Origin of the sequence: Cellulosimicrobium sp. XJ-DQ-B-000 (assembly GCF_031119065.1) — a bacterium.
Classification (GTDB): domain Bacteria; phylum Actinomycetota; class Actinomycetes; order Actinomycetales; family Cellulomonadaceae; genus Cellulosimicrobium; species Cellulosimicrobium funkei.
Window position 1 is genome coordinate 1 of sequence record NZ_JAVHYN010000006.1, and the last position, 56589, is coordinate 56589.

The window sequence follows — 56589 nt, forward strand, 5'->3', positions numbered from 1 at the left end:
AGGCCGACCTGGTCGCCGTCGGGGTCGGTGTCGTTGGCCAGCGCCGCGACCGAGACCGTGCGCCCCGGGCGCACCGTCACCTCGTCGTCCACCGCGACCGGCGACTGGTTGGTGTCCGCGGGACGGGCGATGCCGACGTTGACCGTGCCCGTGGCGGTGGCGCCGCGCGCGTCGAGCACGGAGTAGGTGAACGTGTCCGCCCCGGTCGCGTTCTTCGACGCCGCGTACTCGATCATCCCGTCCACGACCCGGGCGGTGCCCTTGCCGGCGGGGGTGGCGATGCCGGTGACCTGGACGGAGTCGCCGTCGGGGTCGATGCCGTCCAGCGGGACCGCGATGCGCACGCTGGACCCGGACAGCACCCGGGCCTCGATCTCGCGCGGCTGCGGCGGGGCGTTGTCCTCGCCGTCACGGATCCGGATCGTGACCTGGGCCGAGTCCTCCTGCCCGTTGACGTCCCGCACCCGGTAGATCGCGTACGCCGTGCCCGCCTCCGAGCCCGCCTTGAACCGCAGCGTGTCCTCCGACACGAACGCCTCGCCCAGCGCCGGGTCCACGTCCTGCTCCAGCTCGGGCTGCAGGAACAGCTCCAACCCGTCCGGGTGCGTGTCGTTCCTCAGCACCGGGACCGTCACCACGTCCCCCGCGTGCACGGTCACCTCGTCCGCCACCGCGTTCGGCGGCTGCAGCCGCGTCGGCGCCGGCACCGGCACGATCCGCACCTGGCCGGTCGCGGTCTCGGTGCCGTTGGAGGCGGTGTACTCCACCGTCACCGGCGCGTCCAGGCGCCGGATCTCGGTCACCCGCAGCATCTGGTGGGCCAGGATCGCGACCGACACCCCGGCGTCGGCGGGCACGCGCACGGACTGCACGACGAGCACGCCGCCCGCGGGGTCCGTGTCGTTCGCGAGGACGTCCACGAGCGTGGACCCTCCCGCCGGGAGGAGCGCGGTGTCGGTGACGACGACGGGCGCGCCCTCGGCCTCGGACGGCGGCAGGACGTCGACCCGGACGAGGCCCGTGGTCGCGTTCGGGCCGTCGGTCACCTGGTACGTCAGGTCGTAGGAGCGCGGCTCCATCGAGAGGAACGTGAACGTGCCCGCGTCGTAGTTCGGCGTGATCTGCGCCGGGGCCGACTCCGAGACCGACGCCAGGCGCAGCTCGTCCCCGTTCGGGTCGGTGTCGTTGCGCAACGGCTCCACCGTCACCGGCTGCCCCGCCGGGACCACCACGTGGTCGCTCACCGCGACCGGCGGCTGCGGACCGGGCACCACGTCGACCAGCAGCTTGCCCTCGAAGGACAGCTCGCCGTCGGAGACGAGCAGGGTCACGATCTTGCGCCCGGTCGAGCCGCCGCCGTCGCGCAGCTCGACCGTCCCGTCGGGGCGCGAGCGCACGTCGTCGCCCGCGACCGTCGCGGCCGCCGACGCGAGGTACAGGTCGTCGCCGTCCGGGTCCTTGAAGAAGGGCAGCACCTTGATCGTCGCGGCGCCGCCCTGGGCGACGCGCAGGACCGGGTCACCGGTCTGCTCGGGGGGAGCGTTCTCGCCCCAGGGGGACACCTTGAGGGTGACGCCCGCCTCGGCGACGCCGCCGCGGCCGTCGGACACGGAGTACCGGAAGGAGCCGGTGCCCTCGGCGTCCTCGGGGACCACGGCCTGCAGCGCGGCTCCGCCCATGATGGTCTGCACGGTCGCGTTCGACGGCGAGTCCCCGACGAGCGACGCCGTCATCACGTCCCCGTCCGGGTCCACGTCGTTGCCCAGCACCGGCAGGATCGTCGTGCGCCCCGGACGCACCCCGAACGCGTCGTCCTTCGGCTGCGGCGGCCGGTTCGGCTGGGACCGGTCCGCGATGAACTGGTCCACCTGCTCCGGGTTCGTCAGCTCCGCGTCGGCCTCCTCGCCCTCGGCCTCCTCGGGCATCTGGACGTCCCAGTCGTCGACCTTCTGGTACTCGTCCGCTGCCATCCACAACGTCCCCGCCGACAGGTCGTTGAGCACGATCACCTGCCGGTTCACCCGGTACTCCAGGCGGGTCTGGGGGTCGAGCCCTTCGAGGCGCTCGTCGACGTCGCGGTCGGTGCCCTCGCAGTCGCGGATCACCTGGCCGGTCGAGGCCCACGCCCCGTACGTGCACGACCCGAGGCGCACCGGGGCGGCCGGGACGCCCTGGGCGGCGCGGCGCTGGGCGTCGCCGCCCTTCAGGGGCTGGGTCACGAGCGCGTCGGTCGTCGCGACGACGACGTCGCCCGACCCGGCGGACGGCTGCTGGAGCCGCGCCTGCTCCGCGCCCTCGACCGCGACGGTCCGGCCGCCTGGCAGCACGAGCTGCGAGGCGGAGCGGTCGAGGACGACGGGCTCGTCACCGACGGCCGTCACCTCGACCTCGGCGCCCTTCCCGACCGGGAGGGACGTCGACGCCGGGTCGCCGGAGACGGCGCCCTTGCTCGTGGTCTCGACGGTCCACAGGGCCCCGGTCGACGGGACCGCGACGAAGACCGTCCCGTCCTCGGACACCGTCAGCGCGCCGTCACCGCCGACCTCGGCCGTCGGGTCGAGCTTCTCGGCGTCGAACGAGGTGGCGCCGTCGAACGGCAGGACCCACAGCAGGCCCTCCTCGCCGTCGAGGATCGCGGTCGTCGCGCCGCCGGAGGCGACCTGCGCCCCGGCCGGCAGGCGGATCTGCCCGGTGAGCTTGAGGTGGGCGACGTCCACGGGGGACGACGTGCTCGTCCCCTGGTCGTCGAGGAGGACGCGGCCCGCGTCCTGCTGCACGTCGAACGACGCGCTGCCCGCGTTGAGCGTGCCGTCCATCGCCTGGGACTCGTAGTTGAACCGCCCCACCAGGCCGGCCGACGTCTTCGTCACCCACACGCCCGAGTCGTTGAGGTCCACGTCCGCCGTGGCCTCGCCCTCGTAGAGCAGCGCCATCCCCACCAGCGCCGTCGAGAACACCGACACGGTGCTCACCGACGCGACGGTACGACGATGCTCGCGGATGGTCGTGAGAAGACCCACCTGTGCTCCTCTGTGCCTGGGCGGGGCACACGTCCTCCCGGTCCCGCCGAGCGGCGGTGACGAGGGGAACGGGTGCTCCGGTGCCCGCAGACTGCCCGCAGAACGCCCCGACGAGGGTAACCGAGGCAGGGTCGCTCAGGGCATGGGGAGCAGTCCCCATGGAGGGTGGAATATTCCCCTGATCAGGGCAGAAGGGACGCACGGGACAGCGCGGCCCTGTCGCGCGTGCGGTCCTCGGCCGCGCGCAGCGACGCGCCGTCCGGGCGGACGGCGGCCTCCGCGGCGCGCGGGGTGGTCGACACCCGGGACCGGGCCGCCGCGCGGCGGCGGCCGAGGTCGGCCAGGGCGGAGCCCACGAGGACGAGCAGACGGTCCGTGCCACGGGGCTCGACCGTGCGGGGCAGGGTGGGGGAGTACGCGCTCATGAGGGGTTCTCCTTGCCGTCGATCGTCGGGAAGACGTTGAAGTGGATCTGCACGGGCCGCGCGCCGGGCGTCTGCTCCTGGCCCTGGAACCGCTGGAGCGTCGCGTCGAACGCGTCCCACGCCTCCGCGACCTCGAGCATCTGCTCGGCGGTGAGCCACATGCTCGCCGTCGTCAGACGGCTGCCGTCGAGCCACCGCGTCGGCAGCTCGGGGGAGCGCTCGAGGAACGCCTGGATCTTGCGCGCCCGCGCGGACTCGAACTCGCGGCTCACCATCGCGCCCGCGAGCGTGGCGGCGGCGTCCTCCTTGTCGTGCGGGACGTCGACCGTGAACCCGCCCGGCGGGCGCTCCCACCAGCGCTCGCGCGCCGTCCCGCGGCCCGCGACCTCCCGGACGAAGCCGTGCCGCGCGAGCTGGCGCAGGTGGTAGCTCGTCGACCCGCTGGACTCGCCCGCGAGGTCGGCGAGGCGGCTCGCGGTGAGCGCGCCGTGCGTCGAGAGCAGGTCGAGGATCTGCACCCGCAACGGGTGCGCGAGCGCCTTGAGCTGCGCGGGGCCGAGCGCGGGGTGGCGTTCGGCCGGGACGGGTGCCGGTGCGCTGTCGGTGGGCATACGACGACCATAGCGATGCAAACGACTCTTTGCAAGAGTTTCTTTGCAGCGGGATGTTGGCATCTGTCGGACGGCCCGCGCGGGGAGCGGGGGCGTGCGCGAGGTGCGAGCATCGAGCGCATGACGCAGGTGGCGGAGCGGGTGCGCGGCGCGGCGGAGCGCGCCATCTTCCTGCGGGTCGCGGGCCCGGACGCCACGGCGACGCGGGCACGCATCCACGAGACGCCCGGCCCGCGCTGGTTCCCGCCGGGGTCCGCGGTCCAGCGCGTGCACGGCGACGCGTCGATGTTCGTCGGCGGGCTGCGTGCGCTGCTCCTGCAGAGCCTGCACCCGCTCGCGATGGCCGGGGTCGCGGCGCACTCGGGCTACCGGGGCGACCCCTGGGGGCGCCTCCAGCGGACCTCGACCTTCATCGCCACGACGACCTTCGGCACGGCCGACGACGCCGCCGGCGCCGTGGCGGCGGTCCGGGCGGTCCACGAGCGGGTCCGCGGCGTCGCGCCCGACGGCCGCCCCTACCGCGCGAGCGACCCGGACCTGCTGCGCTGGGTCCACGTCGCCGAGACGCAGAGCTTCCTCGTGGCGCACCAGGAGTTCGGGCACCGCCCGCTCGGCGCCGCCGGGTGCGACGAGTACGTCGCGCAGGCGGCGGTGGTCGGCCGCGCCCTGGGCGTCGAGGACGTGCCGGTCACGGTGCGCGAGCTGGACGACGCCGTCGCCGGGTACCGTCCGGTGCTCGGCCTCACCCCGGCGGCGCTCGACGCCGCGCGGTTCCTCCTCGTCGAGCCGCCGCTGCCGTGGGCCGTGCGTCGGGTGTACGCGGGGCTCGCGGTGGCCGCACGCGCGTCGCTGCCGGACTGGGCGCGCGCGGGCATGCCGCGCGTGCGGGGGCTGCCTCAACGGTGGGCTCACCCCGCGGGCGAGGCGGTCACGCGGCTGCTGCGGTGGGCCCTCCCCGGAGCCTGACGGCGAGGCGCGCCCGGCGGGTCAGGCGTCGGCGCGGCGTCGGCGGTAGGCGTCGAGGTCCTCGTTGAGTCGCCCGAGGAGCTCGGCGAGGAGGGCCCGGTCGAGGCGCGACCAGTCCCCGAGCACGTCCGCGTAGAGCGCGGTGCGCGCCGCGCGGTGGGCGGCGAGCTCGTCGAGCCCCGCGCCCGTGGGCTCGACGACGACGGCCCGGCCGTCGTGCGGGTCCCGGGCCCGGCGCACGTGCCCGGCCCGCTCGAGCACGACCACCTGGCGGGTGACGGTGGAGGCATCGAGGCCGAGGCGCTCGGCGAGCGCGTTGACGTGCAGCGGGCCGTGGGTGCCGAGCGTGTGGAGCAGCAGGTAGCCGGACCGGTCGAGCGTGCCGCCCCGGCGCGACGTCCCGGGGCTCCCGGAGGCGCGCGTGCGCTCCGCGCGGCGCAGGAGCTGAGCGACCTCGAGCTCGATCGTTCCCAGCACGTCCTGGGCGGTCGCGTCCCCGCGCGCCTCGGCCTGCGGCTGATCGTTTCCCTCGGCAACCGTCATGGGTGTATTCTACAGATAGTTACCTGCTAGATACAGGTACTTCTCCCGCCGCCGCCCCTCGTGCGGCGGCCTCCCTCACCAGGAAGTGCGACCGAGTGGCCTCCACACGCAACGAACCGAACCGCACCGCCATCTACGCGACCGCCCTCACCGCGTTCTTCGCGATCGCCGGCATCGCCGTCGTCGACCCGATCCTCCCCGTGATCGGCGAGGAGATCGGGGCGTCGACCTGGCAGATCGAGCTCCTCTTCACCGCCTACATCGCCGTCATGGCGCTCGGCATGATCCCCGCCGTCATGGCGACCGGGCGCTTCGGCTACAAGAAGATCCTCGCCACGGGCGTCAGCCTGGTGGCCGTCGCGGCCGTGCTCGCGGCGCTGAGCACGAGCATCGGCCAGCTCGCCGCGCTCCGCGGCCTGTGGGGCCTCGGCAACGCGATGTTCTTCGCGACGGCGATGGTCCTCCTGGTCTCTCTGGCGAACGACCGCGAGTGGGTCGTCGAGCTCTTCGAGACGTGCGTCGGCCTCGGCTTCGCCGTCGGGCCGCTCCTCGGCGGGCTGCTCGGCGGCATCTCGTGGCGCGTGCCGTTCTTCGTGTGCGGCGTCTTCATGCTCGTGGCGCTGCTCGTGTCCGTGACGCGCCTCAAGGACCCCGCCGAGAAGCCCGCGCCGCTGCGCGTCGGCCAGGTCTTCCGCCTGTTCCGCAAGCCCGGCTTCCTCGCGCTCGCCGCGGTCACCGCCGCGTACAACTTCTGCTTCTTCGTCGTGCTCGGGTACACCCCCGTGTTCCTCGGGCTCGACGTCGTGCCGCTCGGTCTCGTCTTCACCGCGTGGGGCGTGGGGCTCGCGATCGGGATCCTCGTCGTCGGGCACCGGCTCGCGCACCGCGTCGGCGCCGTCCAGACGCTGGGCGTGGCCGTCGTGGGCGTCCTCGTCGCGCTCGTCCTCCTCGCGCTCGACCTCGGGACCGCCTGGTCCGTCGTCGTGCTCGTCGGCGCCGGCGTGTTCATGGGCATCGCGAACGCCAACCTCACGGACCTCTCGCTCGCGCTCGGCGACCCCGACCGCCGCGTGACCACCGGCGCGTTCAACCTCGTGCGCTGGGGCTTCGCCGCCCCCGCCCCTGTCATCGCGGGGCTCCTGCACCCGGTGTCCGCGACCGCGCCGTTCTGGCTCGGGGCGGGGATCCTCGTGCTCGGCGTCGTCGTGTTCGTGGCGTACGGGCACCGGATGGCGGGCGAGCTCGGGGAGCGCGTCCTGTGGTCCCGGTGGAACCGCACGGCCCGGACCGTCGAGGGGACGCCCGAGGAGGCGCTCGGCGAGGTCTGAGCCGCCGGCGGCGCCGACGGGGGAGGGTCCCGGGCCGCGAGGCCCGGGACCCTCAGTCCTCCGGGTCGGTCCCGGCGTCGGCCGAGCCGTCGCCCGAGGTGCCCGACGTGCAGGTCGCCGGGTCGGGCTCGGGGTCGGCCGCGGCCGACTCCGCGGCCCGCGTGAGGGCCTCGATCCCGGCCGTCAGCGCGCGCAGGTCCGCGACGTCGAGCCGGTCGAGGAGGTCCGTGAGGGGCTCGTCCTCCTGCGCGACGAGCCGGCGCACCGCCGCGGCGCCGCGCGGGGTGGCGGCGACGAGGCGCACGCGACCGTCCTGCGGGTCGGGGCGGCGCGACGCCATGCCCGCCGCCTCGAGCCGGTCCACGATCCCCGAGAGCGTCGCGGGGGAGATGCCGAGCACGTCCGCGAGCCGGTGCGAGCTCGTCTCGCCGTCCAGCTGCAGCACGGCGAGCGCGCGGAGCTGGGGGACCGTCAGGGTCGTGCGGAGCAGCGGCTCGAGGCGCTGCGCGAGCAGCAGGTCGGCGAGCCGTCGCTGGGCGTCCTCGAGGCGCCGGGCGAGCGCCGCGCGCTCGTCGTCGGCGGGGTGGGTCACGGCGCCGACTCTATCGGTGGGCGCGGGAACCATCCCGAGATGCTTCGCGTTACGCTAACGAAATTGCGACGCCGACGTCGTCTCCCGCCCGACCTGGAACCCCTGGAGGCTCCGTGTCCCGTCTCGCCCGGCTGTCGCTGGCCAACCGCGCGCTCGTCGCGCTCGCCACCGTCGCGATCGCGATCTTCGGCGTCCTCAGCATGGGATCGCTCAAGCAGGAGCTCATCCCGAGCCTGCAGATCCCCACGGCCGCCGTCGTCGGCGCGTACCCGGGCTCGGCCCCGGCGATCGTCGAGCAGCAGGTCACCGTCCCCGTCGAGACGGCCGCGCGCGGGGTCAAGGGGGTCGAGGACGTCACGTCGACGTCGTCGACCGGCCTCTCGGTGACGACCGTCCAGTTCGCGTACGGCACCGACATGGACGCCGCGGCCTCGCAGCTGCAGACGGCCGTCACGCGGCTGCAGTCCCAGCTCCCGGAGGACGTCGAGCCGCAGGTCGTGACCGGCTCCGTGGACGACCTCCCGGTCATCCAGCTCGCCGTGTCGGGCGGCGCGGACGAGGCGGCGCTCGCGGACACCGTGACGTCGAGCCTCGTCCCTGCGCTCGAGGACGTCGAGGGGGTCCGCAGCGTCGCGGTGAGCGGCGTCGCCGACCAGCAGGTGACGATCGCCCTCGACCCCGCCGCGCTCGCCGTCGCCGGGCTCAGCCCGCAGCAGGTCTCCACGATCCTCCAGGACAACGGTGTCGTGGTGCCCGCGGGCACCGTCGCGGAGGGCGACCGCACCCTCAGCGTGCAGGTCGGCACGGCCGTCACGACCGTCGACGAGCTCGCCGCGCTGCCCCTCGTGTCCCCGACCGCGGCGCCCGGCACCCCGCCCGTCGCGCTCGGCGACGTCGCGACCGTCACCGCGGGCCCCGAGCCCGCGACGTCGTTCTCCCGGCTCGACGGCGAGCCCGCGCTCGCCGTCGCCATCACCAAGACGCCCGCCGGCAACACGGTCGAGGTGTCGCACGCGGTCCAGGACGCGGTCGACGACCTCTCCGGCGTGCTCGACGCCCAGGACGTGCGCGTCGAGGTCGTGTTCGACCAGGCCCCGTTCATCGAGGAGTCCATCGAGGGCCTCGCGACCGAGGGCCTGCTCGGGCTCCTCTTCGCGGTCGTCGTGATCCTGCTGTTCCTCGCGTCGCTGCGCTCGACGCTCGTCTCCGCCGTGTCGATCCCGCTGTCGCTGCTCGTGACGTTCATCGTCATGAACGCCACGGGCTACACGCTCAACATCCTCACGCTCGGGGCGATGACGGTCGCGATCGGCCGCGTGGTCGACGACTCGATCGTCGTCATCGAGAACATCAAGCGGCACCTGTCGTACGGCGAGGAGAAGGTCGGCGCCATCATCGGCGCGGTCAAGGAGGTCGCGGGCGCGATCACCGCCTCGACCGTCGCCACCGTCGCCGTGTTCCTGCCGATCGCGCTCGTGGGCGGCATGGTCGGCGAGCTCTTCCGGCCGTTCGCGCTCACCGTCGCCATCGCGATGCTGGCCTCGCTCTTCGTCGCGCTGACGATCGTCCCGGTCCTCGCGTACTGGTTCATCACGTCGCCGCCCGTCCCGGCCGACCCGGAGGCCGCGCGCCTCGCGGGCGAGCGCGCCCGCGCCGCCGCGGAGGCCAAGGAGCGTCGCGGGCTGTGGCAGCGCGCGTACCTCCCGACGCTGCGGGGGGCCCTGCGCCACCCCGCGATCACGCTCGGCGTGTCGGTCGCGATCCTCGCCGGGACGCTCGCGCTCGTGCCGCGGCTCGAGACCAACTTCCTCGGCGACACCGGCCAGGACACGCTCACCGTCACCGAGTCGTTCGCGCCGGGCACGTCGCTCGACGCGCAGGACGCTGCCGCGCGCGACGTCGAGCAGGCGCTCCTCGACGTCGACGGCGTCGCCACGGTCCAGACGACCGTCGGCACCGCGGGCGGCCCGGAGGCCGCGTTCTTCGGCGGCGGCGGGTCCCCGACGGCGACGTTCGCCGTCACGCTCGACGCGGACGCCGACGCCGTCGCGGCCCAGGAGGACGTGCGCGACGCCGTCTCCGGGCTGGGTGGGGACGCGAGCGAGGGCATCGAGGTCGCGGGCGCCGACGCCGCGTTCGGCAGCTCCACGGTCGACCTCGTGGTCCGCGCGCCCGACACCGACACCCTCGCCGCGGCCGCCGCCGAGGTGCAGGAGCTCGCGGAGGGGACCGACGGCGCCGCGCAGGTGACGAACAACCTCGCCGCCGCCCAGGCCACCGTCCAGGTGACGGTCGACCGTGAGGCGGCGGCCGCCGTCGGGCTCACGGAGACGCAGGTCGCCGGGACGGTCGCGGGGGCCATGTCCCCGGCTCCGGTCGGCACGGTGAACCTCGGCGACGGCCCGGTGCAGGTGCGCGTGGTCGCGGGCGAGGCGCCGGCGACGGTCGCCGAGCTCGAGCAGGTCGTGCTGCCCACCGCCGCGGGCCCCGTGCCGCTCACGCAGGTCGCCGAGGTCGCCGAGGTCGAGGTCCCCACCTCGATCACGCGCGTCGACGGCGAGCGCAGCGCGACGATCGCCGTCACCCCCGCGGGGCAGGACCTCGGCGCGCTGACCACCGAGCTGACGACCGCGATCGACGGCCTCGAGCTCGAGGGCGGCGCGACGGTCGAGGTCGGGGGCGTGGCCGCCGACCAGGCCGACGCCTTCGCCGACCTCGGGCTCGCGCTGCTCGTCGCGATCCTCATCGTCTACCTCGTCATGGTCGCGACGTTCCGCAGCCTCCTGCAGCCGTTCATCCTGCTCGTGTCGATCCCGTTCGCCGCGACGGGCGCACTGCTCCTGCTGCTCGCCACGGGGACGCCGCTGGGCGTGCCGGCCCTCATCGGCCTGCTCATGCTCGTCGGCATCGTGGTGTCGAACGCGATCGTGCTCATCGACCTCATCAACCAGTACCGCGAGCGCGGACGGGCGCTCGACGACGCCGTCCTGGAGGGGTCGCGCAAGCGGCTGCGCCCCATCGTCATGACCGCCGCCGCGACGATCTTCGCGCTCACGCCCATGGCCGTCGGGATCACGGGCGGCGGCGCGTTCATCTCCCAGCCGCTCGCGCTCGTCGTCATCGGCGGCCTGCTGAGCTCGACGCTGCTTACCCTCGTCGTCGTCCCGGTGCTCTACACGCTCGCCGAGCGCCGCGGCGAGAAGCGCGCCGCGAGGAAGGCGGCCAAGGAAGAGGCCGCGGCCCAGGCCGAGGCCGACAAGGCCGCCGCTGCCGAGGAGACGACGGCGAACGCCTGAACCGCCCCACCGTCCCCGGCCCGCCGGACCCGCCGGACCCTCGCCGACCAGGCGATCCCGGCGGGCCGAGCAGGTGGTTCTGGCGCGTCCGATGTCCTGGACGCGCCAGAACCACCTGTTCGGCGGGGGGGCGGGAGAGTCAGGAGGGGCGGGCGACGCCCGTCTCGTAGGCGAGCACGACGGCCTGGACGCGGTCGCGCAGGCCGAGCTTGCCGAGGACGCGCCCGACATGGGTCTTGACCGTCGCCTCCGAGAGCACGAAGCGCTCGGCGATCTCGGCGTTGGTCAGCCCCTCACCGAGGGCCTCGAAGACCTCGAGCTCGCGCGCGGTGAGGTCGGCGAGGCGCGGGTCGTCCCGGCCGGTCGGCGCCTGGGCCGGGGCGGCGGCGCCGTCCTGCGGGAGCTGGCCGGAGAACATCTCGAGCATGCGGCGCGTGATGCGCGGGGAGACGGCGGCGTCGCCGCTCGCGACGGCGCGGATCGCCCCGACGAGCTCGCCGGGCTTGGCGTCCTTGAGGAGGAAGCCGCTCGCCCCGGCGCGCAGGGCGGCGAACGCGTACTCGTCGAGGTCGAACGTCGTGAGGATGATGACGCGCGACCCGGGCTGGGCGGCGACGATCCGCTCCGTCGCCTCGATGCCGTTCGTGCCGGGCATGCGCACGTCCATGAGCACGACGTCCGGCGCGAGCGCGGACGCCTGCGCGACGCCCGTCTCGCCGTCCCCGGCTTCCCCGACGACCTCGATGTCGTCCTCGGCGGCGAGGATCATGCGGAAGCCCATGCGCAGCAGGGCCTGGTCGTCGACGAGCAGCACCCGGATCGGTGCCCCCGTTCCCGTCATGTGCGTTCCCGTCCGTCGTCGCGTGCGCCGGCCTGGCGGCCGGGGTCGAGGTCGAGGCGCAGGCTCGCCCGCACCTCCCAGCCCGTCCCGCTCGGCCCCGCGGACACGGTACCGCCGTAGACCGCGGCCCTCTCCCGCATCCCGATGATCCCGCGCCCCGTGCCGACGGGGACGCCGGGCGGGTGCTGCTCCGCGACGGACGGCGGGAGCCCGCGCTCGTCGGCGCTCGCGCCCTCCCCGGGACGACGGCCCGCCTGGTTGACGACGCGCAGCTCCAGCCAGTCGGCGCCGGGCTCGGCGCGGCGCGACACCTCGACGAGGACCACGGGGGACAGGGGCGCGTAGCGCAGCACGTTCGTCAGGGCCTCCTGGACGATGCGGTGCGCGGTCTGGCGCAGGGCGGGGCCGGGCGTCGGCTGCGGGCCGGAGCGCACGAGCCGGACGGGCAGCCCGGCGGTGCGGAACCGCTCGACGATCTCCTCGAGCTCGGGCGTCTCGTGCGCGGGCGCGAGGGGCACGGTCTGTTCGCCGCCCGGCTCGCGCAGGACGCCGAGGACGCGCCGCATGTCGGCGAGCGCGGCGCGGCCGGTCGCGGTGAGCTCGTCGAGCGCGTGGCCCGCGAGCTCGGGGTTCTTGGCGCCCGACGCCTTGGCGCCGTCCGCGAGGGCGACCATCACGGTGAGGGAGTGCGCGACGACGTCGTGCATCTCGCGCGCGATGCGCGCGCGCTCGGCGGCGGCGGCGAGCTGCGCCTGCTGGTCGCGGTCGCGCGCGATGGAGTTGGCGCGCTCGACGAGGTCGGACACGTGCTGGCGGCGCGCGCGCACGTTCGTGCCGATCGCGAGCGCGACGAGGCAGAGGATGGTGGTCACGAGGATGCCGACGATGCGGTCGACGGTCGCCCGGCCCGGCTCGACGCTCTGGCGCAGGACCTCCCCCTCCGGGGTGGTGACGACGTCGTACCAGAGCAGGGTCGCGCCGGAGAGCGCGAGGACGGCGATCGCGAGCACGGGCCACGCGATGCGGGAGGGCCGCGACGCCGCGACGGCGTAGACGGCGAACATGGCCGCGACCTCGAACCCGGCCGTGTCGCCGGTGACGCCGATGGCGACGACGCCGACGGCGGTGAGCGCGAGCGCGATCGTCACGGGCCGACGGCGGCGCCAGTACAGGAGCACGCCGCCGACGAGGAAGAACACGAGCGAGAGCGCCGTCGTCCCACGGGGCTGAGACGCGGTGAGCGCGTACAGCACGCCGGGCACGACGAAGACGGCCACGACGACCCAGTCCATGACGACCGGGTGCCGCGCGAAGTACCGGCGGACGGGGCCGAGCCGACGCGCGTCGAGCTCGGTGAAGGGAGCGGGCGCGGGGCGCAGGGGGTGGGTCGACGAGCCCGGGTTCCCCGGCGCGGCGGGCTCCACCGGCTCCGGGCGCGCCACGGCCGACGCCGGACGAGCGGTCTGCTCGTCCGGCGTCGGCGGGGTGGTGGGCCGGGTGGTCACGCGTCCCGGCGCTTGAGGACGACCGCGGCCGCGGCGACCAGCGCGGCGGTCCAGCCGAGGAGCACGGCGTAGCCGGGCCACGGCGCGATCGTGTCGCTGCCCGACATGTTGCCGCCGAGCACGATCTGCTCGCCGGCGGACGCGGGCAGGGAGTTGTAGAGCGTCTGGACCCAGTCGGCACCGGTCACGCCCATGACGATCCCGAGGACCATCGACAGGACGAAGAACACGGCGACGAGCGTGAAGATCGCCCCCGCGGAGCTGCGGAGCAGCACGCCGACGGCGACGGAGAAGAGCGCGACGGTCGTGAGGTAGAGCACGACGCCGATCAGCGCGCGCTGGTCGTCCGCGGACGAGAAGTCGACGGTCATGTCCTTGCCCGACAGGATCGGGTACGTCACGAGCCACGACAGCCCGACGGCCACGGCGGTCGTCACCGCGGTCACCACGCCGACGACGATCATCTTCGCCGCGAGCGCGGGGAGACGGCTCGGCACGGCGGAGAGCGTGGAGCGGATCATGCCGGTCGAGTACTCGCCCGTCACGGTGAGCGCCCCGAGCACGGCCACGGCCAGCTGCGCGAACGTGTAGCCGACGGTGATCACGGTGATGCCCACCCCGTCGGCGGACCCCATGCCGGCCTCCTCGGGCGTGGCGCCCGCGGACTGCATGGAGGACATGACGGCCGCGAACATGAGCGAGAAGCCCACCATGACGACGACGGTGATGCCAAGCGTCCACCAGGTGGAGCGCAGGGTGCGGAACTTGATCCACTCCGAGCGCAGCACGTGGCCGAACGAGAGGCGGTAGGGGGAGGTGCGGGACGCCGTCGGGCCGGCGCCGGTGGCGAGGGTCGTGGCGCTCATCGCTGCGCTCCTTCGAGGGAGTCGGTGGGGGCCGGTACGCCCGCGGTCGCGCCCGCGGCACCGTGGCCGATGTGGTTCTGCGCGGAGTCGGTCTGGTACTCGACCGCGTCCGCCGTGAGGGCCATGTAGGCGTCCTCGAGCGTGGACGTGACCGGCGTGAGCTCGTGCAGCACGAACCCCTTGGCCGCGGCGAGCTCGCCGATCCCGGGGGCGTCCGCGCCCGTGACGACGAGCAGGCTCGGCTCGTCGCTCGTGACGGTCGCGCCGTCGCTCGTGAGGAGCTCGGCGAGCTGCGTGGCGTGCGGGGTGCGGACCCGCACCGTGCGCTGCTGCGAGCCGTTGACGATGTCGCTCACCGGGGCGTCCGCGATGATGCGGCCCTTGCCGATGACGATGATGTGGTCGGCGGTGAGGGCGACCTCGCTCATGAGGTGGCTCGACAGGAAGACGGTGCGGCCCTCGGAGGCGAGGTAGCGCGCGAGGTTGCGCACCCACAGCACGCCCTCGGGGTCCAGGCCGTTGACCGGCTCGTCCAGGATGAGGGTCTTGGGGTCGCCCAGCAGCGCGGACGCGATGCCCAGGCGCTGGCCCATGCCGAGGGAGAAGCCGCCCACGCGCTTCTTCGCGACCGGCTGCAGGCCGGTCATCTCGATGACCTCGTCCACGCGCTTGGTCGGGATGCCGTGCGTGGCGGCCATCGCGAGCAGGTGGTTGTAGGCCGAGCGGCCGGTGTGCACGGCCTTGGCGTCCAGCAGCGCGCCGACCTCGGTCAGCGGTGAGCGGTGCTGGGCGTAGGGGCGCCCGTTGACGGTGACGGTCCCGGCGGTGGGGCGGTCCAGGCCCATGATCATGCGCATGGTCGTGGACTTGCCCGCGCCGTTGGGGCCCAGGAAGCCGGTCACGGTCCCGGGACGCACGGTGAACGAGACGCCGTCCACCGCGGTCTTGGGCCCGTACCTCTTGGTCAGGCCGCGTGCTTCGATCATGACTTCGCCCCTCCGAGGGTCGTTCGTCCGGGATGGTCCTGGTGCACCGCGGGAAGGTCGCTCCGGTCCGGCCGGGCCCCTCACCGCGAGGTACGTCTCGAGCCTACGGACGGGCTCGGCGCCGGGCAGCCACCTTGCGACGTATCTTGCCGCCGTCGTGACCCGGAGTGTGTACGCCGCGCGGCGTACGCGACGTCCCGGCGCGTGGTCCGCTGGTCGGGACTTCGCCCGCGAGGCGCGGGAAAACCCGCGGGAACAGTGGCCGGGACTCGCACGTTCCCTAGGATGAACACAGGCCAGCGACACCCGACTCGAGGCGAGACGCCGATGACGAGGCCCGCTGAGAGGTAGTGGACGCCGCGACCAGGAGGAGCTCATGAGCAACCCCGTCTTCAACAACAGCGCGGTCTTCGGCGAGCCGAAGAACCGGCGCGGTGGGGCGGCCACGCAGGCCGCACCCGCCTACGGGAGCCCGCCCGCACAGGGCCAGGGCCCCGCGTACGGCACGCCCCCGCAGGGCGCGCAGTGGGGTGCGTACGGCGCCCAGACCGCGGACGCGGCGCAGCTCGACGCGATGTACAGCGCGCCGTCGGCGACCACGGCGGACACCAAGCGCCTCACGTACGACGACGTGATCATGAAGACGGGCGGCCTGCTCGCGCTGCTCGTCGTCGTCGGGGCGGCGTCGTGGTACCTCACGCCGCAGATGCCGTTCCTCTACCTGCTGGGTGCGATCGCCGGCCTGGTGCTCGGCCTGGTCAACGCGTTCAAGCGGAACCCGAGCCCGGCCCTGATCATCGCGTACACCGTGGCCCAGGGCCTGTTCCTCGGTGGCATCAGCCTCGCGTTCGGCACCATGACCGTCGGCAACGGCGGGAACCTCACGGACATCGTCTTCCAGGCGGTCCTCGCGACCGTCGCGACGTTCGCGGCCGCGCTGTTCCTGTTCCGCTCCGGCAAGGTGCGTGTCACCCCGAAGTTCACGCGCTGGCTGCTCATCGCGATGGTCGGGTACCTCGCCTTCTCGCTCGTCAACGTGGTTCTCGTGCTCTTCGGCGTCCTCGACGGCTGGGGCATGCGCGGCGGCACGATCGGCATCGTCGTCGGGCTCATCGCGGTCGGCCTGGCCGCCGCGTCGCTCATCGTCGACTTCGACTCGATCAAGCGTGGCGTCGAGGCCGGCGTCCCCGCCAAGTTCGCGTGGTCGGCCGCGTTCGGCCTCATGGTCACGCTGATCTGGCTCTACCTCGAGTTCCTGCGCCTCTTCGCGATCCTGCAGAGCAGCGACTGACGGTGGCGCGCAGCACCCGTGAACCGGCACCCGCGGCGGACCTCCCGCCGCGGGTGCCGGTGTTTCTGGCCGGGCTCGTCGTCGCGGCGGCCGCGATGCTCGGCGTCCAGGTCCTGTACATGGTCGTCTCGGGCGCGCCGCCTGCGTGGCTGTCGTTCGCGGCGCTCCTCATCCTGCTCAGCGTCCCGACGGCGGGCGCCGCCGTCGCCTGGCTCGGCACCCGGATCACGCGCGACGCCACGGAGCGCCGGGCCGCGCTCGTGTTCGCGGCGCTCGGACTCGTGGCCGGAGCGCTCTGGGGGTCGTTGCTCGCGGGCGGGATCGCCCGGCAGCTCGCCGACGCCGGCGCTGGCGGTGGCGGTGCGCTCGTCGCGGGTGCGGCCGCCGTCGTCGGGGTCACCGCCGCGGTCGGCGCGGGTCTCGGCCGGCTCGTGGCGCCCGAGGCCTCCGACCGCCCGCTGCTCGTCGTCGTGCTCGGCGTCGTCGTGGTCCTCGTCGCGATCCTGGGTCTCGTCGGCTGACGGCCCCACCCCGTGAGTGCGGGAAAGAGCCGCGGTCGGGCGTCTCCGCCGCGACTCTCTCCCGCACTCAGCGGGGGTCAGGCGGGGAGGCGGCCGGTGGCCGAGGCGAAGCCGAGCCACGTGTGGCGGTTCCCGGCCCAGCACCAGCCGACCTTCGGGGCTCCGCGGCGCTCGCGCCCGTCGCGTCCGGTGCCGTTCGAGATCCACAGCGCGGGGGTGCGGGTGTCGAGGCGGCCGTCGGGCTTGCGCAGCCGTGAGCCGACCGTCATGTAGCAGTGGTTGCGCGCGAGGACGTCCGGCGCCTGGAGCGCCCAGTGGATCCCCTCGTGCAGCAGGAGCGGCGTCCGGCCGCGCGCCGTGAGCTCCGGCAGCGCCTCGTCCGGGGACCAGCTCGCCAGGTCGTCGCCGCGGTCGACGTCCGTGACGAGCGAGAGCGGCCCCGGCGGGACGACGATCCCCTCGATCGGCGTGAAGCGGTCCACGTCCGTCATGTCGACGACGACGAAACCCTCCTTCTCGCCGTCCTTCGCCGGGAGCCGCAGCAGGGGAGCCAGCGCCGACGGCGGCGCGAGCGTCGGGTCGACGACGAGCAGCGCGCCCGCGGGGGCGGTCGCCGCGAGGTCGGCCGCGGCGGCGCGGAACGCGTCCGCGGTGAGACCGGCGATGTCGTGGACGCCGAGCGCGACGAGGCGCTCGGCCTGGGCGACGACGTCGGGCAGCGGGGGGAGCGCGGGCGGCGCGGAGGCCGCTGCGGGGGACGCGGGACGGGTGGCGGCGGTCGTGGGCTCGGGCACGGGTCACCTCTCGGTCGGGGATGTCGGCGTCCTCAACGCTCTACACCGTACGGGAATTCCCGTCGCGAGCGACCCTCGTGCCGGGCGTCGGTCGGGACGGTGCCCGGTCGAGCACGCGCGCGGCCCGGATCGGGGATGATCGGGGCATGAGATACGCAGAGCACGTGTCCGAGCTCGTCGGCGGTACCCCGCTCGTCCGGCTGTCCCGTGTCACCGCAGGCCTCAGCGCGACGATCCTCGCCAAGGTCGAGTACGTGAACCCCGGCGGCTCCGTCAAGGACCGCATCGCGCTGAAGATGGTCGAGGCCGCGGAGGCCTCGGGCGAGCTCCGGCCCGGCGGCACGATCGTGGAGCCGACGTCGGGCAACACGGGCGTCGGGCTCGCGCTCGTCGCGCAGCGCAAGGGGTACGACTGCGTCTTCGTCTGCCCGGACAAGGTGAGCCAGGACAAGCGCGACGTGCTGCGCGCGTACGGCGCGCGCGTCGTCGTCACGCCGACCGCCGTGGCCCCCGACCACCCGGACTCCTACTACTCGGTCTCCGACCGGCTGGTCCGCGAGATCCCGGGCGCCTGGAAGCCGAACCAGTACGCGAACCCGAACGGCCCGGCGTCGCACTACGAGTCCACCGGCCCCGAGGTCTGGGCCGACACCGACGGTCGCGTGACGCACTTCGTCGCCGGGGTCGGCACGGGCGGCACCATCACCGGCACGGGCCGCTACCTCAAGGAGGTCTCCGCGGACCGCGCGGCCTCCGACGGCGGGCGTGTGCGCGTCGTCGGCGCGGACCCGGCGGGCTCGGTCTACTCGGGCGGCGACGGGCGCCCGTACCTCGTCGAGGGCGTGGGCGAGGACTTCTGGCCGGCCGCCTACGACCCGGCGGTCCCCGACGAGGTCATCCCGGTCAGCGACGCGGACTCGTTCGCGATGACCCGGCGCCTCGCGCGCGAGGAGGGCCTGCTCGTCGGCGGGTCGTGCGGCATGGCCGTCGAGGCGACGCTGCGGCTCGCGCGCCGGCTCGAGGAGGAGGACCCGGAGGCGGCGGCGCGGGCCGTCATCGTCGTCCTGCTGCCGGACAGCGGGCGCGGCTACCTCTCCAAGATCTTCAACGACGCGTGGATGCGGTCCTACGGGTTCCTGCCCGACGAGGAGGGCGTGACCGCGGGCGACGTGCTGCGCGCGAAGGACGGCCGCCTGCCCGACCTCGTGCACACGCACCCGAGCGAGACGGTCCGCGACGCCATCGAGATCCTGCGCGAGTACGGGGTGTCGCAGATGCCCGTCGTCGGCGCCGAGCCGCCCGTGAAGAGCGGGGAGGTGGCCGGGTCGGTGAGCGAGCGCGCGCTGCTCGACGCCGTCTTCTCCGGCCGCGCGTCGCTCGCCGACCGCGTGGACCAGCACATGGAGCCCCGCTTCCCGCTCATCGGCGCGGGCGAGGGCGTCGAGGCCGTGCGCACGGCGCTGCACGACGCCGACGCGCTGCTCGTCGTCGAGGACGGCGACCCGGTCGGGGTCCTCACGCGGCACGACCTCCTGGGGTTCGTCGCCGCGCGCTGATCCCCGCCGGGCCCGGCGCGCGCCTCAGGCTCCGGCCTGCGGGCGCGCGAGGGATGCCAGGCCCGCGAGGAGCGCGCGGACGTGCAGGTCGAAGCTGCGGTCGAGGTCGTCGGGCAGGCGGAAGCCGCCGCCGAGCTCGAGCGCGACGAAGCCGTGCAGGCTCGCGCGCACGGACCGGACGGCGTCGACCGTGCGGTCCTCGGGGAGGTCGAACCCGCGCAGCACGGCGGCGACGACCTGGACGCTGCGCCCCGCGGCCGCCGACAGCGCGGCGTCCGCGGGGTCGTCCGGGTCGGGGGCGACCTGCACGGCCGCGTACCGGCCGGGGTGCGCCCGGGCGTACCGCCGGGTCGCGTGCGCGAGGGCGGCGACGGCGTCGGGCCCGGCGAGGCCGACCGTCGCGTCGGTGAGGGCGCGCGTGTAGTCCCCGACGGCGACGACGGCGACCTCGCGGCGCAGCGCGGCGAGCGAGCCGACGTGCTTGTACAGGCTCGGCGTCGCGACGCCTGCCTGAGCGGCGACCTTGGCGAGCGTGAGGTCGGCGAAGCCCGTCGAGCCGCCGGCGTCGACGAGGTCGAGCGCGATCCGGACGACGGCGTCGTGGGACAGCCCGGCCCTAGCCACGAGCGTCCTCCGACCGCTCGGCATCCGGGCGCGCGTCGGCGTCGGGCAGCCCGGAGAGGAAGTCGAGGGTCGCGGCCACGACCTCCTCGGGCGCCTGGAGCTGGGGGTAGTGGCCGACGTCGGGCAGCAGGAGCGTGGTCGCGCCGAGCGCCTGCTCGGCCCACGCGGCCTCGGCGGCCGGGTCGGCGTAGTCGGGGTCGAGCGCGCCGTAGACCGCGAGCACGGGCGCCTCGACCTGGGCGACGCGCGGCTCGACGACGCGGTGGTCGAGCTGGAGGGTGAGGTCCCGGAAGGAGCGCAGGCGCCCCGGCTCGGAGAGGTTGGCGCGGATCGCGGCCTGGTGCGCGGCGAGGCGCGCGGGGGTGCGGCCCTTGTTCAGCGAGCCGTAGAACGAGGCCCAGAACGCCGCGCCCCACGGTCGGGCGAGCGCGACGCGGTAGAGGACGCGCATCGCGCGGAGCCTCGCGGGGGACGACGGCTCGCGCAGGAACCCGTCGAGCAGGACGAGCCCGCGCACGAGGTCGGGACGCAGGGCCGCGGCGACCACGGCGGCCGACGCCGCCATGGAGCTGCCCAGCAGGACGGCCGGGCCGGCGCCCAGGTGCTCGACGAGCGCGACGTAGTCGGACGCGGTCGCCTCGTCGCCGTGCGTCGCGAAGGTCGTGTCGCTGTCGCCGTGGCCGCGCAGGTCCATGACGACCACGCGGTGGCCCCCGGCGAGGAGGTCGGGGACGACGTCGTCGTAGGTGGCGCGGAGGTCGCCCATGCCGGGCGCGGCGAGGACGAGCGGGCCGGAGCCCTGGTCGGTGTAGGCGAGGCGTCCCTCGGCGCGGGCGAGGTGGCGCACGCTCGGTTGCTGGCTCATGGTCATAGCTGCAAGGCTAATGCCATTAGCCAACGAGGGCAAGAGTTCCGGCGATCGCGCCCGGCCGGGGCCGGGCGACCCGCGTAGGGTAGGGAGACCCGCGCCCGCGCGGGCCTTCCTGCACCCGACGAGAGGCAACCTCGTGACCGACCAGCCCACCCTCCCCACCGCCTCGGGATCCTTCGGCGAGAAGCCGACGCTCACCTTCCCCGAGACGGACGCGCCCAGCGGTCTGCAGGTGGTCGTGCTCACCGAGGGCGACGGCCCGGCCGTCACGTCGGGGCGCAACATCGTCGTGCACTACCTCGGCCAGACCTGGGGCGGGCACGTCTTCGACAACTCCTACGACCGCGACGACACCATCGCCTTCCCCATCGGCGTCGGCGCCGTCATCGGCGGCTGGGACAAGGGCCTCGTGGGCCAGAACGTCGGCTCCCGGGTGCTGCTCTCGATCCCGCCGGAGCACGGCTACGGCCAGCGCGGCGTGCCGCAGGCCGGCATCGGCGGCACGGACACGCTCGTCTTCGTCGTGGACGTCGTCGACGTCCAGTGACCTCCTGAGCGCGGGGTGCCCGTCGTCGCGGTGATCACCCACGACGGGCGCCCGCCGCTCAGCGCCGCACGGACCGCGTCACCGTGAAGCGCGGGTCGCGCGCGACCTGCGTCGTGGGCCCGACCGCGCGCTCGAGCGCGGGGCGGTACCGCAGGTGCGAGTTCCAGACGCACCACAGCTCGCCGCCCGGACGCAGCACGCGCCCCGCGGTCGCGAACATGCGGTGCGCCGCGTCGGTGCGCACCGCCGCGCCGTCGTGGAACGGCGGGTTGAGCAGCACGACGTCGGCGCTCGCGTCCGCGAGGGTCGCGCCCGCGTCGTCGCGCACCGTCCGCACACGGTCGGCGACGCCGTTCTCGCGCGCCGTGAGCGCCGTCGAGCGGACGGCGGCGTCCGAGCGGTCGGCGGCGACCACCCGCGCGTCGGGCCAGCGCCGGGCCGCCCACGCGGCGAGCAGGCCCGTCCCGCACCCGAGGTCGACGACGTCGCGCGGCGCCGCACCCTGGCCGCCGGGGGTCGGTCCGTCGTCGGCGCCGAGCCGGTCCAGCAGGAACCGCGTGCCGAGGTCGAGGCCCGCACCCGCGAAGGCGGCGCCGAACGCCGCGACCCGGAGGCCGACGTCGGCCAGGTCGGTGACGACCGGGTAGGTCAGCGGGCGCGCCGGCCGGGGTGCCGACGCGACGAGCACGCGGGACCTGCCCCGGGCGAGGCTCGCGCGCACCTCGCCGAACGACTCGGCGAGGACGTCGTTCATCGCGCGCGTCATGTGCTTGACGCGTGCGCTCCCGAGGAGCACGACGTCCGGCCCGGCCTCGCGCGCGGCGTGCTCCGCGACGTCGCGCAGCGCGGCGAGGCCGCGGGGGAGCCGCAGCAGCACGACCCGCGCCCCGGCCAGGAGGCCCGCGTCGAGGCCGTGGCGGTCGTACGCCGTCGTCATCCCCGCCGCGCGCGCGTTCGCGTCGAGCGCCGCCTCCCCGGTGCACGCGTCCTGGTGGACGCGCACCCGCCCCCCGGCGGGTCCTGCCCCTGTGAGCAGCGCAGCACCCAGGGTGAGGGCGCCGTACCGGTCGTCGACGACGGCCACGGCCCCCGGCGCGACGCCGGCGAGCAGGGGCGCCGCCTCGTCGAGCAGCAGTCGGTCGGCAGGGTCGACGGCGACCGGTGCGTCCTCCCGGTCCGGACCGACGTCGTGGGTGCGCAGGCGCTCCAGGAGGGCGGCGAGGTCGGGCGAGGTCGTCACCGCCCCAGTCTCCCCGACGCCCGGTGGTCGCCGCGCCGCGCGCCCGGCGGAGCGCTACTGTGCGACTGCGGAGAGCGAGGAGGCACCCGTGGACGTCCCACGCACCCTGGTCGAGTCCCGTGCCGTCGGGCGCGCGCTGCGCGACCGGGTGCCGCGTCGCACGCAGGGCGCGCTGCTGCTGCCGGAGCGCGACCCGGTGGCGATCGTCGAGGAGCAGAACCGCGACCGGCTCCAGGACCTCGTCCCGCTGCGGATCGGCCGGATGCTCGAGTCGCCCTTCGCGTTCTACCGCGGCACCGCCGCGACCATGGCCCACGACCTGCGCGACGGCCCCCGGACCGGCGTCCAGGTCGTCGCGTGCGGGGACGCGCACGTCTCCAACTTCGGGCTCTTCGCGTCGCCCGAGCGGCGGGTCCTGTTCGACCTCAACGACTTCGACGAGGCGTCGGACGCCCCGTGGGAGTGGGACGTCAAGCGCCTCGCGGCGAGCATGTACGTGGGCGGGCGGGACAAGGGCCTGGCCGAGCACGACTGCGCGGACGCCGCGCGCAGCGCGGTGCGCGGGTACCGCGAGACGCTCGCCGAGGCGTTCGCGCGTGACGCCCTCGAGCGCTACGCGTTCCTCGTCGACACCGCGGTCATCGAGCCCCTGCTGCTCGACGGCGGGCGCGAGGAGCTCGAGCGGACCGTGCGCAAGGCGCGGCGGCGCACGTCGGAGCAGGTGGTGCGGAAGATCACGAGCCGGACCGCCGACGGCCGCACGCGGATCGTCGACCAGCCGCCCGTCACCCAGCACGTGGGCACGGCGAGCGTCGACGAGCTCACGACGCTGTTCGAGGCGTACCGCGAGCCCCTGCGCGCCGACGCCCGGCTCCTGCTGAGCCAGTTCACGGTCGTGGACTTCGTGCTGCGCGTCGTGGGCGTCGGGAGCGTCGGGACACGCTGCTACATCGTGCTCCTCGAGGGGCCCGCGGGGGAGCCGCTCGTGCTGCAGGTGAAGGAGGCGACGTCGTCGGTCCTCGCGACGTACGGCGGGATGGTCGACGCGCTGCCGTCCGGGCTCGTGCCCGCCGGCGCCGTGCCCGCCCAGGGCCGCCGGGTGGTCGCCGCCCAGCGCATCCTGCAGGCGCAGTCCGACCCGTTCCTGGGGTGGACGACCGTCGAGGCGCCCGACCGCACGGGCCGCCCGCGCGTCGACTTCTACTGGCGCCAGTTCCGCGACATGAAGGGGTCGGTCGAGCTCGGCCGGCTCTCGGCCTCGCAGTTCGTGCGGTACGGGGAGCTGTGCGGGCGCGTGCTCGCCCGCGCGCACAGCCAGTCGCCGGGCGCGCGCGTGGCGCACGGCTACCTCGGCCGCTCCGACGTGTTCGACGAGTCCCTCGCGCGGTGGTCGCGCGCGTACGCGGACGTCGTCGAGGGCGACTACGCCGCGCTCGAGGCCGCCGTGACGAGCGGCCGCCTCCCGGCAGAGCGGGGCGTCTGAGCCGGTCCGACGGCGGTGGACGGCCACCCGCGCGCCCGGCCGTCGCCCGTACCCTGGGCGCCATGACGGACGACGGAGGTCAGCCCGGCCCGCACGCCCCCGCGCCCGCCGAGGCGCCTGCGGAGTCCTCCGCGCGGGCAGAGGCTCCGACCGCGCCCGCCGAGGCGCGCGGGACCGCGCGCGTGGCGGTCGAGTACTGCACGCAGTGCCGCTGGCTGCTGCGCGCGGCGTGGGTCGCGCAGGAGCTCCTGCAGACGTTCCGCACGCGCCTGGGCGAGGTGGCCCTCGTGCCCGGCACGGACGGCGTCTTCCGCGTCACGCTCGACGCCGGGGACGGGCCGGTGCTGCTGTGGGACCGCCGCGTCGACGGCGGGTTCCCCGAGATCCCGGACCTCAAGCGGCGGGTGCGCGACGCCGTCGCGCCCGACCTGTCGCTCGGCCACACCGACCGCGCGGCCACCACGACGGACGCCGCGACGGACGCTGCGACGGACGCCGCGACGGAGGCACCGCGCCCGGACTGAGGCCGGTCGGGCCGCCCGGCAGACGCGGTCCCGCAGGACGCGGCTCAGCCCTTCTTCGCGCGCGCGGCGGCGAGCCGCTCCTCCTCGGCGCGGACCTTCTTCTGCACCTCGCGCTCGGCCGTCAGCCACTCCGGCGGGTCCTGGCGCAGCGCGTCGATCTCGTCGGTGGTCAGCGGCTCGGTGAGGCCGCCGCGCGTGAGGCCGGAGATCGAGACGCCGAGCCGGCCCGCGACGACGGGCCGCGGGTGCGGGCCGTTGCGGCGCAGGTCCGCGAGCCACTGGGGCGGGTTCTTCTCCATCTCCTCGAGCTGGGCCCGGGTGATGGTGCCCTCCTGGAACTCCTGCGGCGTGGCGGGCAGGTACACCCCGAGCTTCTTCGCCGCGGTGGCGGGCTTCATGGTCTGCGCGGACTGCTTGGGGGTCATGGGCTCCAGGGTAGTCGGCCGGTCGGGTGCCGGCGGTCCGCGGCGGGGCACGCGGCGGGCGTCCGGCGGGCCCGCGACGGACCGGAGCCGGGCCCGGTGCACCTCGGGCGGGAGCGCGCGGGACCGCGCGCCTAGGCTGTCCGGGTGGACGACGACGCGGGCACGGCTCCCGAGGCAACGACCGACGGCGGCGGGGACGACGGGGCCGGCCGCCGGTTCCGGCTCGCGTACGTCCCCGGCGCGACCCCGGCCAAGTGGGTGCGCACGTGGCGCGAGCGCCTCCCCGACGTGCCGCTCGAGCTCGTCGCCGTCGAGCCCGGCGACGCGGAGCGGGCGCTGCGCGACGACGAGGCCGACGCCGCGATCCTGCGCCTGCCCGTCGACCGCGACGTGCTGAGCGCGATCCGCCTCTACGAGGAGGCGCCGGTCGTGCTCGTGTCGCGCGACCACCTGCTCGCCGCCCTGGAGCCCGAGGAACCGGTCGCGCTCGACGACCTCGCCGACGACGTGCTGCTGCGGCCGCTCGACGACGTCGTGCCGTGGGCGGGCGAGGCCGGGGCCGCGGACGACGCGCCGCAGCCACCGGGGCGGCCGGCCGACGAGCGGCCCGCGATGACCGGCGACGCGGTCGTGCTGGTCGCCGCGAACGTCGGGGTGGCGGTCGTGCCGCAGTCGCTCGCGCGCCTGCACCACCGCAAGGACGTCACCTACCGCCGCCTGGAGGGGGCGCCGTCGGCCCCCGTCGCGCTCGCGTGGGTCGCGGACCGCGACGACGACCTCGTCGAGGAGATGGTCGGGATCGTCCGGGGCCGCACGGCCAACAGCTCGCGCGGGCGTCGCGCGACGGCGCCCGCGGAGGACGCCGCGCCCGCCCGCGAGCGCCGCGACCGCGACGCGCGCGGTGGCGCGGGCCGCGGGGGAGCGGGCACGGGTCGCGGCGGAGCGGGCACCGGTCGTGCGGGAGGGGGTGGCGGGCGCGGCGGGGGCGGCGCGCAGGGCCGCGGAACGCCGAAGGGCCGGGGCGCCCGTGGTCGGGGCGGGAAGCGGCGGTGACGGCTCCGCCGCCCGCGCCGCAGGCTCCGGGTGGCCCGGTCGAGCTCGTGCTGCTCGACGCGGTGCCCCCGGACGAGCGGGGCCGGCTGCTCGCCGCCGCGCTCCGGCTCCGGCTGGGACCCGGGCAGGAGGAGTTCGTGCCGCCCGCGGCCGACGTCGTCGCCGCGGCCCACGCCGACCCGGGTCGGCACCTGCTGGTCGCCCGCCCGCCGGGCGGCGACCCCGTCGCGCTCGGCGTGCTGCACCCGGGCGGTGCCCCGGCCGAGGTCGCGGCGCTGCTCGACGGCGTCGCCCCGGACGACGTCGTGCTGTTCCGCGGCTTCCTCGTCGACGTCGCGGCGCAGGGCGGCGGCGTCGGGTCGCGCGTCGTGCGGGACCTTCCCGGCGCGGTCGCGGCGCTCGCGGCGCTGCGTGGGCGGACGGCGCCGTACGGGGCGCTCGTCCTCACGGTCAACGACCGCAACGCGGCGGGGCGGCGCGCGTACGCCCGTGCGGGGATGCACGACCGCGGCGCGTACCTCGGGGGCAGCGCCGGGCCGCAGCGGGTCATGGCACGCGCGCTCGCAACATAGGCCTTGACTTATATAAGCACAGTCTGAATGATGGGGGTCATGGAAGCGTTCGACGTCCTCGGCGACCCGGTGCGTCGCCGGATCCTCGAGCACCTCGCGCACGGCGAGCAGCCCGCCGGCGAGATCGCGGCGCGCGTGGGGGAGGAGTTCGGCATCAGCCAGCCCGCGGTGTCGCAGCACCTGCGCGTGCTGCGGACCAGCGGGTTCGCGTCGGTGCGTCCGGACGGGACCCGGCGCCTCTACGCGCTCGACCCGGCCGCCCTCGACGAGGTCGAGGACTGGACCGCGGGCCTGCGCCGGTTCTGGGAGCAGCGGCTGGACGCGCTCGGGACCGAGCTCGCCCGGGGTGCCCGCGAGCGCCGTCGGGCGACGGCAGCCGGCGCCGACGAGGACGACGAGCGCCCCACCGACACCACCAGGAGGACAGCATGAAGGACTTCATCGCCGAGCTCGAGGCCGCGCGGCGCACCGTCGGGACGGGAGACCTGCCCGCCGGTGCGGCACGGGTCGTCACCCTCGAGCGCACCTACCCGGCCGACGTCGAGGACGTGTGGGACGCCGTCACCGACCCCGAGCGCATCCCGCGCTGGTTCCTGCCCGTGACGGGCGACCTCCGGGTGGGCGGCACCTACCAGGTCGAGGGCAACGCCGGCGGCGAGATCCGCGCGTGCGAGGCCCCGCGGCTCCTGCGGCTCACGTGGGTCATGGGCCCGCCGACGCCGGAGGACTCGTCCGTCGTCGAGGTCCGGCTCGCGCCTGCGCCGGACGGCGGCACCACGCTCACGCTCGAGCACACTGCCGTCGTGCCGCCGGAGATGTGGGACCAGTTCGGCCCGGGCGCCGTCGGCGTCGGGTGGGACGGCGCGCTGCTGGGCCTCGGGCTGCACCTCGACGGCGGGGCGACGCTCGACCCCGAGGCCGTCCTCGCGAGCCCCGAGCTGCGCGCGTTCAACGTCGCGAGCAGCGAGGCGTGGGGAGCGGCGCTCGCCGCGGCCGACGGGCTCGACGCGGACGACGTCGCCGCCCGCGTCGCCGCCACGACGGCGTTCTACGTCCCTGCGGACGACGTCCCCGCCGAGGACGGCTCGGGCGCCCGGTAGGGCCGCCCCCGCGGTCGCCGGTCGCGGGTCGCACCGGCGGTCCCGCGAGGTACCGCCCCGGGGGGACGCCCCGCGGCGGACGTCCGCCGCGGGGCGGATGTTCACCCGTGGTTCACCCGGCATACCCTCGTCCGATGACTTCGCCCGATTCGTCCCGCACCACGACCCTGCCCGACGCCGCCCCGACGCGTGACGAGAGCGACGGCGCGCCGGCCGGACCCACGGCCCCCGAGCCGTCGTCCGGGCTGGCGGGGCAGGCGCTCGTGGCGCTGTCGTGGCTCGTCGGGGCGGCGCTCGTCGTCCTCGTCGCCCGGATGCTGCGCGGGCCGAGCGAGTCCCTCTACCTCGCCGTCACGGCGCGCACGGCCGACCTCCCCGGGACGGAGCTCGTCGCCGAGGGCGGCGTGCTCGTGCTCGTGGCCTGGTGCGCGCTCGTGGCCTGGCGCTCGCGCCGGGGCGGCCCGCCCGCAGTCGCGACGACGCTCGTCGCCGGCGTGGGCGCCGTCGCCGCCTACGCCGCGAGCGAGGCCGTGAAGTCGCTCGTCCGCCAGCCGCGCGGTTGCTGGGAGCTGGTCGAGGTCGCGCACTGCCCCGCGGCGGGCGACTGGTCGTTCCCGAGCAACCACACCGCGATCGCGTTCGCCCTCGCGACCGCCGTCGTCCTCGCCGGCGCGCCGGCCGTGCGGGTCCCCGGCGCCGTGCCGGCGCGGCACGCGACCCGCTCCCGTACGCGCGACCTCGCGGTGTGGGTCGTCGTGCCGGCCCTGCTGGCCGTGGCGGTCGCGGCGGCCCGCGTCGCCCAGGGCGTGCACTTCCCGCACGACGTCGTGGCCGGCGCGGCCGTGGGCGTCGCCGTGGTCGTGGCGGCGGTGACGGTGCTCGCCGGTCCCGCCACGACGGCCGTCGTGGCGGCGTGCCGCGTCGACGGGGTGCGCCGCGTGCTGCTCGCCCGACCGTCCTGACCCCACCCGCGGGCGGGGTCGTCAGCGCGGCGCGGTGACGAAGACGTCGAACAGCTCCGGGTGGTGGGCGTGCACCAGCACGGCGAACACCACGACGTCGAACAGCAGGTGGACGGCCACGACGTACGTGAGCGACTTGCTCCAGGAGAAGATCCAGCCCTGGACGAGCGCGAACGGCACGGTGAGCAGCGGGCCCCACTCGCGGTAGCCGAGCTCCCAGAGGAACGACACGAAGACCGTCGCCTGCAGCAGGTTCGCCGTCCACACCCCGAAGTGCTCGCGGTACAGCGCGAAGACCACGCACACGAAGAACAGCTCGTCCCAGATGCCCACCGCGTTGACGCCGACGAACAGTCGCGCGATCTCCGCGCCGCCCGTGATCGGCGGCCAGTTGAGGTACGCGCCCGACCCGATGAAGTAGAACGGCAGGATCAGGTAGCCCGCCACGACGACCACGACCAGGTACACGACCTGCCCCCGCGTCCAGCGGCGCCCCGTCGCGACGGGGAACGTGACGGCGTCCTCGCGGAAGACGAAGCGGGACAGCGCCCACGGGACGAGCACCGCGAGGGAGAGCACGACGGCGAAGCGCACCATGCCGGCGTCGGACAGGTCGGCCTTCAGCGAGATGGTCGAGATGATCCCCATCCCGACGCCGACCAGCGCGAGGTCGCGGCCGAGGCGCCGGTCCACGAGCAGCCCGAGCGCGACCCCGAGGACGAGCGGGACGTACCCGAGCGGGCGCGCGTGGACCGCGAAGAGCAGCACCGCGGAGCCGGACACGAGGACCGCGGCGAGCAGCCGCAGGGGCGACCCGACCGCCCAGGGCGGGCGGGCGGCGTCGGGCAGCGGGCTGAGCGCGGGGGAGGTCACGCGCACACGGTGCCACGACCGGCAGTCCGGGGCGCGCGCCGCCGCGCCGGGACCGGGCCGCGACCGGGCCGTGCGAGCCCCGGCGCTACAGCTCCTCGTACACCGCCGGGTCCTGGCCGTTCGTGCGCCCGTCCGCCCGGGCGAGCCCGGTCAGGGCGTTCATCTCGTGCGTGGTCAGCTCGAACGAGAACACGTCGAGGTTCTCGCGCTGACGCTCCGGCGACGACGCCTTCGGCAGCGGCACGACACCGAGCTGCACGTGCCAGCGCAGGATCGCCTGCACCGGGGAGACGCCGTGCGCGGCCGCGACCTGCGTGACGACCGGGTCCCGGAGCAGGTCGTTCGCGCGTCCGATCGGGCTCCACGCCTCCGTGACGACGCCGCGCTCCGCGTCCGCCGCACGCTGGAGCGGCTGCGGGAAGTACGGGTGCAGCTCGACCTGGTTCACGACGGGCGTCACGCCCGTCGCCGCGATCACCGCGTCCAGGTGCTCGGGCAGGAAGTTCGAGACGCCGACGTGCCGGACCAGGCCCCGGTCGCGGCACTCCACGAGCGCCTCGTACGCCTCGACGTACCGGCCCACGCGCGGGTTGGGCCAGTGCACGAGGTACAGGTCGAGGTAGTCCAGGCCCGTGCGCAGCACCGACTCCTCGACCGTCCGGACGGCGTCGTCGTGCGCGTGGTGGCGCCCGGGGAGCTTCGACGTCACGAGCACGTCCTCGCGCGCGACGCCCGAGCGGCGCACCGCCGCGCCCACGGCGCCCTCGTTCTCGTAGCTGAACGCGGAGTCGACGAGCCGGTACCCCGCGTCGATCGCGCGCGCGACGGCGTCCGCGCCCTCCTCGCCCTGGAGACGGTAGGTGCCGAGGCCGATCGCGGGGATCGTCGTGCCGTCCTGCGCCGCGAGGGTGGGGATCGTCATGGGCCCATCGTGCGGGCGACCCCGGCGGCCCCGCACCTCGGCGGGACGCGGCAGCGGGACGTCGCGCGGGCGAGATGCGAGAAGTGGCCCCTGGTCCGGCGGGACCCGGGGCCACTTCTCACCTCTCGGCGGGTGCTACGCGGCGCTCGGGAACGGGACCCCCGTGGTCGCGTGGCAGCGGTAGCCGTTCGGGTTCTTGTCGAGGTACTGCTGGTGGTAGTCCTCGGCGTAGTAGAACGGCCCGGCCTCGGCCGCGGGGCGCATCTCCGTCGTCACCGGGTCGTACCCCTTGGCCTCGAGCACCGCGGAGTAGCGCGCCGCCGTCTCGCGGACGGCCCGCTCCTGCTCGGGCGTCGTCCAGTACACGGCGGACCGGTACTGGGTGCCGACGTCGTTGCCCTGGCGGTAGCCCTGCGTCGGGTCGTGGCGCTCCCAGAAGATCTTGAGCAGCTCCTCCTCGGAGACCTTCGTCGGGTCGTACGCGACGAGCGCCGTCTCGGTGTGGCCGGTCCGCGCGGTGCACGCCTCCTCGTAGGTGGGGTTCGGCGTCGTGCCGCCCATGTAGCCGACGGCGGTGCTCACCACCCCGGGGACCTGCCAGAAGATCTCCTCGGCGCCCCAGAAGCAGCCCATCGCCAGGTAGAGCACGCGCGTGCCCTCGGGCCACGGGCCGGTGATCGAGGTGCCGAGCACGGTGTGGGGACGCGGCGCCTGCAGCACGGGCGACTGGCGCCCGGGCAGCGCGTCCTCGGGGGCGATCATCGTCGTCTTGCCGGACGAGCCGAAGATCGCGTCGAAGATCGAGTTCATCGCTTACCTCCTGAGGGTGCCCGGACGACCGGGGCGCTGGCCCACGACGCATCGTCCTGGCACGGGGTAGAACGCGGCGGGGGCGGTCGGTGTTCCGCGGACGTGCCGCGACCGGGGCCCGGGCGCGCGTCCGGCCCGAGCCTCTCACGGGACGATCGAGTCGATGTACCCGCCGTCGACGCGCACCGCGGCGCCGGTCGTCGCCGACGCGAGCGGTGACGCGAGGTAGGCGACCATGTGCGCGATCTCCTCCGGCTCGATGAGGCGCTGGAGCAGCGACTGCGGGCGGTGCTCGCGCATGAACACGCGCTGCGCCTCGTCCCACGGCAGGTCGTCGCCGACGAGCTCGCGCGCGAACGCCTCCACCCCGCCCGTGTGCGTGGGCCCGGCGAGCACGCTGTTCACCGTGACGCCCGTGCCCGCCGCCGCCTTGGCGAACCCGCGCGAGACGCCGAGCAGCGCCGTCTTCGTCACGCCGTAGTGGATCATCTCGGCCGGGATCACGACCGCCGAGTCGCTCCCGACGAACTGCACCCGGCCCCAGCCGCGCTCCGTCATCCCCGGCAGGTACGCGCGCGTGAGCCGCACGCCCGCGAGGACGTTCACCTCGAAGTAGCGGCGCCACGTGGCGTCGTCGATCGCGAGCGGGTCCGCGCTCGAGAAGATGCCGAGGTTGTTCACCAGCACGTCGACGTGCGGCACGGCGTCGAGCACGGCCGCCGTCCCCTCGTCGGTCGCGAGGTCGGCGGCCACGCCCAGCACGTCCGCCCCGGGCACGTGCTCGCGCACGTCGGCGGCGGCCCGCTGCGCCGTCTCCTCGGAGCGCCCGTTGACGACGACCGCCGCGCCGCACGCCGCGAGCGTGCGCGAGATCGCGAGCCCGATCCCCTGCGCCGAGCCGGTGACGAGCGCCCTCCTGCCGTCCAGGTCGATCCTCATGCGCGGGCTCCTTCCGGGTCGTCGGACGACGGTCGCCGCCCGCCTCCCTACCGTGCCCCGCGGCGGTCGCGGCCGCCACCGCCTCACCGCCCCCGCCATGGCCGCCGTCGCCACGGCCGCCGCCGAGCAGGTGGTCCTGGCTCGTCCGGGTAGCGGGACGGACCAGGACCGCCTGCTCGGCGCAGGGGGTGCGCCTAGGCTGGTCGGGTGACCACCTCGAGCGAGCACCCCGACTGGACCACCACCGGCTTCTCCACGCGTGCGATCCACGCGGGCCAGGACCCGGACGCGACGACCGGCGCCGTCGTGCCGCCGATCCACCAGGTCTCGACGTACAAGCAGGACGGCGTCGGCGGGCTGCGCGGCGGCTACGAGTACTCGCGCTCCGCGAACCCGACGCGCACCGCCCTCGAGGAGGCGCTCGCGGCCGCGGAGTCCGGCGGCCTGCGCCCGACGGCGGACGGGTCGCCCGCCGCGCGCGGGTTCGCCTTCGCGTCCGGCCTCGCGGCCGAGGACACGCTGCTGCGCGCCGTCGTGCGCCCCGGGGACCACGTGATCGTGCCCGACGACGCGTACGGCGGCACCTACCGCCTCATCGCCCGCGTGTTCGGCCCGTGGGGCGTCGAGCACACGCCCGTCGACCTCACGGACGTCGAGGCCGTGCGCGCCGCCGTGCGCCCCGAGACGCGCGTCGTCTGGGTCGAGACCCCGACGAACCCGCTGCTCGGCGTGAGCGACGTCGCGGCGCTCGCGGGCGTCGCGCACGACGCCGGGGCGCTGCTCGTCGTCGACAACACCTTCGCGACCCCCTACCTCCAGCAGCCCCTCGCGCTGGGGGCGGACGTCGTCGTGCACTCGACGACGAAGTACGTCGGGGGGCACAGCGACGTCGTCGGGGGAGCGCTCGTCGTGGCGACGGCCGCGCAGCTCCCCGGCGGGCTCGCGTCGTCCGCGGGCGGCACGGACGTCGCGGGGGCGGTGGGCTTCCACCAGAACGCGTCGGGCGCCGTCGCCGGGCCGTTCGACGCGTGGCTCACGCTGCGCGGGCTCAAGACGCTCGCGGTGCGCATGGACCGCCACCAGGCGAACGCGGCCGCGGTCGCGGAGTTCCTCGACGCGCACCCGGCCGTGACCGAGGTGATCTACCCGGGCCTCGCGTCGCACCCGGGCCACGAGCTCGCGGCGCGCCAGATGTCCGGGTTCGGCGGCATGGTCTCGTTCCGCGTGGGCAGCGAGGCCAAGGCGCTCGACGTGTGCGCGCGCACCCGGGTGTTCACGCTCGCGGAGTCGCTGGGCGGGGTCGAGTCGCTCGTCGAGCACCCCGGCCGCATGACGCACGGCTCCGTCGCGGGCACGGCGCTCGAGGTCCCCGACGACCTCGTCCGGCTGTCCGTCGGCATCGAGGACGTCGAGGACCTGCTCGCCGACCTCGGGCAGGCGCTCGCCTGACGGGGAGATCCTGCGCACACCGCGCGGGCTCGCCGTGCGCAGGGGCGCGCGGCGGGGGCCGCTCCCCTAGGGTTGCGCTGTGAGCGCGCAGACGGACCAGCACCGCACCCCCGACCCGCTTCCTCCCGCGCGTCCCGGCGCAGCGGCCGTGCCCGACGCCGTGCGCTCGGCCGCCGCGTGGTCGTGGCGCCTGCTGCTCATCGGCGCGGCGATCGCGGCCGGGCTGTGGGTCGTGACGCAGCTCAAGGTGATCGTCGTGCCGATCGCGGTGGCGCTGCTGCTCACCGTGCTCCTCACGCCGGTCCAGCGGTTCTTCCGGCGGCACCTGCGCATGTCGCGCGGCCTCGCGTCGGGCGCCGCGCTCATCGCGCTCATCGTCGTGGTCGCGGGGCTCATCGCCATCGCCGGGCAGCAGATCGTCAGCGGCTTCCAGGACCTGCGCGACCAGGCCGTCGAGGGCTTCGAGCAGTTCACGAACTGGCTCGCCGACGGCCCCCTCGGCCTCGACTCCACCACGCTCTCGCACTGGCTCGACCAGGCGGGGACCGCGGTCTCCGAGAACCAGGACTCGATCGTGTCGGGCGCGCTGGGCGCGGCGACGACCATCGGCCACGTGCTCGCCGGGGCCCTCATCGCCCTGTTCTGCACGTTCTTCTTCCTGCTCGACGGCCGCTCGATCTGGTCGTGGGTCGTGGGGCTGCTCCCGCTGCGTGCCCGCGACCGCGTGCACCAGGCCGGCCGTCGCGGCATCGTGACGCTCGCCGCGTACACGCGCACCCAGATCCTCGTCGCCGCGGTCGACGCGGTCGGCATCGGCGTCGGCGCTGCGTTCTTCGTGCCGTCGCTCGCGCTGCCGCTCGGCATCCTCGTCTTCGTCGGGTCGTTCATCCCGATCGTCGGTGCCATCGTCACCGGGTCCATCGCGGTGCTCGTCGTGCTCGTCGCGCAGGGCTGGGTGCAGGCGCTCGTCATGCTCGGCATCGTGCTGCTCGTGCAGCAGATCGAGGGCCACATCCTCCAGCCCTTCCTCATGGGGCACGCGGTCTCGCTGCACCCCGTCGCCGTCCTGCTCGTCGTCGCGGCCGGTAGCTTCGCCGCGGGCATCGTCGGCGCGCTGTTCGCGGTCCCGATCGCCGCGGTGCTCAACACGGTGGTGCTCTACCTGCACGGCCACGACAAGTTCCCCGAGCTCGGCACCGACGACCGCGTCGTCGTGCGCGGCAGCCCGCAGCCGCCCGTCATCGCGCGCGCCGAGTCCGACCTCGACGACGCGGGCGTGCGCCGCCGCCCCGGTCGCCGGGCGCACGACGCCGGCGGCTCGGCGGTCGTGGAGACGCAGGACGCCGGCGTCGCCGACGCACCGGGCGAGGGCACACCGGGAGAGGCGCGGTGACCTCAGGTCCCGTGCCCGTCCCGCTCGGCGACGTCCGCGACGCCGCCCGCCTGCTCGACGGCGTCGCGTACCGCACGCCGGTGCACACCACCCGGGCGATCAGCGAGGCGGCTGGCGTCCGGGTCCTGCTCAAGTGCGAGAACCTCCAGCGCGCGGGGTCGTTCAAGGTCCGCGGCGCCTACGTGCGCATGGCGCGCCTGAGCGCCGACGAGAAGGCGCGCGGCGTCGTCGCGGCGAGCGCGGGCAACCATGCGCAGGGCGTCGCGTTCGCCGCGGGCCTGCTCGGCATCCGGGCCGTCGTGTACATGCCGGTCGACGCCGCGCTCCCCAAGGTCGCGGCGACGCGCCAGTACGGCGCCGAGGTCCGGCTCGTCGGCGCCGACGTGGACGAGACGCTCGCCGCCGCGCGCGCCGAGGCCGACCGCACCGGCGCCGTGTTCATCCACCCGTTCGACCACCCCGACGTCGTCGCGGGTCAGGCGACCATCGCGCTCGAGATCCTCGAGCAGGTGCCCGACGTCCGGACCGTCGTCGCCCCGCTCGGAGGCGGCGGCCTCGTCGCCGGGCTCGCCGCGGCGTTCGCCCAGGCCGCGCCGCACGTGCGCGTCATCGGGGTGCAGGCGGAGCGCGCCGCGGCCTACCCGGGCTCGCTCGCCGCAGGAGAGCCGACGACGGCCCGGCTCGCCGGGACGATGGCCGACGGCATCGCGGTCGGGACCCCGGGTGCGGTGCCGTTCGGGATCGTCGCGCACCACGGCGTCGAGGTGCGCACCGTGACCGAGGAGGAGATCTCCCGGTCCCTGCTCATGGTCGCCGAGCGTGCGAAGCTGCTCGTGGAGCCCGCCGCCGCGACCGGCGTCGCGGCGCTCCTGTCCGGGACGGCCGCGGTCGACGCGGGCGCGGCGGACCCGGTCGAGGGACCGGTCGTCGTCGTGCTGTCCGGAGGGAACGTCGACCCGCTCGTGCTGCTGCGGGTCGTGCGGCACGGCCTCGCCGCCGCGGGCCGGTACATCCAGCTCCAGGTGCTGCTCGACGACCGCCCCGGCGCCCTCGCGCGCATGCTCGAGGCGGTCGCGGCGAGGCGCGGCAACATCATGCACATCGACCACGACCGCACCGACGTGGGCCTCGCGATCGGCGAGGCGTGGGTGCGCATGCAGGTCGAGACCAAGGGGCCCGAGCACTGCGACGAGCTCGTCGCGCACCTGCGCTCCGCGGGCTACCGCGTCGAGCGCAGCGACGGCGGGTCGCCGCGCGTCTGACGAGGAGCGAGAAGTGGCCCCTCCCGCGCGTGCCGGAGGGGCCACTTCTCACTTCTCACGTCTCGCCCACCCGCCTCTCGGCCGGCGGCCGGCAGTCAGGTGGTCCGGTGCGCCGGGGTGACGACGCGCGGGCGCGTGGCCGGGTCGGGAGCGTCCGGGAGCTCTTCCGGGCGCGCGCCGCGGTCGACGAAGGCTTGCAGAATCCGGCCCTCGGTCGAGGGCCAGCGGCCGAGGACGTCGTACGCGAACAGCACGATCACCCGCCATCCGAGCCGTTCCAGCTCCTCCTGCCGCGCGACGTCGTTCAGGCGCTGCCGCGCGGAGGTCAGGTGGTGCCGGCCGTCGTACTCCACCGCGATGCGGAGCTCGGGCCAGCACAGGTCGGGTCGTGCGAGCCAGCGTCCGTCGTCGTCGACGACGTCGGCCCCGACGACCGGGCAGGGGAAGCCCGAGTCGACCAGCCGGAGGCGCAGCAGCGTCTCCATGGTGGAGTCCACGAAACGGCGGGAACGGTGGAGCGCGGACGCGAGCGGCACGACCCCGCGTCGACCGCGCAGCAGGTGCACGCGCGCCTCGAGCCGGTCGCGGGGGTACGGGCGGGCTCGTCCCCGGGCGCCGAGGACCGCGTCCAGGACGACGACGAGGTCCGTCTCGGTGAGACCGTGCCCGCCCGCGGCGACGAGCGCCGCCAGGTCGGCGACGGTCCTGTCCGGGCCGGTCACGGCGAGCTCGTGCCGGACGACGACGTCGCGCCCCGGCAGGCCGACGTGCGTGACGACACCGGTCGCGTCGAGGGGTCGCGTGCCGGGTGGCCCCGAGACGTGCAGCGGAGAGAGGCCGGACACGCCGGGCGGGAGCGGCAGGTCCCACAGCGCGGCAGCGGTGGTGTGGGAGAAGGCGGCCGCGCGCGGGAGCGCGAGCCGGACGGCGGCGGCGACGGACCGCAGGTCGTCGCGCCGGGCGGCGTCCATGCGGACGCCCCGCACCGGGGCGTGGAGCCGCGGTGAGCGCAGCTGCTTCCGGCTCACGCCGAGGCGGAGCGCCTCGGCGACGACGAACGGCGGGTCGGGCACCGGGACGGGCATGCCGAGAGTGTCCCCGAGCACACCCCCGACCTGCCGAGGAACGGCCAAGACCTGTGGACGAAGCAGACGAGAGCTGCCGAGAAGCGAGAAGTGGCCCCTCCGACACGTGTCGGAGGGGCCACTTCTCACGTCTCGCCCGGCGGCGTCGCGGCCGCCGGGGGCGCGTCAGCCCTCGAAGGGCTTCGCGGCGGTGATCTTCACGGCGATCTCGTTGCCGTTCGGAGCGGTGTAGCTGGTCTCGTCGCCGACGGTCTTGCCGTCGATCGCGGCACCGAGCGGAGACGTCGGCGAGTACACGTCGAGGTCCGTCGTGCCGGCGATCTCGCGCGAGCCGAGGAGGAACGTCATCTCGTCGCCCGCGACGACGGCCGTGACGACCATGCCGGCCTCGACCTTGCCGTCGTCCGGCGGCGTGCCGATGCGCACGTTGCGCAGCTTCTCGGTGAGCTCGCGGATGCGGGCCTCGTTCTTGGCCTGCTCCTCGCGGGCGGCGTGGTAGCCGCCGTTCTCCTTGAGGTCGCCCTCGTCACGGGCGGCGGCGATGCGCTCCGCGATCTCGGTGCGGCCCTCGCCGGACAGGTGGGCGAGCTCGGCCTGCAGCCTGTCGTGCGCCTCCTGGGTCAGCCAGGTGACGGTGGTGTCGGTCACGGTTCGCTCCTTCCTTTCCATGGTTCGACGGTCGCGCCGGGCACGGCCGTGCAGAGACGGGCAGCCGGGGCGCGTGCTCACGCGAGCGCCTGCCTGCCCGGGTCGGTGACGCTGCCCGGGTGGCAGCGCGGAGGACTGGTTCCCGCCGGACCGCCGGGTCGCCCGATGGTCGGTCGCCTGTCACGAGCACCGGCCGCGGGCCGCACGCGGTCGGGTGCGGGAATCCCTCAGGATAGCAAAGCACGAGGTGCGGACGGCGCGGGGCGGGGCGGTCCGCCGGCACGACGGCCGGAGTGCGGCGGCTGGTCCGCACGACGGCCGGGCGGCTCAGGGAGCCGGGCGGCAGGACTGGACGATCCCCGTCGTGGCGAGCTCCGACGTCGCGACGCTCACGGTGTAGCGGGACTCCGTGACCTCGACGGGGCCGACCGTCACGTCGACCGTGCCGACCTGCGCGTAGCTCTCGGCGAGTGCGTCCAGGGTGCACGTCGCCGTCGTGCCGGGGTCCATGTACACCTCGAACGTGACGTCCACGCGCTCCGGGCTGACGACGGTGTACCCGAAGTCCTTGAAGCGCACCGGCTCGTTCGCGTAGCGCAGCCCGATGACGAACGTGATCGCGAGCCCGACGACCGCGACGAGCACGATCCCGACGACCGCCAGGCGCCGACGCCGCTCGGTGGGCTCGGGCCCGTACCGGCCCGCCGGAGGGCGCAGGGGCGTGCTCGGGCTCGGCTGCGGGGCGGTGGTCTCGTTCGTCATGGTGCGGTCCCGTGGTCGGTGCCGCCGCGCCCCGGTCGCGGGCCCGGCGGGTGCCGGCGGTGGTCGGCGGTTCGTCAGGTGTGGGCGCGGTGGTGGATCATGTCCTCGACCCATCTTCGCAGAGCCCCGGCCCTCGTCGTGCACCCACGGCGTCCTGTGCCGCGTCCCGGGCCGCGCGAGGAGACGTACGACGCACCCGGGAGGACCAGTGGCCGAACCCGCGGCCGGATCGACCACCCAGCGCGAGCAGCCGGAGACGCTCCGTCTCCTGGCCGTGCACGCGCATCCCGACGACGAGTCGAGCAAGGGCGCCGCGACGACGGCGCGCTACGCGGCCGAGGGCGTGGACGTGCTCGTCGCCACGTGCACCGGGGGCGAGCGCGGCGACATCCTCAACCCGAGCTTCGGCGAGGGCCCGGCGGACATCGAGGGCATGCGCGCCCTCCGCCGCGTCGAGATGGCCGCCGCGGCGCGCGCGCTCGGCGTCCGGCAGCAGTGGCTCGGGTTCGTCGACTCGGGGCTGCCCGAGGGGGACCCGCTGCCGCCGCTGCCCGAGGGCTCGTTCGGTCTCGTGCCGCTCGAGGAGGCGGCCGCGCCGCTGGTCGAGCTCGTGCGCGAGTTCCGTCCGCACGTCGTCACGACGTACGACCCGTCGGGCGGCTACCCGCACCCGGACCACGTCATGTGCCACCGCGTCGCGTTCGAGGCGTTCCACGCCGCGGGCGACCCGGAGCGCTACCGCCGGGAGGGCGGTGCGGCGCCCTGGTCGCCGCTCAAGCTGTACTACAACCACGACTTCTCGATGAACCGCATCCGCACGCTCCACGAGGCGATGCAGGGCGCGGGCCTGGAGTCGCCGTTCGGCGACTGGGTCGAGTCGCGGTCCGCGCGGGAGATCCCCGAGCGCGAGGTCACGACGCGCGTCCACGTGGCGCGCTACTACGCCCAGCGTGACGCGGCGCTCATCGCGCACGCGTCGCAGATCGACCCGGAGGGCTTCTTCTTCGCGATCCCACGCGACCTCGAGGTCGACGTGTGGCCGTTCGAGGAGTTCGAGCTCGCGGAGTCGCGCGTCCCGACGGACCTGCCGGAGGACGACCTGTTCGCCGGCGTGCGGGAGCTCGTCGCGGGCGAGGAGGTGGCCTCGTGAGCGCGGCACCCTTCCTCGACGTGCCGACGCTCGCGGGCGGCCCGGGCTGGGCGGCGGACGTCGTCGCGGAGACCGCGACGCCGAGCCCGTCGGACGACCCGCTGCGCGAGGACCTGGATCCGAACGACGTGTCGCCCGGTCTCGCCGGTTTCCTCGCGATCTTCGCGGTGGCGGTCGCGACCGTCGCCCTGTTCTTCGGGCTCTCGCGCCAGCTCCGACGCATGCGGCACAACGCCGAGACCCAGGGGATCGGCCCGGACGGCCCGGTCGACGCGACCGCCCCGGAGACCCCCGCCGGCTCCGCGACCGCCGGCTCCGGACCGGACGGCTCCGCGTCCGACGGCGCCGCGCCGGACGGCTCCACGTCCGGCGGCACCCGCGACGCGCGCGGCCCGGACGAGAGCGGCCCGGAGCGGCAGGGCTGACCGTGGCGACCGGCGCTCGCGTCACGATCGGGCAGCTCGAGGTCTCGGCCGACCACGCCGCGAACCTTGTGACCGTCGGCGCGGCGTTCCGGGAGGCGGCGCGCGTGCGCGCCGACCTGCTCGTGCTGCCGGAGTACGCCGCGGCGTTCGACCCGCGCGGCACCGGCGCGGAGCACGCGGAGCCGCTGGACGGGCCGTTCGTCGGCACGCTGCGCCGGCTCGCGCGCGAGCACGGTGTCGCGGTCGTGGCGGGGACCCTCGTGCCGGGCAGCGCGCCCGGCCGGGCGGTGAACGTCGTCGTGGCGGTGGACGCCGCGGGCGACCTCGTGGGCACGTACCGCAAGGTGCACCTCTACGACGCCTTCGGTCACCGCGAGTCGGACCGGCTCGACGCCGGGGACCCGGCCGCGCCCCCGCTCGTGCTGCGCGTCGGCGACCTGACGTTCGGCGTGATGACCTGCTACGACCTGCGCTTCCCGGAGAGCGCGCGGCGCCTCGTGGACGCGGGCGCCGACGTGCTGGTGGTGCCGGCCGCGTGGGCGGCGGGCGAGCTCAAGGCGGACCAGTGGCGCACCCTCGCGCGGGCCCGCGCGATCGAGAACACCGCCGTCGTGCTCGCCGTCGGCCAGGCGGGCCGGGGCGTGACCGGGCGCTCCCTGCTCGTCGGTCCCGACGGCCAGGTGGGGCTGGAGCTCGGCGAGCGCGCGGAGCTGCGCAGCGCGGACCTCGACCCGGCCGCGCTGGCCGCGGTGCGCGAGCGCAACCCGTCGCTCGCGAACCGGCGCTACGTCGTCGTCCCGAAGGACTGAGCCGGCGCGGGGCGCCCGGGTGGGCACTCCGCCCGCGGCGGGCGCTCAGCGCGCGGCGAGCGCCGCGATGAGGATCGCGGCGTAGTGGCACCCGTAGCCGACGACGGTGAGCACGTGGAAGATCTCGTGGAAGCCGAACCAGCGCGGGCTGGGGTTGGGCTTCTTGATGCCGTAGACCACGGCGCCCAGCGTGTAGGCGAGGCCGCCGACGGCGACGAGCCAGACGATCGCCGGGCCGTTCGTCGTCGTCCAGAACTGCGGCATGTAGCCCACCGCGACCCACCCGAGCGCGACGTAGATCGGGACGTACACCCACCGCGGGGCGTCGAGCCACAGGATCCGGGCGAGGAGGCCGAGCAGGGCCCCGCTCCACACGATCGCGAGCAGGATCGTCGCTGTCCGCTGGGGCAGCAGGAGGACGGCGAGGGGCGTGTAGGTGCCCGCGATGATGAGGAAGATGTTCGAGTGGTCGGCGCGGCGGAGCACGCCCGCGACGCGGGGCGACCACGTGCCGCGGTGGTACACGGCGCTCGTGCCGAACAGCAGGCACGCGCTGAGGCCGAAGACCGCGGTCGCGACCTTGCCGGCGACGGGCGGCGCGACGACGACGAGGACGATGCTCGCGACGAGCGCGAGGGGGAACGTCCCCGCGTGGATCCAGCCGCGCAGGCGCGGCTTGACGACCTCGGCGACCTTCGCGACCGCGTCGCCCACGTTCTCGCGGACGGAGTCGAGCGCGTCGGTGCCGGGTGCGTGCGCCGGGCCCGGGTCGGCGGGCGGCGCGCTCGGGGTGCGGTCGCGGTCGGTCGGTCGGTCCACGACGTCTCCTCGGTGGTGTGTCCGGGCACGGAAGAGGCCGGCGCGGGGCTCCCACGCCAACCTACGCCATCGTAAGTTACGCCAACGTAGGTTCGCGACCGGTCCCCGCCTCGCGGTGTGAAGATCCTGGGCAGGGGCGCGCGGAGCGGTCCGGGCCCGCCGGACCGGGCACGGACGAGCGGTAGCGTGTGCGGGTTCGGCCCGAGCGCCCCGCACCGGGGCGCGCCCGCCGGGCGTCCCCGTCCGCCCATCGCCGAGGAACCAGCGTGCGCCTGCCCCGCCCCGTCTACGGACTCTACGAGCGTCGCCTCGCGGCGACCCTCTCGCGCGAGAGCGTCCCGCGCCACGTGGGGGTCATCCTCGACGGCAACCGGCGGTGGGCGCGCTCGTTCGGGGAGTCCACGGCGACCGGGCACCGCCGGGGTGCCGACAAGATCACGGAGTTCCTGGGCTGGAGCGAGGACCTCGGCGTCGAGGTCGTCACGCTGTGGATGCTCTCGACCGACAACCTGTCGCGGTCGCAGGAGGAGCTGTCGGCGCTGCTCGACATCATCGAGGACGCCGTGCGCGACCTCGCCGAGACGGGCCGCTGGCGCCTGCGGGTCATGGGTCGGCTCGACCTGCTGCCCGAGCGGCTCACGGCGGCGCTGCGCGACGCCCAGCAGCGCACGGCCGCCGTCGACGGCCTCCAGGTCAACGTCGCGATCGGCTACGGGGGGCGCCACGAGATCGCCGACGCCGTGCGGTCGTACCTGCGCGAGCAGGCCGCCGCGGGCGCGCGCCTGCAGGACCTCGCGGAGAACCTCGACGTCGAGCACATCGAGGAGCACCTCTACACCAAGGGCCAGCCGGACCCGGAGCTCGTCATCCGCACGTCGGGCGAGCAGCGCCTCGGCGGCTTCCTGCTCTGGCAGAGCGCGCACTCGGAGTTCTACTTCTGCGAGGCGTACTGGCCCGACTTCCGTCGCGTCGACTACCTGCGCGCGCTGCGCGCGTACTCGCAGCGCGAACGCCGGCTGGGCCGCTGATCGGTCACCCGGCGGGTAGGGTCGATGCGAATGCATCGACCGATCCGTCCGGGGGCGACATGACCCAGCAGCACGCCGACGACGCGGGCCCCGAGCCGGGCCCCGGGAGCGCGCGCCTCGCCGTCGAGACGTGGGAGTCCCTCTTCCGGGCCCAGGTCGCGATCATGCGGCGGCTGCAGTCCGACCCGGTCTGGGACGGCCTGACCCTGCGCGAGTACGACGTGCTGTTCTCGCTGACGAAGGGCCCCGAGGACGGGATGCGGCTGCGCGACCTCAACGCGTACATCCTGCTCAGCCAGCCCTCGCTGAGCCGCATGGTGGACCGGCTCGCGGCGCGCGGCCTCGTCGAGCGGGCGACCCCGCCGGACGACGCGCGGGGCACGCTCGTCCGGCTCACCCCGGCGGGCCGGGACCTCCAGCGCGCGACCGGCCGCGCGCACGCCCGGGCCATCGCGACGTACGTGGGCGGCGCGCTCGACGACACCGACCTCGCCACGCTCGGCGAGCTGCTCGAGCGGCTGCGCGCCGCGCAGCCGGACATCCCGGACGCCGCGCCGGGACGCGCGGCGGGCGCCCCGGGCGCCTGAGCGCGCGCCCACGGACGACGCGGGCACCTCGGCGCCCCAGCACCGGCTTCGCACGCTCGGCGCTGTGGCGCGGAACACGTCCGGTCCGTCCCTTCCGCTACGGGCCGTCGCGCGTCGGCCTGCCTAGGATGCGAGCGTGTCCTCAACGCCGAGCACCATCCCGAACCCCGTCCACGGGCCCCGCGCCGACGGCCCGCTGCGCGTCGTCGTCGCGCCCGACTCGTTCAAGGGCAGCCTGAGCGCCGCCGACGTCGCGCGCGCCGTCGCGACGGGCGTGCGCAGCGTCGTCCCCGACGCGGAGGTCGTCGAGCTCCCCATGGCCGACGGCGGCGAGGGCACGCTCGAGGCCCTGCTCGCCGTGTGGGGCGTCCCGGCCCGCGAGGTCTCCACGGTCGACGCGATCGGCCGTCCCCGCACCGCGCGGTACGGGGTCTCGGCCGACGGCCGCCTCGGCGTGGTCGAGCTCGCCGAGGCGAGCGGGCTGCCCCAGGTGAGCGACGTCGCGCTCCAGCCCCTGCACGCGCACACCCGCGGCACGGGTGCGGCGGCGGCCGCCGTGCTCGACGCGGGGGTCGACGAGGTGATCGTGTGCCTCGGCGGCTCGGCGTCCACCGACGGCGGTGCGGGCATCCTCACCGGCCTCGGCGCGCGGCTCCTCGACGCCGACGGCGCGCCCGTTCCCGACGGCGGGGAGGGCCTCGCGCGGGTCGCGCGGCTCGACCTGTCCGGCCTGCACCCGCGGGCGCGCGAGGTCCGCTGGCGCCTCGCGGTCGACGTCACCAACCCGCTGCACGGCGAGCGGGGCGCGGCGCACGTGTTCGGACCGCAGAAGGGAGCCCAGCCGGCGGACGTCGCGTTCCTCGACGACGCGCTGCGGCGCTGGGCGGGAGTCCTCGCGCAGGAGACCGGCGTCGACGTGGCGGAGCTCGCGGGCGCGGGCGCCGCGGGCGGCGTGCCCGCGGGCATGGTCGGCGTCCTCGGCGCCGAGCTCGAGCCCGGCGCGCGCCTCGTCGCCGAGGCGATCGGGCTGCCCGCTGCCATCCGTGCTGCCGACCTCGTCGTCACGGGCGAGGGGTCGTTCGACTCGCAGTCCGTCAACGGGAAGGTCGCCGACGCGATGGGCGCCCTCGCGGCACAGGCGCCGCACCGGCCTCCGGTCGTCGTGCTCGCGGGCCGGGTGCTGCTGCCCGCCCATCAGACGCGCCAGGCCGGGATCGCCGCGGCGTTCAGCATCGCGCCCGGCCCCATCGCGCTCGACGAGCTGCTCGACCGCACGGCGTCCCGCCTCGTCGACCTCGCCGCGACCGTCACGAGCCTTCACGTCGCGTCGCGGCGCTGACCGGCGCGTCCCCCGCCCCTGCCCTCGGCGGGCTCCCGAGGGACGGTGCCGCCGTCAGCGCTTCGGCCAGCCCCACGCGGGCTGGTCGAGGAGTCCCTCGCGCCCGGCGACCGTCGTCTCGCCGGACGGTGACCGCACGAGCTCGACCTCCACGAGCTCGTCCGCGGCGGGCAGGTCCGCCGGGCCCGACGCGGCCGCGTCCCGTAGCGCCTCGACGAGCGGCGGCGCGTGCGTGACGACCACGACCTGCGTCTCGCGACCCGCGGCGTGCACGAGCGCGCCGAGCGCGGGCAGGAGGTCGGGGTGCAGGCTCGTCTCCGGCTCGTTGAGCACGAGGAGCTCGGGCGGTCGCGGCGAGAGCAGCGCGGCGACGAGGAACAGGTAGCGCAGCGTCCCGTCGCTCAGCTCGGCGCCGGTGAGCGGCCGGAGCAGCCCGTCCTGGTGGAAGGCGACCTCGAACCTGCCGTCGCCGGCGTGCACCGCGAGCCGGCTGCCGGGGAAGGCCCGGGCGACGGCGTCGTCGAGCTCGTCCCCGCGGCCCAGGTCGCGCACCGTCTCCAGCGCCGCGGCGAGGTCCGCGCCGTCGTGCGCGAGGACGGGCGTGCGGGTGCCGAGCTGCGGCGAGCGCGCCGGGGCGTCGGCGTCGGTGCGCAGCTGGTCGTAGAAGCGCCACGACCGCAGGCGCTCGCGCACCGCGACGACCTCCGGCGCGCCCACCGGGTCGACGAGCTCGGTGAGCACGCTGTCGAAGGGGCGCAGGCGCGCGGGTGAGGACTGCCAGCGGCCCGCGTCGTCGCGCACGCGGACGGCCGGTCCGCGCCGCTCGACCTGGAGCGTCGCGGGCCGCGGGACGGGCCCCGACCAGACGGTCTCGACCTTGATCTCCGGGTCGAGGGCGAACGCCGAGCCCGGGTGCTGCGGCAGGCCGAGGTCCACCGCGTAGCCGAGGTCGTCCGGGGTGGCCCCTGCGAAGCCGAGGCGCAGCGCGACGGGCGCCGACCGTCGCGTGCCCTGCACCGCGCCACCGCGCGCCGCCCGACCGCCCTGCTCGGGCCCGGCCCAGAGCGTCGACCGCAGGCCGCCCTCGCGGGCCACCGCGCCGACGGCGCCGCCGAGCGCGCACCCGGACAGCAGGCGCAGCGCGCGGTACAGGCTCGACTTGCCCGTCCCGTTCGCCCCGGTCACGACCGTGAGCCGCCCGAGCGGCAGCACGAGGCTCCGCAGCGAGCGGTAGCCCTCCACCGCGATCGTCGCGAGCATCGGTCACCTCCCGCCCGGGACGCTACGCGCCGGGTCCCACGCGGCGGCGCGGGACCCGGCGCGGAGCGCGGCGAGGCAGGCTGAGTGGCGCGTCAGTCGGTGATCGCGAACGCGTCGATCTCGACGAGCATCTCCTCGCGCGGCAGACCCGTGAACACCGTGGTGCGGCTGGGGAGCACGCCCTTCGTGGTGTGCTGCGCGACGAACGCGCCGTAGGCGTCGTTCATGATCGGGAAGTCCTCGCGCTTCGTGAGGTACACGCGGAGCATGACGACGTCGTCGAACGTGGCGCCGGACGCCTCGACGATCGCGCGCACGTTCTCGAGCGTGCGCGTGGTCTGCGCGGCGACGTCGCCGGGGTAGAGGTACTCGTTCGTCGCCGGGTCGACGGGCCCCTGGCCCGAGACCTGGACGAACGGTCCCTTGCGCACGCCCTGGTGGAACGTGTGCGCGGGGGCCGGGGCGTCGGGGGTGGAGATCGCGGTCTTCTCGGTGGTCATGCGGGGTCCTCTCGGGGTGTCCGGGTGTCGTGCGGGTTCGGGGTGGGTCAGCGCTGGGTCAGAGGTCGATCGTCGCGAGGTCCACGACCTCGTCGCCCCGCACGACGGCGGCGACGCGCCACCGGTCGAACGTCGTGCAGGGGTGGGAGATGCCGAAGCCGACGACGTCGCCCGGGCGGACCTGGGCGGTGGCGGGGCCGCCGACCTGCCCGGCCCCGGCCTCGTCCGCGTCCAGCGCGAGGTAGAGGTGCTGGTCGTTGAGCGCGGTGACACGGGTGCCGGCGAGCTCGCGCGGGGCGAGCCAGCCGTCGTCGGACTGCGAGCGCAGCCAGAGCGCGACGGGCAGGTCGATGTCGAACGAGACGTCGCGCCGGCCGATGCCGCAGACCGCGAGCCCGGGCTCCGGGACGGAGAGCACCTGGCCCCAGACGGTCCCGGCGGCGCGCAGCGGCTCCGCGCCGGGGATGCGGCTCCACGGGTCGGTGCGCGAGTAGAAGCCGTGGTCGTGCGTCACGTACGCGCCCGAGCGCACGACGACGCGGACCTCGACCTCGCGGCCGTCCGGGCCGGGGACGGGGCCGGGCAGCCCGGCGAGCACGACGTCGAGGAACGAGCTGCCGCCCGCCGACAGCACGAGCGGCTCGTCGACGCCCGCGAGACCTTCGCGCACGAACGCGGCGCCGAGCGCGCGCAGCCCGTCGCACCAGGCGCCGACGGCGGCGAGCTCGTCGTCGGTCGTGCCGCCCGCGACCGAGCCCTCGTACCCCGTCGCGCCGAGCAGGCGTAGGCCCGACGCGCGGACCGCGCGCGCGAGGTCGAGCGCCGCGGCGGTGCTGCGGACGCCGGTGCGCCCGCCGGGGACGCCGAGCTCGACGAGCACGCCGAGGCGCGCGCGGACGCCGGCCGGGGCGTCGGCGAACCCGCGGGCGAGCAGGTCGACCCCGTGCGGCGAGTCGACGCACAGCCACACCTCGTCGTCGCCGCCCACGGCCTCGGCGCGCGCCAGGTCGTCGCGCAGCCACGCGATCTCGCGCGGGTCGAGCAGCTCGTTGGCGAGCAGCACGCGCGGCACGCCCCAGTCGCGCACCGTACGCAGCTGGGACGGCGTCGCGACCGTCGCGCCCCACGCCCCGGCCGCGGCCTGGCGCGCGTAGAGCGCGCGCGACATCGTCGTCTTCACGTGCGGCGCGTGCTCGACCCCGCGCTCGGCGCACACGCGCGCGACGGTGCCGACGTTGTGGTCGAGCGCCGCGTCGTCGAGCGTGAGCAGCGGCCAGGAGAACGCGCCGTCGGTGACGCGCGGCGAGCCCGCGAGCACGTCCGCGACGGTGGTCCCGGCCGGGAGCCGCAGGCCCTTGGTCCGGGGCCCGACGACGTCGCGCGCCCAGGGGCGGTCGGGTGCGGGCCGCGCGGCGTCGTGCGTCGTGCCGGTCATGGGGTCCTCCTCGGGGACGGGGCTCTCGTGCTGGACGGGGGCAGGGCGCGGGTCACGCCGCCGGTGCGCCCGGACGCAGCGGGCGGCCCGGGAGCGCGTCGGTGAGCGCGCCGTCGCGCAGGACGCGCACGCCCGCGACGAGCACGTCGTCCACGCCCGACGCCGGTCGGCGCGGGTCCTCGTACGTCGCCTCGTCGCGCACGCGGTCGGGGTCGACGAGCGCGAGGTCCGCGACCGCCCCCGGGACGACCGCACCGCGCCCGGCGAGCCCGAAGCGCGCGGCGGGCCGCGCGGACAGGTGCGTGACGGCGTCGTGCCACGTCCAGTCCCCGAGCGTACGCACGTGCTCGGCGAGGAAGCGCGCGAACGCGCCCCAGCCACGCGGGTGGGGGCGGCCGCCGCCCCCGACCGGCGCGTAGATCGCGTCGGACCCGCCGACGTGCGCCCGGTGGCGCAGCAGGGCGCGGACGGACTCCGGGGAGTTCGTGGGCGGCTGGGCGAAGACGCACGACGCGCGCAGCCGCGTCGCGACGAGCAGCCGCACCGCGGTCTCGGCGGGGGACAGCCCCAGGCGCGCGGCGACGTCGGGCAACGTCATGCCCTCGGTCCACGACAGGTCCTCGACCGAGCCCGGCGCGGCCCCGGCGGCGGGGCCGGTCGGGACCGCGGCCATCGTCACGCGCGGCCACAGGTCGGCCAGGTGCGGGAAGTGCTCGCGGTGCAGGCGCTCGAGCACCGCGGGGTCGGCGAGCGCCGCGACGGTCGCGTCGACGTCCGCGATGGGGAGCCACGTCGGCAGCGACACCATCGACAGGATCGAGCAGCCGCGCAGGTACGGGTACGAGTCGAACGTGACGTCCAGGCCCGCGGCGTGCGCGTCGTCGACGTACCTCAGCAGCTCCGCGGCCGGGCCGTGGTAGTGCGAGACGTGGGTCGCGACCCCGGACGCGCGTGCGACGCGCACGAGCTCCGCGAACGCCGGGCCGGCCCGGTCCTCGTAGCCGCGCATGTGCGACACGTGCGGCACGCCGCGGGCCGCGAGCACGCGCGCGAGCGCGACGAGCTCGGCCTCGTCGGCGTACGTCGCGGGGACGTACTCCAAGCCGGTCGACAGGCCGAGCGCGCCGTCGTCGAGCGCCGAGGCGAGCAGCGCGAGCATCCGGTCCGTCTCGGCGGGCGTCGCGGGGCGCGCGGCGGCGCCGAGCACCGCGTAGCGGATCGTGCCGTGCGGGGCGAGGTAGCCCACGTTGACGCGGGTCGTGCCGTCGTACGTGGCGAGGAGGTCGGCGACGGACCCACCCCGGAACGTCGGGTGCTCGCCGTTGATCGCCGCGAAGTACCCGCTCGCCCACGCGGCGGCGTCGCGCAGGCCCGACGCCGCGGGCCCGCCGTCGGCGCCCGGGCGCGGCGAGGGTGCGTAGGACACCCCGTCCTGCCCGACGACGACGCTCGTCACGCCCTGGCGCAGCATCGCGAGCTGCACGTCGTCGTCGAGCACGGCGGCCTCCCCGTGCACGTGCGCGTCGACGAACCCGGGCAGCAGGAGGCGGCCGTCCGCGTCCAGCACGTCGGCGTCCGCCGGAGCGGTCCCGGCCGCGGGCGCGACACCCTCGACCCGGCCCGCGCGCACGGTGACGTCGACGGGGGCGGAGGGGCCGCCGTCGGGCTCGACGAGGCGCGCCCCGCGCACCACGAGGGCGCTCATGCCGGGCCGCCCGCGTCCTCGTCGCGACCCTCGACCCAGCCGCCGACGCCGCGCAGGCCGCCCGCGGCGAGCTCCTCGGCGCGGTCGCGCGGCCAGCCCGCGACCCCGGGCCGGGTCTGCCACGGGTGCGGCCCGTCGAGCGGCCGGTACTCCACGCCGCCCGCGTCGAGGCGCGGCAGGTGGTGCGCGACGAGGCGCTCGCGGAACGCGCGCGCCGCGGGGGACCCGGGGGAGCGGTCGGCCTCGGGCGACCACATGACCTCGGCGAACGCCGCGAGGCGCGGGAACGCGGCGTAGTCGACGCGGCGCGCGGAGTCGAGGTGCTCGGACCAGAGCTCCGCCTGCCCGCCGAGCAGCGCGCCCGGCGCGGGAGCGGTGGCGGGACCGGCCGCCGTGCCGTCCGCGGCACCCGCGAGCTCGGCCGGCAGGGGCTCGAACGCGTACACGTCGTCGAGCGTGGTGAGGAACCCGACCGGCACGGGCTCGTCCGGGGTGTCGCCGCCGCGGTGGTCGAGGTACACGACCTGCTCGGGCGCCATGACGACGTCGTGGCCCGCCGCGAGCGCGTCCGCGCCCACGGCCCAGCCGCGCCACGACGTCACGACCACGTCGCGCGGGAGCGCGGGGCCGAACGCCTCGTCCCACACGACCGCCCGCCGACCGCGGGACGCGACGTGCTCGGCGAGCCGCGCGAGGAACCAGCCGTGCAGCCCGCCGACGTCGTCGAGCCCGAGCGCCTGCGCGCGCGCGACGATCGCGGGGTTCTCGCGCCACAGCGTGGTGGGCACCTCGTCGCCGCCGATCGCGACGAACGGCGCGTCGAAGATCTCCAGCACCTCGTCGAGCACGTGCCGGAAGAACGTCAGCGACTCCTCCGACGGGTCGAGCACCTCGGTGCTCACGCCCCACGTGGTGCGGACCTCGTGCGGCCGCTTGCGCGTGCCGAGCTCCGGGTACGCGGCGACGGCGGCCTCCACGTGCCCCGGCGCGTCGATCTCCGGGACCACGGTGACGCCGCGCTCGCGCGCGTACGCGACGATCTCGCGCAGGTCGTCCTGCGTGTAGAAGCCGCCGTGCGGACGGCCGTCGGCGACGCCGGCGCGCCAGGTGCCGAGCCCGGACTCGCGCCGCCACGCGCCCACCTCGGTGAGCCGGGGGTAGCGCGCGATCTCGACGCGCCACCCCTGGTCGTCCGTGAGGTGGAGCTGGAGCACGTTGAGCCGGTGCGCGGCGGCGAGGTCGACGAACCGCAAGACGTCGGCCTTCGGCAGGAAGTGGCGCGCGACGTCGAGCAGCACGCCACGCCACGCGAACCGCGGGTGGTCGGTGACCGCGACGTGGGGGAGCGCGAGCGTCGCGCGACCGCCCGCGCCCGTCACGGCGGGGGCGCGGCGGAACGCGGCGGGGCCGGCGAGCTGGCGCAGGGTCTGGGCCGCGGCGTGCGCGCCGTCGAGGTCGGCCGCACCGACCCGGACGCCGTCGTCGCCGACGACGAGGCGGTAGCCCGACGGCGGGAGGTCGTCGTCGACCGCGAAGACCACGGGCGGGGTGCCGTCGGCCGGCGCGGTGCCCGCCGGGGCGGGCACGAGGTCCAGGCCGAACGCGTCCTCGGTGACGCGCCGCCACCAGCGCGCCGCCGGGTGCAGGGCGGGGTCCGCGACGACGGTCGTCCCGTCCGCGACGACGGTCGTCCCGGCGCCGGGCTCGAGCGTCACCGGGGCGGGGAGGATCCCGGCGGGGTCCGCCGTGGACGAGGTGGGCACCTTTTGGAAGGACACCGAACGAGCCTAGCGGGCCCGCGGGGGCGTTCCTACCCGGCTGTGGACGAGTGGGACAGCGCTGCCGCAAGCGTGCGTTCGCGGCCGGGAGGATCACGCAAGCCGCTTGCGGCCGGACGTATAGTCGAAGGCATGTCGAGACGTCTGGCGGAGGTCGCCACCAAGGTCGGTGTCAGCGAGGCCACCGTGAGCCGCGTGCTCAACGGGAAGCCCGGCGTCTCGCAGGCCACGCGGGACGCGGTGCTCACGGCGCTCGACGTGCTCGGCTACGAGCGGCCCACCAAGCTGCGCGGGGAGCGCGGCCGGCTCGTGGGGCTCGTGCTCCCGGAGCTCGTCAACCCGATCTTCCCGGCGTTCGCCGAGGTCATCGGGGGCGCGCTCGCGCAGCAGGGGTTCACCCCGGTGCTGTGCACGCGCACGGCGGGCGGCGTGACGGAGGCCGAGTACATCGACCTGCTCCTGGGGCAGCACGTGTCGGGCGTGATCTTCGCGGGCGGCTTCTACGCCGAGCGCCAGGCCGACCACGCGCACTTCCGCCGGCTCGAGAAGCTCGGCCTGCCCGTCGTGCTGATGAACGCGTCCGTCGAGGACCTCGACTTCCCGCGCGTCTCGTGCGACGACCTCGTCGCGATGAACCAGGCGCTCGGCCACGTGCTGTCCCTCGGCCACGAGAGGGTCGGCCTGCTCCTCGGCCCGGCCGACCACGTACCGTCCGAGCGCAAGCTCGCTGCCGCGCAGGCCTTCGCCGAGCGGCACGGCCACGCGCTGGACCCGGCGCTCGTCGTGCACAGCCAGTACTCGCTCGAGAGCGGTCAGGCCGCCGCGAACCGGCTCCTCGAGGCCGGCGCGACGGCGATCGTGTGCGCGAGCGACCCCCTCGCGCTGGGCGCGGTCCGCGCCGTCCGCCGCGCGGGGCTCGACGTGCCCGCCGACGTCTCCGTCGTCGGCTACGACGACTCGAACCTCATGAACTCGACGGACCCCGCGCTGACGACCGTGCGCCAGCCCATCGAGCCGATGGGTCGCGCGGCCGTCGACCTGCTCGCCGGCATGATCGCGGGCGCCGACGTCTCCCGCGACGAGCTGCTCTTCGAGCCGGAGCTCGTCGTGCGCGGCTCGACGGCCGCCGCACGCACGACGGGTCGTGACGCGACGGTCGCCTGACCGCACCCTCTTCCTCCTGGGCCCCGGCCCGGCCGCCTCGTGCGCGCCGGGCCGGGGCCCTCGTCGTCTGCCCTGCGGCGGGAGCCGCTCCCACCTCCGGCCGAAGACGTCGCGGTCTGGACACGCCGAGATAGCGTTTCGATAACGCTGCTGTCAGGTTCTTGCGCGGATGATGTCGACTAGTTACTGTCATGCCCGACGGCGCGGTCGGCACCCGGTGCACGACGGCCGTCCCGGGACCATCCCGGGACCATCCCGGACTGCATCGAACGCCGTGCGCCGACCGACGGGGCGACCGCCCCGACCACCGGCCACGCACTCACGGAAGAGGACGCGGTGAGCAACGACCACCCCCGAGCCGCCGACGGCGCGCCCACCCCCGACGCGGCCCCCGCGGCGGCGGCACGGCCGGCGGCCTCGTCGCCCGACTGGTGGCGCAGCGCCGTGATCTACCAGGTGTACGTGCGCAGCTTCGCGGACGGGAACGGCGACGGGACCGGTGACCTCGCAGGCGTGCGCCAGCGCCTCGGCTACCTGCGCGACCTCGGCGTCGACGCGATCTGGTTCACCCCCTGGTACGTGTCCCCGCTCGCGGACGGCGGCTACGACGTCGCCGACTACCGCGCGATCGACCCGCAGTTCGGCACGCTCGCCGAGGCCGAGCAGCTCATCGCGGAGGCCCGCGCGCTCGGCATCCGCACGATCGTCGACGTCGTCCCGAACCACGTCTCGTCCGAGCACGAGTGGTTCCGCGCGGCCCTCGCGGCCGGCCCCGGCTCGCCCGAGCGCGAGCGCTTCTGGTTCCACCCGGGCCGGGGCGAGGACGGGTCGCAGGTACCGACCCACTGGGTCTCGGAGTTCCAGGGCGGCACGTGGACGCGCACGACGAACCCCGACGGTACGCCCGGCGAGTGGTACCTCCACGTGTTCGCGCCCGAGCAGCCCGACCTCAACTGGGACCACCCCGACGTGCGCCGCGAGCACGAGGACATCCTGCGGTTCTGGTTCGACCGCGGCGCCGCGGGCATCCGCATCGACTCGGCGGCGCAGCTCGTCAAGGACCCGGCCCTGCCCGAGATCCCGGACCACCCCGGCCCCGGCGAGCACCCGCACGTCGACCGCGACGAGCTGCACGACATCTACCGCGGCTGGCGCGCCGTCGCCGACGCGTACGACGAGCCGCGCGTGCTCGTGGGCGAGGTCTGGCTCGCGGACCGGGAGCGGTTCGCCCGGTACCTGCGCCCGGACGAGATGCACACGGCGTTCAACTTCGACTTCATGGCCCGCCCGTGGGACGCGAAGGCGCTGCGCGAGTCGGTCCAGACCACGCTCGACGCGCACGCGCCGGTCGCCGCCCCCGCGACCTGGGTCCTGTCCAACCACGACGTGACCCGACCCGTGACGCGCTACGGGCGCGAGGACAGCTCGTTCGCGTTCGCCACCAAGCGGTTCGGCACGCCGACGGACCTGGCGACCGGGCGGCGTCGGGCCCGCGCGGCCGCGCTGCTCTCCGCCGCGCTGCCGGGCTCGCTGTACCTCTACCAGGGCGACGAGCTCGGGCTGCCCGAGGTGGAGGACCTCCCGCTCGACGCGATCCAGGACCCGATGCACGCGCGGTCCGGCGGCGTCGACCCGGGCCGCGACGGCTGCCGCGTCCCGCTCCCGTGGACGCGCGGCGGCACGAGCCACGGCTTCGGGCCCGACGGCGGGGCGCAGCCGTGGCTGCCCCAGCCGCGCGGCTGGGGCGAGCTCTCCGTCGAGGCGCAGACCGGTGACGAGACCTCGGTGCTCACGCTCTACCGGCGCGTCCTCGCGACCCGCCGGGCCGAGCCCGCGCTCCGGGCCGGCGGGTTCCGCTGGCTCGACTCCCTCGGCGGGGTCGTGCTCGGCGACGACGTGCTCGCCTTCGTCCGCGAGGCGCCCCGCGACGGCGACGGCCGCGCGGTCGCGTGCGTCGTCAACCTCGGGCCCGACGACGTCCCGCTCCCCGCGGACGCCGAGGTCCTCCTGCGCAGCGACGCGCCCGGGAGCGTGTCCCGCGCGAGCGACGCGCCGGGCGCGGCGCGGCTGCCCACCGACACCGCCGTCTGGCTCCGGGCCTGACCGCGGCGACCGCCACGAGAACCCGGGCCGCGGGGCCCCGGCCCCACGACCCGCACCCGCTACCCAGCACCCCGTAACCCACCCAGCACCACCGGAACCCAGGAGCGACGATGAAGTCCACACGTCAGGCGACCGCCCTCACCCTCGCGGGGGCGCTCGCGTTCAGCACGCTCGCCGCGTGCTCGAGCGGCGGCTCGGGCAGCGACGACGAGAGCAGCGGCTCGGGCGGCGACGGGAAGGTCACCCTCAAGGTGGTGTCCCTCCTGCCGGGCTCCGAGCAGGAGGCGATCGACGCCTTCAACGCGCAGGTCGAGGAGTTCGAGGCCGCGAACCCGGACATCGACGTGCAGCCGGAGGAGTACGAGTGGAAGGCGACGACGTTCGCCCCGCAGCTCGCCGGCGGCACGCTGCCCGACGTCTTCGAGATCCCCTTCACCGACGCCAAGACGCTCGTCGAGAACGGCCAGCTCGCCGATCTCGACGAGCAGTTCCGGACCCTGCCGTACGCCGACAAGTTCAACCCGGCGATCCTCGAGGCCGGGACGGGCTCCAACGGCCACGTCTACGCGATCCCCGCGAAGAACGTGTACGGCGTGGGCCTGCACTACAACCGGGAGCTGTTCGAGTCCGCCGGGCTCGACCCCGACCAGCCGCCGACCACGTGGGACGAGGTCCGCGAGGACGCGAAGAAGATCGCGGACGCCAACCCGGGCGTCGCGGGCTACATGCAGATGTCGCAGAACAACACGGGCGGCTGGCAGCTCACGGTCAACACGTTCGCGCGCGGCGGTCGGACGCAGGAGGTCGCCGACGACGGCACCGCCACCTCGACGCTCACGAACGACGGCACCAAGGAAGCGCTCGAGTGGCTCCAGGCCATGCGCTGGGAGGACAACTCCCTCGGGAGCAACTTCCTCCTCGACTGGGGGACCATGAACCAGGCGTTCGCCGCGGGCCAGGTCGCCATGTACACGTCGGGCTCGGACGTCTTCACGTCGCTCGTCCAGACGAACGCGATCGACCCCGCCACCTACGGCCTCGCGGCGCTCCCGCTCGAGGGCGACGACGCGGGCGTCCTCACCGGCGGCACGCTCGCCGCGATGCCGGCGGACGTGGACGAGACGAAGAAGGAGGCCGCGATCAAGTGGATCGACTTCTTCTACCTCGGCAAGCTCGTCGACGAGAAGCGCGCCGTCGCCGACGCCGAGACGCTCGTCGCGAACGACCAGCCCGTCGGCACCCCGGTCCTGCCGATGTTCTCCCCGGAGCAGTACCAGCAGAACCAGGAGTGGATCAAGGACTACATCAACGTCCCGCTCGACCAGATGACGAGCTACACGGACACGATGTTCGACCTGCCGCTCGTGGGTGAGCCGTCGCAGAAGACGCAGGAGATCTACGCCCTGCTCGACCCCGTCGTCCAGGCCGTCCTCACCGACGAGAACGCCGACGTGGACGCGCTGCTGGAGCAGGCGAACACCGAGGCGCAGGCCCTGCTCGACCAGGGCTGACGCCCGTCGGGGCGGGCGGGCACCGTCCGCGCGTCCCGGCTCGCAGACCCGGGTCGGCCGGCGGCGCCCCCCCGCCGGCCGACCCGTACCCCGCCGGTGCCCGACGGCGCGACGCACCTCGCGTCGTCGGGCACCTCCCACCGCACCGAAGGACGTCCGCCCGTGACCGCCACCACCGCCCCGCCGCGACGGGGACCCGCCTCGCACGCGCGGGCCGACCGCGGCGGCCGACGCCGCAGCCCCGTGACGTGGTTCCGCGGCGGCGGCCTGAGCAACCTCGTGTTCCTGCTC

General features: G+C 75.5%; 54 protein-coding genes (1 of these 54 only partly in view). 27 read left to right on the top strand and 27 right to left on the bottom strand.

Features of this window, described 5'->3' with window-relative positions; genetic code table 11:
* From RDI86_RS10890 to RDI86_RS10900, 3 genes are all read right to left on the bottom strand, one after another.
* Positions 1 to 2972 (bottom strand): Ig-like domain-containing protein (locus RDI86_RS10890; RefSeq protein WP_308821387.1); only part of this gene is annotated, 2972 nt, incomplete at its 3' end.
* A 230-nt stretch (positions 2973 to 3202) separates the two neighbouring features.
* Positions 3203 to 3445, bottom strand: a complete 243-nt coding sequence (locus RDI86_RS10895) for a hypothetical protein (protein WP_251176919.1) — start codon at positions 3443 to 3445, stop codon at positions 3203 to 3205.
* Positions 3442 to 4056, bottom strand: a complete 615-nt coding sequence (locus tag RDI86_RS10900) for a helix-turn-helix domain-containing protein (RefSeq protein WP_308821388.1) — start codon at positions 4054 to 4056, stop codon at positions 3442 to 3444. The genes RDI86_RS10895 and RDI86_RS10900 overlap by 4 nt, the downstream gene beginning before the upstream one ends.
* A 120-nt stretch (positions 4057 to 4176) precedes the next feature.
* On the opposite strand from RDI86_RS10900, the gene RDI86_RS10905 reads away from it, so the two are divergent.
* Positions 4177 to 5022 (top strand): oxygenase MpaB family protein, encoded by an 846-nt coding sequence (locus RDI86_RS10905; RefSeq protein WP_061269419.1) that lies wholly within the window; start codon positions 4177 to 4179, stop codon positions 5020 to 5022.
* A 21-nt stretch (positions 5023 to 5043) separates the two neighbouring features.
* Here RDI86_RS10905 and RDI86_RS10910 read toward each other — a convergent pair whose 3' ends face one another.
* Positions 5044 to 5565 (bottom strand): MarR family winged helix-turn-helix transcriptional regulator, encoded by a 522-nt coding sequence (locus tag RDI86_RS10910; RefSeq protein ID WP_061269420.1) that lies wholly within the window; start codon positions 5563 to 5565, stop codon positions 5044 to 5046.
* 95 nt (positions 5566 to 5660) lie between these two features.
* On the opposite strand from RDI86_RS10910, the gene RDI86_RS10915 reads away from it, so the two are divergent.
* The gene (locus tag RDI86_RS10915; protein ID WP_308821390.1) at positions 5661 to 6893 is read left to right on the top strand and encodes an MFS transporter; all 1233 of its coding nucleotides are present in this window, start codon (positions 5661 to 5663) and stop codon (positions 6891 to 6893) included.
* 52 nt (positions 6894 to 6945) lie between these two features.
* Here the strand turns inward: RDI86_RS10915 and RDI86_RS10920 are convergent, their stop codons facing one another.
* Positions 6946 to 7485 (bottom strand): MarR family transcriptional regulator, encoded by a 540-nt coding sequence (locus tag RDI86_RS10920; protein WP_308821391.1) that lies wholly within the window; start codon positions 7483 to 7485, stop codon positions 6946 to 6948.
* Positions 7486 to 7598: 113 nt separating this feature from the next.
* Between RDI86_RS10920 and RDI86_RS10925 the strand changes: the two genes are divergently transcribed.
* Positions 7599 to 10781 (top strand): efflux RND transporter permease subunit, encoded by a 3183-nt coding sequence (locus tag RDI86_RS10925; protein ID WP_308821392.1) that lies wholly within the window; start codon positions 7599 to 7601, stop codon positions 10779 to 10781.
* A gap of 139 nt (positions 10782 to 10920) precedes the next feature.
* Here the strand turns inward: RDI86_RS10925 and RDI86_RS10930 are convergent, their stop codons facing one another.
* Genes RDI86_RS10930 through RDI86_RS10945 form a run of 4 tightly spaced genes read right to left on the bottom strand, consistent with a single transcriptional unit; the run spans position 10921 to position 14979 of the window.
* Positions 10921 to 11622, bottom strand: coding sequence for a response regulator transcription factor (locus RDI86_RS10930; protein ID WP_021483142.1), 702 nt, complete (start codon positions 11620 to 11622; stop codon positions 10921 to 10923).
* Positions 11619 to 13127 carry a sensor histidine kinase gene (locus RDI86_RS10935; protein WP_083711923.1) on the bottom strand — a complete coding sequence of 503 codons (1509 nt, stop codon included), beginning with the start codon at positions 13125 to 13127 and terminating at the stop codon, positions 11619 to 11621. The genes RDI86_RS10930 and RDI86_RS10935 overlap by 4 nt, the downstream gene beginning before the upstream one ends.
* Positions 13124 to 13993, bottom strand: coding sequence for an ABC transporter permease subunit (locus RDI86_RS10940; protein WP_308821393.1), 870 nt, complete (start codon positions 13991 to 13993; stop codon positions 13124 to 13126). Before RDI86_RS10940 ends, RDI86_RS10935 begins: the two co-directional genes overlap by 4 nt.
* A complete protein-coding gene (locus tag RDI86_RS10945) occupies positions 13990 to 14979 on the bottom strand; it encodes an ABC transporter ATP-binding protein (protein WP_168945086.1) in 990 nt (329 codons plus the stop codon). The genes RDI86_RS10940 and RDI86_RS10945 overlap by 4 nt, the downstream gene beginning before the upstream one ends.
* A 376-nt stretch (positions 14980 to 15355) precedes the next feature.
* Here RDI86_RS10945 and RDI86_RS10950 point away from each other — a divergent pair, with 376 nt between their 5' ends.
* Positions 15356 to 16270, top strand: a complete 915-nt coding sequence (locus RDI86_RS10950; RefSeq protein WP_021482325.1) for a Bax inhibitor-1/YccA family protein — start codon at positions 15356 to 15358, stop codon at positions 16268 to 16270.
* Between the two features lie 53 nt (positions 16271 to 16323).
* Complete coding sequence (locus RDI86_RS10955) at positions 16324 to 16791, top strand: hypothetical protein (RefSeq protein ID WP_143317313.1); 468 nt, start codon at positions 16324 to 16326, stop codon at positions 16789 to 16791.
* 77 nt (positions 16792 to 16868) lie between these two features.
* On the opposite strand, the gene RDI86_RS10960 is transcribed toward RDI86_RS10955, so the two are convergent.
* Complete coding sequence (locus RDI86_RS10960) at positions 16869 to 17585, bottom strand: DUF5701 family protein (protein WP_308821394.1); 717 nt, start codon at positions 17583 to 17585, stop codon at positions 16869 to 16871.
* Positions 17586 to 17731: 146 nt separating this feature from the next.
* Between RDI86_RS10960 and RDI86_RS10965 the strand changes: the two genes are divergently transcribed.
* Positions 17732 to 19141 (top strand): cystathionine beta-synthase, encoded by a 1410-nt coding sequence (locus RDI86_RS10965; protein WP_076405859.1) that lies wholly within the window; start codon positions 17732 to 17734, stop codon positions 19139 to 19141.
* Between the two features lie 24 nt (positions 19142 to 19165).
* On the opposite strand, the gene RDI86_RS10970 is transcribed toward RDI86_RS10965, so the two are convergent.
* Positions 19166 to 19765, bottom strand: coding sequence for a TetR-like C-terminal domain-containing protein (locus tag RDI86_RS10970; protein ID WP_308821395.1), 600 nt, complete (start codon positions 19763 to 19765; stop codon positions 19166 to 19168).
* Complete coding sequence (locus tag RDI86_RS10975; RefSeq protein ID WP_308821396.1) at positions 19758 to 20630, bottom strand: alpha/beta hydrolase; 873 nt, start codon at positions 20628 to 20630, stop codon at positions 19758 to 19760. The genes RDI86_RS10970 and RDI86_RS10975 overlap by 8 nt, the downstream gene beginning before the upstream one ends.
* A gap of 142 nt (positions 20631 to 20772) precedes the next feature.
* Here RDI86_RS10975 and RDI86_RS10980 point away from each other — a divergent pair, with 142 nt between their 5' ends.
* Complete coding sequence (locus RDI86_RS10980; RefSeq protein ID WP_308821397.1) at positions 20773 to 21183, top strand: FKBP-type peptidyl-prolyl cis-trans isomerase; 411 nt, start codon at positions 20773 to 20775, stop codon at positions 21181 to 21183.
* A gap of 58 nt (positions 21184 to 21241) precedes the next feature.
* Here the strand turns inward: RDI86_RS10980 and RDI86_RS10985 are convergent, their stop codons facing one another.
* Entirely contained in the window at positions 21242 to 22423 is a 1182-nt protein-coding gene (locus tag RDI86_RS10985; protein WP_308821398.1) for a class I SAM-dependent methyltransferase, read from the bottom strand.
* An 88-nt stretch (positions 22424 to 22511) separates the two neighbouring features.
* On the opposite strand from RDI86_RS10985, the gene RDI86_RS10990 reads away from it, so the two are divergent.
* Both RDI86_RS10990 and RDI86_RS10995 read left to right on the top strand, forming a co-directional pair.
* Positions 22512 to 23906, top strand: a complete 1395-nt coding sequence (locus RDI86_RS10990) for a DUF2252 domain-containing protein (protein ID WP_308821399.1) — start codon at positions 22512 to 22514, stop codon at positions 23904 to 23906.
* Between the two features lie 62 nt (positions 23907 to 23968).
* Positions 23969 to 24430, top strand: coding sequence for a SelT/SelW/SelH family protein (locus tag RDI86_RS10995; RefSeq protein WP_083711926.1), 462 nt, complete (start codon positions 23969 to 23971; stop codon positions 24428 to 24430).
* A 44-nt stretch (positions 24431 to 24474) separates the two neighbouring features.
* Here RDI86_RS10995 and RDI86_RS11000 read toward each other — a convergent pair whose 3' ends face one another.
* Positions 24475 to 24855 carry a DUF5997 family protein gene (locus RDI86_RS11000; RefSeq protein ID WP_034650386.1) on the bottom strand — a complete coding sequence of 127 codons (381 nt, stop codon included), beginning with the start codon at positions 24853 to 24855 and terminating at the stop codon, positions 24475 to 24477.
* A 144-nt stretch (positions 24856 to 24999) separates the two neighbouring features.
* On the opposite strand from RDI86_RS11000, the gene RDI86_RS11005 reads away from it, so the two are divergent.
* The 5 genes from RDI86_RS11005 (at position 25000) to RDI86_RS11025 (ending at position 28542) form a co-directional block, all read left to right on the top strand.
* Positions 25000 to 25908 (top strand): substrate-binding domain-containing protein, encoded by a 909-nt coding sequence (locus RDI86_RS11005; RefSeq protein WP_308821400.1) that lies wholly within the window; start codon positions 25000 to 25002, stop codon positions 25906 to 25908.
* On the top strand, positions 25905 to 26480 hold the full coding sequence (locus RDI86_RS11010; RefSeq protein ID WP_308821401.1) for a GNAT family N-acetyltransferase: 576 nt from the start codon (positions 25905 to 25907) through the stop codon (positions 26478 to 26480). The genes RDI86_RS11005 and RDI86_RS11010 overlap by 4 nt, the downstream gene beginning before the upstream one ends.
* A gap of 39 nt (positions 26481 to 26519) precedes the next feature.
* Positions 26520 to 26912: a helix-turn-helix transcriptional regulator gene (locus RDI86_RS11015; protein WP_061267446.1), complete on the top strand. Its 393-nt coding sequence runs from the start codon at positions 26520 to 26522 to the stop codon at positions 26910 to 26912.
* Positions 26909 to 27580, top strand: a complete 672-nt coding sequence (locus RDI86_RS11020) for an SRPBCC family protein (protein ID WP_251176903.1) — start codon at positions 26909 to 26911, stop codon at positions 27578 to 27580. Before RDI86_RS11015 ends, RDI86_RS11020 begins: the two co-directional genes overlap by 4 nt.
* 134 nt (positions 27581 to 27714) lie before the next feature.
* Positions 27715 to 28542: a phosphatase PAP2 family protein gene (locus RDI86_RS11025; protein ID WP_308821402.1), complete on the top strand. Its 828-nt coding sequence runs from the start codon at positions 27715 to 27717 to the stop codon at positions 28540 to 28542.
* 21 nt (positions 28543 to 28563) lie between these two features.
* Here the strand turns inward: RDI86_RS11025 and RDI86_RS11030 are convergent, their stop codons facing one another.
* From RDI86_RS11030 to RDI86_RS11045, 4 genes are all read right to left on the bottom strand, one after another.
* The gene (locus RDI86_RS11030; protein ID WP_034653394.1) at positions 28564 to 29391 is read right to left on the bottom strand and encodes a CPBP family intramembrane glutamic endopeptidase; all 828 of its coding nucleotides are present in this window, start codon (positions 29389 to 29391) and stop codon (positions 28564 to 28566) included.
* A 109-nt stretch (positions 29392 to 29500) separates the two neighbouring features.
* Positions 29501 to 30337 (bottom strand): aldo/keto reductase, encoded by an 837-nt coding sequence (locus tag RDI86_RS11035; RefSeq protein WP_061267449.1) that lies wholly within the window; start codon positions 30335 to 30337, stop codon positions 29501 to 29503.
* A 135-nt stretch (positions 30338 to 30472) separates the two neighbouring features.
* A complete protein-coding gene (gene msrA / locus RDI86_RS11040) occupies positions 30473 to 31147 on the bottom strand; it encodes a peptide-methionine (S)-S-oxide reductase MsrA (RefSeq protein ID WP_034653375.1) in 675 nt (224 codons plus the stop codon).
* 144 nt (positions 31148 to 31291) lie between these two features.
* Complete coding sequence (locus RDI86_RS11045; RefSeq protein ID WP_076405877.1) at positions 31292 to 32086, bottom strand: SDR family NAD(P)-dependent oxidoreductase; 795 nt, start codon at positions 32084 to 32086, stop codon at positions 31292 to 31294.
* A 207-nt stretch (positions 32087 to 32293) separates the two neighbouring features.
* Between RDI86_RS11045 and RDI86_RS11050 the strand changes: the two genes are divergently transcribed.
* From RDI86_RS11050 to ilvA, 3 genes are all read left to right on the top strand, one after another.
* On the top strand, positions 32294 to 33535 hold the full coding sequence (locus tag RDI86_RS11050) for a cystathionine gamma-synthase (RefSeq protein WP_251176902.1): 1242 nt from the start codon (positions 32294 to 32296) through the stop codon (positions 33533 to 33535).
* A gap of 79 nt (positions 33536 to 33614) precedes the next feature.
* Positions 33615 to 34928, top strand: coding sequence for an AI-2E family transporter (locus RDI86_RS11055; RefSeq protein ID WP_083711927.1), 1314 nt, complete (start codon positions 33615 to 33617; stop codon positions 34926 to 34928).
* Positions 34925 to 36190 carry a threonine ammonia-lyase gene (gene ilvA / locus RDI86_RS11060; RefSeq protein WP_308821403.1) on the top strand — a complete coding sequence of 422 codons (1266 nt, stop codon included), beginning with the start codon at positions 34925 to 34927 and terminating at the stop codon, positions 36188 to 36190. The genes RDI86_RS11055 and ilvA overlap by 4 nt, the downstream gene beginning before the upstream one ends.
* A 95-nt stretch (positions 36191 to 36285) precedes the next feature.
* On the opposite strand, the gene RDI86_RS11065 is transcribed toward ilvA, so the two are convergent.
* The 3 genes from RDI86_RS11065 to RDI86_RS11075 all read right to left on the bottom strand — a co-directional run bounded on the left by RDI86_RS11065 (position 36286) and on the right by RDI86_RS11075 (position 38685).
* Positions 36286 to 37275 carry a hypothetical protein gene (locus RDI86_RS11065; RefSeq protein ID WP_308821404.1) on the bottom strand — a complete coding sequence of 330 codons (990 nt, stop codon included), beginning with the start codon at positions 37273 to 37275 and terminating at the stop codon, positions 36286 to 36288.
* 165 nt (positions 37276 to 37440) lie between these two features.
* The gene (gene greA, locus RDI86_RS11070; RefSeq protein WP_021483866.1) at positions 37441 to 37923 is read right to left on the bottom strand and encodes a transcription elongation factor GreA; all 483 of its coding nucleotides are present in this window, start codon (positions 37921 to 37923) and stop codon (positions 37441 to 37443) included.
* A gap of 327 nt (positions 37924 to 38250) precedes the next feature.
* Entirely contained in the window at positions 38251 to 38685 is a 435-nt protein-coding gene (locus RDI86_RS11075) for a DUF4307 domain-containing protein (RefSeq protein ID WP_061267455.1), read from the bottom strand.
* Positions 38686 to 38893: 208 nt separating this feature from the next.
* Between RDI86_RS11075 and mca the strand changes: the two genes are divergently transcribed.
* From mca to RDI86_RS11090, 3 genes are read left to right on the top strand one after another with little or no spacing between them, the layout of a single operon-like run.
* Positions 38894 to 39835: a mycothiol conjugate amidase Mca gene (gene mca, locus RDI86_RS11080; RefSeq protein ID WP_241005844.1), complete on the top strand. Its 942-nt coding sequence runs from the start codon at positions 38894 to 38896 to the stop codon at positions 39833 to 39835.
* Positions 39832 to 40260, top strand: a complete 429-nt coding sequence (locus RDI86_RS11085) for a hypothetical protein (RefSeq protein WP_083711928.1) — start codon at positions 39832 to 39834, stop codon at positions 40258 to 40260. The genes mca and RDI86_RS11085 overlap by 4 nt, the downstream gene beginning before the upstream one ends.
* 2 nt (positions 40261 to 40262) lie before the next feature.
* Positions 40263 to 41069, top strand: a complete 807-nt coding sequence (locus RDI86_RS11090) for a carbon-nitrogen hydrolase family protein (RefSeq protein ID WP_241005843.1) — start codon at positions 40263 to 40265, stop codon at positions 41067 to 41069.
* A gap of 45 nt (positions 41070 to 41114) precedes the next feature.
* On the opposite strand, the gene RDI86_RS11095 is transcribed toward RDI86_RS11090, so the two are convergent.
* On the bottom strand, positions 41115 to 41888 hold the full coding sequence (locus RDI86_RS11095) for a hemolysin III family protein (protein ID WP_083711929.1): 774 nt from the start codon (positions 41886 to 41888) through the stop codon (positions 41115 to 41117).
* A 266-nt stretch (positions 41889 to 42154) separates the two neighbouring features.
* Between RDI86_RS11095 and RDI86_RS11100 the strand changes: the two genes are divergently transcribed.
* From RDI86_RS11100 to RDI86_RS11110, 3 genes are all read left to right on the top strand, one after another.
* Positions 42155 to 42916: an isoprenyl transferase gene (locus tag RDI86_RS11100; RefSeq protein ID WP_043655243.1), complete on the top strand. Its 762-nt coding sequence runs from the start codon at positions 42155 to 42157 to the stop codon at positions 42914 to 42916.
* 59 nt (positions 42917 to 42975) lie between these two features.
* On the top strand, positions 42976 to 43503 hold the full coding sequence (locus RDI86_RS11105) for a MarR family winged helix-turn-helix transcriptional regulator (protein WP_085387488.1): 528 nt from the start codon (positions 42976 to 42978) through the stop codon (positions 43501 to 43503).
* 136 nt (positions 43504 to 43639) lie between these two features.
* On the top strand, positions 43640 to 44842 hold the full coding sequence (locus RDI86_RS11110) for a glycerate kinase (RefSeq protein ID WP_308821405.1): 1203 nt from the start codon (positions 43640 to 43642) through the stop codon (positions 44840 to 44842).
* Positions 44843 to 44896: 54 nt separating this feature from the next.
* On the opposite strand, the gene RDI86_RS11115 is transcribed toward RDI86_RS11110, so the two are convergent.
* The 5 genes from RDI86_RS11115 to RDI86_RS11135 all read right to left on the bottom strand — a co-directional run bounded on the left by RDI86_RS11115 (position 44897) and on the right by RDI86_RS11135 (position 51520).
* Positions 44897 to 46102 carry an AAA family ATPase gene (locus tag RDI86_RS11115; protein WP_168945097.1) on the bottom strand — a complete coding sequence of 402 codons (1206 nt, stop codon included), beginning with the start codon at positions 46100 to 46102 and terminating at the stop codon, positions 44897 to 44899.
* Between the two features lie 92 nt (positions 46103 to 46194).
* Positions 46195 to 46602: a RidA family protein gene (locus RDI86_RS11120; protein ID WP_021483739.1), complete on the bottom strand. Its 408-nt coding sequence runs from the start codon at positions 46600 to 46602 to the stop codon at positions 46195 to 46197.
* A gap of 58 nt (positions 46603 to 46660) precedes the next feature.
* Positions 46661 to 48037: an alanine racemase gene (locus RDI86_RS11125; protein ID WP_308821406.1), complete on the bottom strand. Its 1377-nt coding sequence runs from the start codon at positions 48035 to 48037 to the stop codon at positions 46661 to 46663.
* Between the two features lie 52 nt (positions 48038 to 48089).
* Positions 48090 to 49742, bottom strand: coding sequence for an amidohydrolase family protein (locus tag RDI86_RS11130; protein WP_308821407.1), 1653 nt, complete (start codon positions 49740 to 49742; stop codon positions 48090 to 48092).
* Positions 49739 to 51520, bottom strand: coding sequence for a beta-N-acetylhexosaminidase (locus RDI86_RS11135; protein WP_308821408.1), 1782 nt, complete (start codon positions 51518 to 51520; stop codon positions 49739 to 49741). Before RDI86_RS11135 ends, RDI86_RS11130 begins: the two co-directional genes overlap by 4 nt.
* Before the next feature lie 132 nt (positions 51521 to 51652).
* On the opposite strand from RDI86_RS11135, the gene RDI86_RS11140 reads away from it, so the two are divergent.
* The 4 genes from RDI86_RS11140 to RDI86_RS11155 form a co-directional block, all read left to right on the top strand.
* Complete coding sequence (locus RDI86_RS11140) at positions 51653 to 52684, top strand: LacI family DNA-binding transcriptional regulator (protein ID WP_043658239.1); 1032 nt, start codon at positions 51653 to 51655, stop codon at positions 52682 to 52684.
* Positions 52685 to 53020: 336 nt separating this feature from the next.
* Positions 53021 to 54787 (top strand): glycoside hydrolase family 13 protein, encoded by a 1767-nt coding sequence (locus tag RDI86_RS11145; RefSeq protein WP_374990533.1) that lies wholly within the window; start codon positions 53021 to 53023, stop codon positions 54785 to 54787.
* Positions 54788 to 54897: 110 nt separating this feature from the next.
* Positions 54898 to 56298 (top strand): extracellular solute-binding protein, encoded by a 1401-nt coding sequence (locus tag RDI86_RS11150; protein WP_308821409.1) that lies wholly within the window; start codon positions 54898 to 54900, stop codon positions 56296 to 56298.
* Between the two features lie 162 nt (positions 56299 to 56460).
* A protein-coding gene (locus RDI86_RS11155) for a carbohydrate ABC transporter permease (protein ID WP_083711959.1) crosses the window boundary here: on the top strand, positions 56461 to 56589 show its 5' portion. Its footprint extends 837 nt past the window's final position; the window shows 129 of its 966 coding nt (coding positions 1-129); its start codon is at positions 56461 to 56463; its stop codon lies off the right edge, out of view.

Coding starts and splice junctions, on each gene's coding strand:
- RDI86_RS11065 (WP_308821404.1), bottom strand. CDS start 37,275: ATGCCCGTCCCGGTGCCCGACCCGCCGTTCGTCGTCGCCGAGGCGCTC.
- RDI86_RS11000 (WP_034650386.1), bottom strand. CDS start 24,855: ATGACCCCCAAGCAGTCCGCGCAGACCATGAAGCCCGCCACCGCGGCG.
- RDI86_RS11150 (WP_308821409.1), top strand. CDS start 54,898: ATGAAGTCCACACGTCAGGCGACCGCCCTCACCCTCGCGGGGGCGCTC.
- RDI86_RS11045 (WP_076405877.1), bottom strand. CDS start 32,086: ATGAGGATCGACCTGGACGGCAGGAGGGCGCTCGTCACCGGCTCGGCG.
- RDI86_RS10975 (WP_308821396.1), bottom strand. CDS start 20,630: ATGAGCCAGCAACCGAGCGTGCGCCACCTCGCCCGCGCCGAGGGACGC.
- RDI86_RS10930 (WP_021483142.1), bottom strand. CDS start 11,622: ATGACGGGAACGGGGGCACCGATCCGGGTGCTGCTCGTCGACGACCAG.
- RDI86_RS10950 (WP_021482325.1), top strand. CDS start 15,356: ATGAGCAACCCCGTCTTCAACAACAGCGCGGTCTTCGGCGAGCCGAAG.
- RDI86_RS11035 (WP_061267449.1), bottom strand. CDS start 30,337: ATGACGATCCCCACCCTCGCGGCGCAGGACGGCACGACGATCCCCGCG.
- RDI86_RS11015 (WP_061267446.1), top strand. CDS start 26,520: ATGGAAGCGTTCGACGTCCTCGGCGACCCGGTGCGTCGCCGGATCCTC.
- RDI86_RS11105 (WP_085387488.1), top strand. CDS start 42,976: ATGACCCAGCAGCACGCCGACGACGCGGGCCCCGAGCCGGGCCCCGGG.
- RDI86_RS10905 (WP_061269419.1), top strand. CDS start 4,177: ATGACGCAGGTGGCGGAGCGGGTGCGCGGCGCGGCGGAGCGCGCCATC.
- RDI86_RS10895 (WP_251176919.1), bottom strand. CDS start 3,445: ATGAGCGCGTACTCCCCCACCCTGCCCCGCACGGTCGAGCCCCGTGGC.
- RDI86_RS10910 (WP_061269420.1), bottom strand. CDS start 5,565: ATGACGGTTGCCGAGGGAAACGATCAGCCGCAGGCCGAGGCGCGCGGG.
- RDI86_RS11115 (WP_168945097.1), bottom strand. CDS start 46,102: ATGCTCGCGACGATCGCGGTGGAGGGCTACCGCTCGCTGCGGAGCCTC.
- msrA (WP_034653375.1), bottom strand. CDS start 31,147: ATGAACTCGATCTTCGACGCGATCTTCGGCTCGTCCGGCAAGACGACG.
- RDI86_RS10995 (WP_083711926.1), top strand. CDS start 23,969: ATGACGGACGACGGAGGTCAGCCCGGCCCGCACGCCCCCGCGCCCGCC.
- RDI86_RS11130 (WP_308821407.1), bottom strand. CDS start 49,742: ATGAGCGCCCTCGTGGTGCGCGGGGCGCGCCTCGTCGAGCCCGACGGC.
- RDI86_RS11120 (WP_021483739.1), bottom strand. CDS start 46,602: ATGACCACCGAGAAGACCGCGATCTCCACCCCCGACGCCCCGGCCCCC.
- RDI86_RS11125 (WP_308821406.1), bottom strand. CDS start 48,037: ATGACCGGCACGACGCACGACGCCGCGCGGCCCGCACCCGACCGCCCC.
- RDI86_RS10965 (WP_076405859.1), top strand. CDS start 17,732: ATGAGATACGCAGAGCACGTGTCCGAGCTCGTCGGCGGTACCCCGCTC.
- RDI86_RS10900 (WP_308821388.1), bottom strand. CDS start 4,056: ATGCCCACCGACAGCGCACCGGCACCCGTCCCGGCCGAACGCCACCCC.
- RDI86_RS11020 (WP_251176903.1), top strand. CDS start 26,909: ATGAAGGACTTCATCGCCGAGCTCGAGGCCGCGCGGCGCACCGTCGGG.
- RDI86_RS11075 (WP_061267455.1), bottom strand. CDS start 38,685: ATGACGAACGAGACCACCGCCCCGCAGCCGAGCCCGAGCACGCCCCTG.
- RDI86_RS10940 (WP_308821393.1), bottom strand. CDS start 13,993: ATGAGCGCCACGACCCTCGCCACCGGCGCCGGCCCGACGGCGTCCCGC.
- RDI86_RS11025 (WP_308821402.1), top strand. CDS start 27,715: ATGACTTCGCCCGATTCGTCCCGCACCACGACCCTGCCCGACGCCGCC.
- RDI86_RS11140 (WP_043658239.1), top strand. CDS start 51,653: ATGTCGAGACGTCTGGCGGAGGTCGCCACCAAGGTCGGTGTCAGCGAG.
- RDI86_RS10945 (WP_168945086.1), bottom strand. CDS start 14,979: ATGATCGAAGCACGCGGCCTGACCAAGAGGTACGGGCCCAAGACCGCG.